We start from the raw sequence: 56,839 nt of genomic DNA, 5'->3' as shown, positions 1-56,839 counted from the left end.
CGCGGGACGTGAAGCCCAATACGCCGTGGTCGGAAACCGTCATCTACGAAGCGCACGTCAAGGGCCTGACCAAGCTGATGGAACTCGTGCCGCCGCGCGAACGAGGCACCTATGCCGGGCTCGGCCATCCGGCGGTCATCAAGCATCTCAAGCGGATCGGCGTGACCGCGATTGAATTGTTGCCGATCCACAGCTTTACCCAGGACCGCTTCCTTCAGGAAAAGGGGCTGCGCAACTATTGGGGCTATAACACGCTCGGCTTCTTCGCCCCCGAACAGGCCTATTTCGCAACCGACACGCAAGACGAACTGCGCCGCGCGGTTCACCGCCTGCACAAGGCGGGGATCGAGGTGATTCTCGACGTCGTGTATAACCACACGTGCGAGGGGTCGGAAAAGGGCCCGACCCTGTCGTGGCGCGGGCTCGACAATGCCAGCTACTATCGGCTCGTCCAGGATCAGCCGCGCTACACGATCAACGACACCGGCACCGGCAACACGCTGAACCTGTCCAAGGCACGGGTCATCCAGATGGTGGCGGACTCGCTGCGCTACTGGGCGACGAGCTTCGGGGTCGACGGTTTCCGCTTCGACCTGGGGCTGACGCTGGGCCGCGAGGCGGACGGCTTCGATCCGGGTTCGGCCTTCTTCGACGTGCTCCGTCAGGATCCTGTATTGGGTCGCCTGAAGCTGTTGACCGAGCCGTGGGACGTCGGTCCGGGCGGTTATCAGCTCGGCAATTTCCCGCCAGGCTTTTCGGAATGGAACGACAAGTATCGCGACACCGTGCGCAAATTCTGGCGTGCCGACCCCGGCCAGCGCGGTGAGCTGGCGGCGCGGCTGTCGGGCTCCGGTGACCTGTTCGACCGGCGGTCGCGGCGTCCCTGGGCGAGCCTCAACATGCTTGCCGCGCACGACGGCTTCACCCTCGCCGATACGGTGATGTACGAGCAGCGCCACAACGAGGCCAACAAGGAAGACAATCGCGACGGCCATTCGGAAAATTATTCCCGCAATTGGGGGGCCGAAGGACCGACCGAGGACGAGGGCATCAAGGCCGCACGCGGGCGGGTCATGCGCTCGATGATGACGACGCTGCTCGCTTCGCTCGGCACGCCGATGATCGTCGCGGGCGACGAGTTCGGCCGGACGCAGCAAGGCAACAACAACGCCTATTGCCAGGATAACGAGATCAGCTGGCTGGACTGGCAGGCTGCCGGGTCGGATGATGGCGAGGCGATGATCGCCTTCACCGCACGGCTTGCCGAGTTGCGGCGTCGTTACCCGGTCTTGCGCGCGCCGCATTTCCTCTATGGCCAGGACACGCCCGGCCACGGCATCAACGACATCGAATGGTGGGACGAGCGCGGTGAGCAGCTCAGCCCGGAGGATTGGGGCAATCCCGAAGGTCGCGCACTGATGATGCGCCGCGCCTACGCGACCGAGGACGGCGGGGTCGAGGCGGTCTCCATGCTGCTCAACGCATCCCCCGATCCGATCACCTTCACCCTGCCCCCGCCGCACGCGACTCGCACCGTGCTGATCGACAGCGCCAAGCCGGAGCAAGGCGAGATCGAGATCGACGACAGCTATGAGGTCGGACCGCAGAGCGCGGTGCTGATCACGTGGCGCGACACGGTGTCGTCATGACGCATTGGGGTCCGGAATTGCGCGAGGGCGCCGATACCCGGTTTCGGCTCTGGGCGCCGGACCGGGACGCGGTCACGCTGGAGATCGACGGCGCGCCATCGGTGCCGATGACCCGCGATGGCGATGGCTGGTTCACCGCCGAGGCCGCCGCAGTGCCCGGCACGCGCTACCGTTTCCGATTGGATGCAGACCTGGTGGTTCCAGACCCGGCGTCCCGGCTGCAATCGGGCGGCGTGCATGGCTGGAGCGTGGTCATCGATCCCGCCTTCGCTTGGAGCGCGACCGAGTGGCGCGGGCGTCTGTGGGAAGAGACCGTGCTGCTGGAGGTCCATGCGGGCGTGCTGGGTGGCTTCGCGGGGATCCGCGACAGGCTCCCGGCCATTGCCGCATCCGGGATCACCGCGATCGAGCTGATGCCGGTCAACGCGTTCGGTGGCACGCGCAATTGGGGATATGACGGGGTGCTGCCCTATGCGGTGGCCGAACCCTATGGCTCGCCGGCGGAGCTGAAGACGCTGGTCGACACCGCGCATGGCCTGGGTCTCTCGGTCTTTCTCGACGTGGTCTACAATCATTTCGGGCCGGACGGGAATTACCTGAACGCCTATGCCGGCGCCTTCTTCCATCCGGAGGTCGACACACCCTGGGGCGGGGCGGTGGCGGTCGATGCGGACCCGGTGCACCGCTTCTTCGTCGACAATGCCCTGATGTGGCTGCGCGACTATCGGATCGACGGGCTGCGGTTCGACGCGGTCCATGCCATCGCCAATGACGGTTTCCTCGACCGAATGGCGCATGAGATCCGCGCCGCCTTGCCCGAGCGCCATATCCATCTGGTGCTGGAAAACGAGAAGAACGACGCCGAACGCCTGACCCCCGGCGGTTACGATGCGCAGTGGAACGATGACTTCCACAATGTCCTTCACGTCCTGCTCACCGGTGAGACCAGCGCCTATTATAGCGATTTCGCCGACCGCCCCGCCGAGCGCCTCGCGCGCTGCCTGAAGGAAGGCTTCATCTATCAGGGAGAAGGATCGCCCAATCATGACGGCGCGCCGCGCGGAAAGCCCTCAGCCGACCTGCCCAGCACGGCCTTCGTCGCCTTCCTCCAGAATCACGACCAGGTCGGCAATCGCGCCATGGGTGAGCGACTGATCCGGCTGACCGATCGCGAGCGGCTGCGCGCGGCGACCGCGTTGTTGCTGCTCGGCCCGCAAATCCCGCTATTGTTCATGGGCGAGGACGAGGGGAGCGACAGCCCGTTTCTGTTCTTCACCGACTTCCACGACGATCTCGCCGACGCGGTGCGCGAAGGGCGCCGCCGGGAGTTCGCCAAGTTCGACGCCTTCGCCGATCCGGAAGCCCGGGCGCGGATCCCCGATCCCAATGCCGTCGCGACATTCGAGGCATCGGTGCCCGAACCCGGCCAAGCCGCCGGGGAATGGCGCGCGCTGTACCGGCAATTGCTGGGCCTGCGTCACGCGCATATCGTTCCGCGCCTGCAGGGCACGACAGGTCTGTCGGCCGACGTGACGGGGGCGGCGGCGGTCAAGGCGCGCTGGCGCATGGCGGACGGCGCCATCCTGACGATCCGGATCGATCTCGGCGACACGCCCGCCGCGATCGGCGGGAACGAACAGGGCGAGTTGATCTTTCGCGAGGGCGATCGCTTCGCCGCTTGGATCACGTCATGACCGAGCTCCATTCCCGTGCCGAAGCGGCAGGATTGTCGCTCGAATGGCAGGACGCCAAGGGCAAGACCCAGCGCGTGTCGGACACGGTGCTGACCGCCATCCTCGACCGTCTGGATGTCGAGGCGGGGGAGCCGAGCTTCCTTTCGGGCGATCGCGGGGGCACGTTGGACCTGCCGCCCGGCTGGCATACCGGACCGGCGCGGCTGACGCTTGAAAACGGGGATATCCTGTCGATCGACCTGCGCCAGGGCGCGGGCGGCGTTCTTTTCACCGCGCCCTCGCAATGGGGATATCACCGGCTCGAACAGGGCGAGCGGCATCTGACGCTCGCCATCGCGCCCGATCGTTGTCCCGCGCCGCCGCACGGACGACATTGGGGCAGCGCGGTGCAGATCCCCTCGCTGCGGGAACGGGGCGGCGCCTTTGGCGACTTCGCAAGCCTTGCCGACGCCGCCGCCAGCCTTGGCGAGGCAGGCGCCGCCGCACTGGCGATCAGCCCGGTTCATGCGCTGTTCCCGGCGGACGCGTCGCGCTTCAGTCCCTATGCTCCGTCGAGCCGGTTGTTCCGCAACGTCTGGCTCGCGCCCGCCGGTGAACCGGTCGCGCAGGGCGAAACACTGATCGACTGGGCCACCGCAGCACCCGACCGGATGCGCGACCTTCGCCTCGCCTTCGACCGGTTGCCCGATGCCGAACGCGCCTCCTTCGAGGCGTGGCGAGAGCGGGCCGGCGAACGGCTCGAGGCACAGGCGCGGTACGACGCCCTGCATGCCTATTTCCATCGGCGTGACCGGGCCACCGGTTGGCGCGATTGGCCGGAGCCCTATCGCGACCCATCGAACGAGGCCGTGGCACGCTTCGCGGCCGAACATGACGACGCCATCCGCTTTCACGCCTTTGCGCAGTGGCATTCCGAGCGCGCGCTTCGGGCCGCCTCGGAGGCGGCGCGGCGCAGCGGTATGGCGATCGGCCTGATCGCAGACCTTGCGATCGGTGTCGCGGGTGACGGTGCGGACGGGTGGAGCAGACCGCAGGACCTGCTGACCGGACTGTCGATCGGCGCGCCGCCCGACCCGTTGGGCCCCGAGGGACAGAATTGGGGGATCACCGCGCTCTCGCCCTTCGCGCTTCGCCGACAGGACTTCGCGCCGTTCATCGCAACCTTGCGCGCGGTTTTCGCCCATGCGGGCGGCGTGCGGATCGACCACGCGCTCGGCCTGTGCCGCCTGTGGGTCGTACCGGACGGTGCGCCTGCCGATCAGGGCGCCTATCTGGCGATGCCCTTCACCGACATGCTGCGCATCCTGAAGATCGAGGCGCACCGCGCCAATAACGGCCGGGGGGCGATCGTGATCGGCGAGGATCTCGGCACGGTGCCTCCCGGCTTTCGCGATACGATGGCGGCGGCGGGGATGCTCGGTATGCGGGTCCTGCCCTTCGAGCGCGACGAAGACGGCGCTTTCGTGCCACCGCCGCAGTGGGACGAGAGGGCGATCGCGATGACCGCGACCCACGACATCCCCACGGTCGCAGGCTGGTGGAAGGGGCGCGATCTGGATTGGCGCGCCCGGATCGCGGGCCGCGCGGTGTCGCCCGAGGACAGCGAGACCCGCGCCGCCGAGCGACGGTCGCTCTGGTCGATCCTGGGCGACGACCGACCGCAGCCGGAGGAGCCTGAATTCGTCGTCGATGCCGCGATCAAGGGCGTGGCGGCCACCCCCTGCCCGCTCGCCATCGTGCCGATTGAGGATCTGCTAGGGCTGGACGAACAGCCCAATCTTCCCGGCACCACCGACGAGCATCCCAACTGGCGGCGTCGCCTGCCCGGCGATCTCGGCGATCGCCTTGCCGAGCCCGAGGTCAAGCGCCGCATCGCCATCCTCAACGCCCGTTGATCCGCATCTTGCCCAAAGGACTGCGCCCATGACGCCGCGCGCCACCTACCGCTTCCAGTTCCACAAGGACTTCCCGTTCGATCGGGCCGAAGCGCTCCTGCCCTATCTCGACGGGCTGGGGATCAGCCATGTCTATGCCTCGCCGATCACGACGGCGGCGGCGGGATCGATGCACGGCTATGACGTGATCGACCCGACCCGGATCGGTCCCGAACTGGGTGGCGAAGCCGCCTTCCGTCGCCTCGCCGAGGCGGCGCGGTCGCGGGGCATGGGTATCATCATCGACATCGTCCCCAATCACATGGGCGTCGCGGGCGGCGGCAACGCGTGGTGGAACGATGTGCTGACCCATGGCGAGGGAAGTCGCCATGCCCGCTTCTTCGATATCGACTGGTCCCGCAAGCTCGTGCTGCCGATCCTCGGCGATCCTCTGGCCAAGGTCATTGCGGACGGCCAACTCGCGGTCGAGCGGAGCGAAGGGCGCGCTTCCATCATCGCCTATGGCGAACACCGGTTGCCGGTCCGCGACGCGGATCAGGATGTGGCGGAGACGCTGCCCCTGCGGGAATTGCTCGATCGTCAGCATTACCGGCTGGCATCGTGGCGGGTGTCCAACGACGAATTGAACTGGCGGCGCTTCTTCACGATCAACGACCTTGCCGGTCTGCGTATCGAGGACGATCAGGTCTTCGAGGAAAGCCATGCGCTGTATTTCCGCCTGTACCAGGAAGGCCTGATCGACGGCGTCCGCATCGATCATGTCGATGGTCTGACCGACCCGATCGGCTATTGCCGCAAGCTGCGCGCTCGCTTCGACGCCATCGCCAGAGACGACGGCAACCGCGCCTATATCGTGGTCGAGAAAATCCTCGGCGCCGATGAGGGGATGGGCGCGGACTGGGGCGTCGACGGTACGAGCGGCTATGACTTCATGGAGGAGGTTTCCGCCCTGCTCCACGCCCCGGAGGGGACGCGTCCGCTCGGCGAACTATGGGGTCAATTGAGCGACCGGTCGGTCGATTTCGCGCCCGAGGAATTGCAGGCGCGCCAGGACCTCCTTGCATGGCAGTTTGCCGGGCAACTCGATCAATGCGTGGCCGCATTCGCCACCCTCACTGCCTCCGCCCCCGAACTGGACGGCGCCATCACGACGCCGATGCTGCGCCGTGCGATCGAGCGGCTCCTCTGGGTGTTCCCCGTCTATCGCACCTATGGTCCGGACGCGCCCGCGACCGACAAGGCCATCCGTGCCGAGGCGCGCCAGCGTGTCGCGCGCTTCGTACCGCCGGGCGAGGACTATGTCGTTGACCAGATCCTCGGCTGGCTGGCGGGCGACGGCCCCGGTGACCGCGCGGCACTCGCCGAGGCGGTCCGCCGCTTCCAGCAATTGTCCGCGCCCATCGCCGCCAAGGCGGTCGAGGACACCGGCTTCTACCGCCACGCCGTCCTGCTGTCGCGCAACGATGTCGGCTTCGACGCGAACCGGCTGAGCCTTTCCGTCGCGGCATTCCATGGCCGGATGACAGGGCGCGTCGAACGCTTTCCGCAAGCCATGCTCACCACCGCGACGCATGACCACAAGCGCGGCGAGGATGTCCGCGCCAGACTGGCGGTCCTGAGTGCGCTACCAGACCAGTGGCGCGACCAGATTGAGCTATGGCGACGCCAGACGAAGGACCTGGCCGACGGGGTCGATCCGGCGGACTGGTATATGCTGGTCCAGACACTGGTCGGGGCATGGCCGGATCGTGACGGACTGGACGGCTTTGCCGATCGCATCGCAGCATGGCAGGAGAAGTCACTGCGCGAGGCCAAGCTCCGTTCGTCCTGGGAATCTCCGGACAGCGATTACGAGGCAAGGTGCAACGCGCTGGCCAGGGCATTGATAGAGGACGACGCGGGTGCGGAATTCCGCGAAGGGCTGCACCGATTGCTGGCCCGGATCGCCCCGGCCGCGACCGCCAATTCGTTGGTGCAGGTCGCACTCCGTTACACGGTTCCGGGTATTCCCGACTGCTATCAGGGCACCGAATTCGAAGACCTCAGCCTCGTCGACCCCGATAATCGTCGCCCGGTCGACTATGCGGCGCGCGAGGCCGGGTTGGCCGACCGAAACAATGCCAAGCAGGCGCTGATCGCTGATCTGCTGAGGCTGCGGCGCGAGATGCCGGAGCTGTTCACCATCGGCACATATCGCTCCCTGACGATCACCGGCCATGGTCGCGACCGCGCGATCGCCTTCGAGCGCCGACATGACGCGACTTCGCTGGTCTGTGTTTTCGGGCTTAGGCTCGCGCCGCTGATGGATGCGGAGGGTCGCGTCGACTGGCGGGACACACAGGTCGAACTGCCCGGCGGCGCGAAACGCATGGCCGACCTGCTCGGCGATTCGCCCGTCTGGTATGAACGGCGCCACGGGCCGGGTTCCGACTGACGATGGAACCCCTGCCGCTCGATTTTTACTCGCAGGATGTCGATGCGGTGGCGCGATCGCTGCTCGGAGTCACGCTGACGGTCGACGGCATCGGCGGCCCGATCGTCGAGACCGAGGCCTATGACGCCGCCGACCCGGCGTCGCATAGCTTTGTCGGACGAACGGCCCGTAATGCCGCGATGTTCGGACCGGTCGGCCATGCCTATGTCTATCGCATCTACGGCCTGCACCAGTGCCTGAACATCGTGTGCGGAACGCCGGGCAGCGCCGTCCTCATTCGCGCGATCGAGCCCCGCCACGGGATCGAGATCATGCGAGAGCGACGCGGGATTGGAATGGCGACGGCATCGCTGTGCGGCGGGCCCGGCCGATTATGCGCCGCCCTGTCGATCGACAAAGCTTTCGACGGTGTACCCCTGTCACAGCCGCCCTTCCTGCTGACGCGCGGCTCGCACCCCGAGGATGTCGTCGCTGGACCGCGCATCGGCATCTCACGCGCCGAGGACCGGGCGAGGCGATATGGCCTGCCTCGATCACCCTGGCTGAGCAGACCCTTCCCCGAAAATCTGCCGCAACGCAGCAAATAATCGGATCGAACCCGACCGCAGCGCAAAAACTAATTTCCTTGCCATCGCCATCTTTTCACATCAGCTTCATGACATAAACATAAAAGGGCGAGTCGATGGAGTGGATCAAGGTCCTGGCGGTGGCTGCCATGGTCTATGGAATCTGGGCGGCGTACCGCTCTCTTGGAGCACCTGTCCGTCACGAGGGGGCCCGCTACTTCCGCCAACCTGATGGAAGCTTTCGCCGCTGGTATGGCGGTCGCCGTTTCACTGCGACCGAAGTCGGATTGACCGACCGGGGCTGAATAGGACCGGTCAGCCTGTATACAGACTGACCGATTTAAGCGAACGTCCCCTGGATCCAGTGTTTGGATCGATCGAGGACTTTGCCGTTCCATGTTTGCCGAACCGGGCGTTCCACTGCCGCTGGTCATCATCGTCGTTGCGGTCGTGATCGCCGGTATCATAGCGCGCCGCGTGCCGGTGCTTCGCGTCGCGATCAGCCTGTTCAGCTGGGTTTTGCTGGCGGGCCTCTTGTTCGTCGTGCTGCAACAGCGCGAGCAGTTCGATCCCTATATCCAGCGTGCGATGCGGATCCTGAATTTGCAGGATCAGAGCGTTGTCGGCGACACGGTGCGCATCCGCATGGCGCCGGACGGGCATTTCTGGGCGCGGGTGACGGTCGACGGGGTCAGCCGCCGGATGCTGGTCGACAGCGGTGCGACCCTGACAGCGCTGTCGACCGATACCGCGCGGGCCGCCGGACTCCGCCCCGCCGCGCCGGTCTTCCCCGTCATGCTCAACACGGCCAACGGCATGATCCGCGCGGATACGGCGCGTGTCCGGTCGCTGCGCATCGGCACGATCCGCGCCGACAATGTGCCCGTCGTGGTATCCGCGGCCTTTGGCGAGACCGACGTGCTCGGCATGAATTTCCTGTCGCGGCTGAAGAGTTGGCGTGTCGAAGGCTCCACACTGATCCTCGAACCGCACCACCCCCAGCCGTCCGATGCCGCAAGCTGACCGCAAACGACCTGAAACGTAACTGAAATCAACGCACATCGCCCGGTGGCCGATTGACTTGCCAGTGTAGCTTTTTCATGCCCGTCCCATGACCCGTTCCTCGTCGCGTATGCTGTCGCTCCCGCCGCAGCTCGGCCAATTCGTTACCCACGCCCTCAGCACGGGGGCGTTCGCCGACGAAGACGCTCTGGTGCAGGCGGCGATCGCGCGGTTGCAGGAGCAGGTCGATCCCTTGGCCGCCAGCGGTTGGCTGGTCGGCGGCGGCGAATGTGGCCAGCGTGTGCGCGATCATGACTGGTCCGCGACGCCGCTGGGTTCGATGGCACTGTGGCCCGCCGAACTGCGCACCACGGTCGCCAACATCGTCCATTCGCCGATCGCCAAGGTTCTGATGTGGGGGGATGCCCATGTCATGATCTACAACGACGCCTATCGCGGCATCGCCGGACCACGCCACCCGGCCGCGTTCGGGGGGCTGGTGCCGGAAGTCTGGCCCGAGATTTGGGACTGGAACAAGGCGGTGCTCGATCGCGGGCTCACGGGTGAGGAGATCGCCTATCGCGACCAGAGCTTGACCGTGACGCGCGCGGGCGTTCAGGAGAACGTGGTCTTCGATCTCTATTACACGCCGATCTACTGCGATCGTGGCTCGGTCGGCGGCGTGATGTGCACCGTGGTCGAGAATACCGGCCGCGTGGCGGCAGAACGGCGGCTGGCGGAAAGCGAGGCCGAGCTTCGGATCATCACCGACTCGTTGCCGGTGCTCGTCGCCTTCGTCGATCGCGAACAGCGCTATCGTTTCGCCAACAATTTCTACCGGGATTTCCTGGGCATCGATCCGGAAGCGATGATCGGCACCCATATCGCCGACGTCCTGACCGAGACGGATTATGCCGAACGCCTTCCGCTTATCGAACAGGCGCTGGCCGGTGAGGAGGTCGTCGCCGACGTTCATATCCATCACCGCGACGGCAGCCGTCGCCGTGCCGAAACCCGCTACATCCCGCGGCGCGATGTCGATGGCAACGTGCTGGGCATTCATATCCTCGTCTTCGACGTGGACGAGCGGATGCGCCATGCCGAAGAGGTGGAGCGTAGCAATCGCCGCTTCCGCGCCGCGATGGACGCGGTCCATGGTGTGCTGTGGACCAACAGCGCCGATGGACGGATGATCGGCGAACAGCCCGGATGGTCCGCGATCACGGGGCAGTCGCGCGACGAGTATCAGGAATATGGCTGGGCGAGCGCCGTCCACCCGGAGGATTCGGCTGCCACCATCGCGGCCTGGAACGCGGCCGTGGCGGTCAAGGGCATGTTCGTCCACGAACACCGGGTACGCCGCCACGACGGCGCGTGGCGCACCTATGCCATCCGCGCTCTGCCGATCATCGGGGCCGATGGCGAGCTGATCGAATGGGTTGGCGTGCACACCGACATCACCGAGCAGCGCGCCGCCGAACAGGCGCTTCGGGACCAGGCCGATGTCCTGGCGCGGCAGGTCCACCACCGCGAGCGCGCGGAGGCGCAGCTTCGCCAGTTGAACGAAACGCTGGAAAGCCGTGTCATCGAGGAGATCGGCGAGCGCCGCCAGGCCGAACGCGCACTGGCTCAGGCGCAGAAGATGGAGACGATCGGCAAGCTGACCGGCGGTGTCGCGCACGACTTCAACAATCTTCTCCAGGTCGTATCGGGCAATCTTCAGCTGCTGGGCAAGGATGTCGCGGGCAATGCGCGCGCCGAACAGCGCGTCGCCAACGCCATGGCGGGGGTATCGCGCGGCTCGAAGCTTGCCGCCCAGTTGCTCGCCTTCGGCCGTCGCCAGGCGCTCGAGCCCAAGGTCGTCAACGTCACCCGCTTCGTCCAGGGCATGGATGACATGCTCCGCCGGGCGATCGGCGAGGGCGTCGAGGTCGAGACGATCGTCGGCGGTGGTCTGTGGAATACCTTCATCGATCCCAATCAGATCGAGAATGCGCTGCTCAACCTGGCAATCAACGCGCGCGACGCGATGGACGGCCAGGGCAAGCTGACCATCGAGCTTGGCAACGCGCATCTCGACGACGACTATGCCCGCACCCATGACGAGGTGACGCCGGGCCAATATGTCATGCTCGCCGTGTCGGACACTGGCAGCGGCATGTCGGAAGAGGTCATTCAGAAGGTCTTCGAGCCCTTCTTCTCGACCAAGAGCGAGGGCAAGGGATCGGGCCTCGGGCTGTCGATGGTTTACGGCTTCGTCAAGCAGTCGGGCGGCCATGTGAAGATCTATTCGGAGATCGGACACGGCACGACGATCAAGCTGTACCTGCCCCGCGCGGTCGAAGCCGAGGATGTCGAGGTCGTCGTCGATACCGGCCCGATCACCGGCGGCACCGAAACGGTTCTGGTCGTCGAGGATGATGCGGAGGTGCGCGCGACCGTGGTCGAGCTTCTGTCCGACCTGGGCTATCGCGTCCTGAAGGCCGTGGATGCGCAGAGCGCGCTCAACGTGATCGAGAGCGGCATCCCGATCGACATATTGTTCACCGACGTGGTCATGCCCGGCACGCTGAAAAGCCCCGAGCTTGCCCGGAAGGCGCGCGAACGGCTGCCGGACATCGCGGTGCTGTTCACCTCGGGCTATACCGAAAACTCGATCGTGCATGGCGGCCGCCTGGACAAGGGCGTCGAGCTGTTGTCCAAGCCCTATACCCGCGAGGCGCTGGCGCGGAAATTCCGCCATGTCATCGCCAACCAGCGGCAACGGCGTATGCCCCTGGCCGAGCAGCAGGACGTTGCGGCCCGCGAACCGGTCGCAGACCAGGGTCCGGCACCCCGGCCGCTGCACGACGGGCGCACGATCCTGCTGGTCGAGGACGATGACCTGATCCGCACGAATACGGCGGAAGCATTACAGGATGCGGGCTTCGTGGTCGTGCACGCGGTCACGGCGGAGGAAGCGATGACCGCGCTTCAGACGGCGCAGATCGACGTGCTGGTCACCGACCTGAACCTGCCGGGGGAATCGGGTATCGAACTTGCCAGGCGCTCGCGGCAGCTACGACCGGCCCTGTCGGTGGTATTCGCGACCGGCGATGGCGGTATGGCGGCGGAGGCGGCCGATCTCGGCGCGGCCCTGCTGACCAAGCCCTATTCGGCAGAACGACTGGTCGCCGCGATCCGGGGCCAGTTGGAGATTATGGAGCAGGCGACCCGGGCTTGAGCCGGGCCGCCTACCCCTTTCCGGTCGGGCTCATGCCGGAGGGGGGCGGCAGAGGAACCCTTGCGAAACCGTGTGTCGGTTAGCGGGCTTTCCAGCCCTCGATAGCGGCGAAGGTGATGATCACCGCCAACACCAGCAGGGCACCCTGCAATTCCAGTGCGGTCAAATCGAACTCCATCGTCATCGGCTATCTCCCGAGTGATGCTTGAACCCAGAGGCGTCGTCCGACGCCGTTCCCGAAGGAACCGGCACTCGAACGGCAAGTCGGCGAAGACCGGCGGCTCGGCGCGTCATGGCCGAGACATCCTGCCTCTCGATCAGTAAATACGCTTTGAGTTTTGCTGTCGTGCAGCGAAAGCGTGACAAATCATGTCCGACAATGCGGAAGCCGGATTTCCGCGCAGAGACCGCCCTCGGAACGATTGGCCAGCGTCAATTCGCCACCCTCGGCCGCCACGACCCGCGCCACGATCGAAAGGCCGAGACCGAAGCCGACCGTGTCGCGCCGCCGTGCGGTATCCAGGCGGACAAAGGGTTCGAGGACCAGCTCCAGCGACTCTTCCGGGATACCCGGCCCGTCGTCCTCGACGCGGATGCGCACGTCGTCGCCCGGATCGGCACGCAGGGTGATGCTCACCTGATCGCCATAGTGAAGCGCATTCTCGACCAGGTTTGTCAGCGCGCGCTTCATGCCGAAGCGGCGAACACGGCAATCGAAATGGTCGGGCCCGATGTAACGAACGTCCCGGCCATGATCGGCGGCATCGTCCGCGAGGTTGGCGCAGAGGATCGCCAGGTCGGTCAGTTCGGGCTGCTCGGCATCCCCCTCGCCCCCCAGAAAGGCCATGAGCGAGGAGACCATCGCCTCCATCTCCTCGATATCCGCGCCGATCGCATCGCGCACGTCGTCGTCCCGGATCGAATCCGCGCGCAGACGCAGCCGGGCGAGCGGCGTTCTCAGGTCGTGCCCGACCGCCGCGAGCGCGCGGGTCCGTTCGTCGATCAGTCGCCCGATCCGCGCCTGCATCCGATTGAACGCCCGGGTCACGTGCCGTACTTCGCCCGGACCGCGTTCGGGCACGAGCAAAGCGCCCCCCTGCCCCCGCCCAAGCGTGTCGGCCGCCCGGGCCAGGGTTCGCAGCGGATGCAGGATGCGCCCGATCAGCGCGCCGCTCAGCAGCATCAGTGCGATCGCAGGGATCAGCGCGAGCAATACGCGGCCCAGCGCCAGGTCGAGCGTGCGAACGCCTTCGCGCATCCGGAAGCTCAGCAGCGAACCATCGTCCAGGCGGAGGTCCCCCGACACGACCGACGTGCGCCCCGGCGATGTCAGGCGCAGGTGGATGTCCGTCGCGGCGAGCGAGGGCTCCCAATCGACGATCTGGCGCCGCATGCTGTTCATCGCGGGTGCGATCGTAGGATGAGGCGGCGCGACGGCCGACCAGCTTACGATGTAACGATCGGTGGTCAGCTCCGCCGCGACCTCGGGCCGTTCGACCCGTGGCCGCTCGTTCAGGACGCGTCGCGCGACGATGAGGTGTTCGGCGAGCCGCCGCGCCTCGTCATCGCGGACCGAAACATGGCTGGCGCGTTCGTAGAGATAGGTCGAAACCGCGAACTCGATCGTTACCGCCAGCAGCAGGATCGCGACGATCCGGCCGAGCAGGCCGACCGATGGGCGGATCACCGCCGTTCCACCGGCACGTTCAGCATATAGCCGACACCGCGCACCGTCACGATCGGCGCCGCTCCGCCCGCGCCCGACAGTTTGCGGCGCAGGCGACTGACCAGCACGTCGATGCTCCGGTCCGAACTGTCGCCGATGCGCGCCCGCGACAATTCGATCAACCGCTCGCGCGCGACGACGCGCTGCGCATTGTCGAGGAAGGCGACGAGCAGGTCGAACTCGGCCCCGGTCAGCTCGACCTGCGCGCCCGACGGCGACATCAGCTCGCGGCGTGGCAGGTTCGCGGTCCAGCCGTCGAAGCCCAGGATCCCGGCTTCGCGTTCGCCCGGCGCATTCTCCAGGCCGCCGCGACGCAGGACCGCGCGAATCCGGGCGACCAGCTCGCGCGTGCCGAACGGCTTGGCGAGGTAATCATCGGCGCCCAGCTCCAGACCGACGACCCGATCGACCTCGCTGCCCTTGGCGCTGATGAAGATGATCGGGACCGCATTCTTCTGCCGGACCTGACGGCACAGATCGATGCCGCTGGTCCCCGGCAACATGATGTCGAGCAGGATAAGGTCGATCTGCCCGACTTCCAGCGCCTGCCACATCTCTGGCGCGGCATTGGCGAGCTTCACGGCAAATCCGTTTTCCTGCAACGCGCGGGCGGTCAGGGTACGGAGGGCGGGATCGTCCTCGACGATCAGGATGGTGGGCGGGGTCACCCCGCTTGGCTAGGCAGCTGTGCCGCCCGCGTCAACGACCGGTTCGGACCGATCCTCGCCAAGCGACTGCAGATGCGCGGCATATTGCCCGGAACGCGCGACGTAACCATCGGCCGACAGCCGCAGGCGCGCGACCTGCTCTGCCGACAGGGCACGGACCGCCCGCGCGGGTGCGCCGACGATCAGGCTGCCAGGCGGAAAGCTCTTGCCCTCCGTCACCAGCGCCCCGGCCCCGACCAGCGATCCGGCCCCGATCACCGCGTCGTTGAGGATCGTCGCGCCCATTCCGATCAGGCAGCCATCCGCGATCGTGCAACCGTGCAGCACCGCGCGGTGGCCGATCGTGCAGTCCGCGCCGATCGTCAGCGGGCTTTCGGGATCCGAATGGAGGACGGCGCCGTCCTGGATATTGCTTCGCGCTCCGATATGGATCGGTCCATTGTCCGCCCGAACGATCGCGCCGAACCAGAGGCTGGCCTGCTCGCCCACGACCGCCTGCCCGATGACATCGGCGGACGGTGCGACCCAGGCGGATGGCGCAACGGTCGGGCGATGCTGTCCCATCGCATATAACGGCATCATCCATTCTCCTGCGGCTCGACCGTTCGACGATAGCGTCGAAGCGATGGCTCCGTATAGCCGTTCGGCCGCGTGGGGCGTTCGGCGCACCGACCCTTGCGCATGGTTGTCCAGGATCGTTCGCGGATCGACATTGGAGTGACATGACGGCCCCGTCATTTTTCCGTGCATCCGCCAGCATCCGCCTATAGGCAGTCGACGGATCAATCAGGGAGTGCAGGGTCGATGGCAGGGGGTCTGGTCGCATTGCTCGACGACGTGGCGGCGATCGCCAAGCTGGCGGCGGCGTCGCTCGACGATGTCGCGGGGGCATCGGCCCGGGCGGGCGCCAAAGCGGCAGGGGTGGTGATCGACGACACCGCCGTCACGCCACGGTACGTCGTCGGCCTCGCGCCGCAGCGCGAATTGCCGATCATCGGCAAGATCGCCTTGGGATCGCTGCGCAACAAGCTGATCTTCCTGCTCCCGGCGGCCCTTCTGCTCAGCGCTTTCGCACCCTGGGCGATCACCCCGATCCTGATGGCCGGTGGTGCGTTTCTGTGTTTCGAGGCGAGTGAGAAGATCCTCGAGACGCTGACCGGCGGCCATGCGGAGGCGACGGATACGGCGGCAATCGATCCGAAAGCGCTGGAGGACCGGCAGGTGTCGGGCGCGATCCGCACCGACCTTATCCTGTCGGGCGAGATCATGGCGATCGCGCTGTCCGAGCTTCCTGATATGTCGATCGGGACACAGGCCATCGCGCTGGCGCTGGTCGGCATCGCGATCACGGTCGGCGTCTACGGCGTCGTCGCGGCGATCGTGAAGATGGACGATATCGGGCTCCATCTGGCGAAGCGGGACGCTCCGGCGGTCCGCGCGATCGGTCGCGGGCTGGTAAAGGCCATGCCGGTCGTGCTGCGCGTGCTGGCGATCGTCGGCACCGCCGCGATGGTCTGGGTCGGTGGCGGCATCATTTTGCACGGGATGGAGGAATTCGGCTTCACCACCCTGCCGCACCTCGTCCATGACACCGCGCATCACGCCGCCGCCGCGATGCCCGCGGCCGGACCAGCCATCGAATGGATCGTCAACGCAATCGGTTCGGCCATCCTGGGCCTGATCGTCGGCGCCGTCATCGTCGGGGCGCTTCACCTGATCCCGCGCAAGGCGGCGCACTGACCGGCGTCAGATACCGCCGACGCCCTCCGCCTCCAGCAGCGCCGGGCCGATCATCCGTCCCGTCACGCGGACCGATTTCCCGACATGATCGACCGGCACGCGCGGCAGCCGCAGTTCAAGTTCGCCGCCCTCGTCGCATTGGAGGATGAAGGCGCCGTGGCGTCGCAAAAGGCGTCCCGTCACGATCCGCTCGAAGGTCGTCGCGTCACTATCCATCGGGATGGCAATCGCCGTGGCCTCCGCGGAGTTCCGCGTCGCGCTCATAGCGCCTGACCCACGCGGTCGCGGCCCGCATCCTTCGCCCGGTAGAGGGCGTGATCCGCGCGGCGGATCGTCGCCTCGACATCCTCGCCGCCCGACCATTGCGCCACGCCCGCGCTGAAGGTCACCCGGATGGCGCGCTCCCCGACCATGACGGGACGACTCGCCACCTCGCCACGCAGCCTTTCGACGATCGCGGTCGCGGCGTGGAGGTCGGCGGCCGGGAAGAGGATCGCGATCTCTTCGCCACCATAGCGCGCGATACTGTCCTTGCCGCGCACGCCCTGCCGCAACCGGCGGGCGATCTCGACCAGCACGTCGTCGCCCGCACCGTGCCCGTGTTCGTCGTTGATCCGCTTGAAATGATCGAGGTCGAGCAGCGCGAAGGCGAACCCCTCGCCCGTCGCTACCGCCCGCGCGCGTTCGGCATGGATGGCGGACATCAACGTCCGCCGGTTCGCCAGACCGGTCAGCGGATCGGTGCTGGCCAGCAAGTCGAGCTGTTCGTTCGCCGCGCGCAGCGCGCCGGTCCGCTCCTCCACCATGACCTCCAGCATACGTGCCCGCCGCCGGATGACCCCCGTCACGAACCAGATGGCACCGCCGAATGCCGCCAGGAGCAGGATGGCCAGCGCCAGGCGCGCAGGCCAGGTTTCATACCATTGCGGCGCCACGACAAGCCGGATACGGCGCGTGACGGTGCGGGCCGCGAAGCCCGGCACGGAGGCGCGCAACTCCAGCCAATAGCGCCCGGCCGGGAGATTGGTGTAGGTCGCGCTGGCGGGCGTTCCCGACGGAACCGCCATCCATTGCCGATCGAAACCGTCCAGACGATAGCCGTAGCGGATCTCTTCGGGCGCGGCATAGTCGGTCAGGGCAAACCCCATGCGGAGCGTTCGTTCGTCACCGGTAAGCTGGACGACGAAGTCCGGCGCGGTCGGTTCGACCGGCAGTGCGTGGCCGTCGACATCCGCGCCACTGACGATCAGGCGTCCCCGCTCGGCATGTGGCCGCCGTTCGAGCAGGCGATCGGGCTGGAGCACCAGCAGCCCCTCGGGCGAGCCGAACAGCAGTGATCCATCGGCGGTCCGTGCCGCCGCGCGCTGGTTGAACGCCCCCATGGTCAGCCCGTCGCGGTGGCTCATCGCCCGCACCTGACCACCGGTGGGATCGATCAGCGATATTCCGCCGGTGCTCGCAGCCCAAAGGCGGCCGCGCCGATCAGCGACCAGCGATGCGACATTGTCGCCCGCCAGCCCCTGCGCTTCGGTGATCGCCTGGAAACGCCAGCCGCCGGGAACCGCGCGACCGCGCCCGACACCGCCATAGGTGCCGACCCAGATATCGGACCCGACCGGAACGATCGATCCGGCATAATCCTGCGGCAAGCTGCTCTCGTCACCGAGGCGATTGGCGAAATTCGTGAACCGACCGGCCTTCAGGTCGAGCCTGCCGACACCGCCCGGTGTCGCCACCAGCGCGGTTCCCCCCGGCCGGACGACGATGTTGATGACCTCGTTATTGGGCAGGCTGTGCGGATCGGCGGCATCGTGCTGGAGACGTATGACCGACCCATCGCGTCGACGTCGGACGAACAGCCCCTTATAGGTCCCGATCAATAGCGCGTCGGGGGTTTCGGCCAGCGAGATGACGGGGAGATCGTCGAGCCCCGCGACATCGATCGGCCGCTGGCGGAGCGTCCTGGGGTCGACCGCGACGACGCCGCGCGCCCCGATCAGGATGGTGCCGTCGTCCGACTCCAGCAGCGCCTTGATATCCTGCCCGGCGTGACGCCCGTCGAGGGTGATGCGCGTGACCTGTCCGGCGGCACGGTCCAAGCGGTCGACGGCGCCCTTGCTGAGGCCCAGCCAGATCCGATCCGACCGGTCGACCATGATCCCCCGCACATTCTCGTCCGATAGCGACATACGGGGATCGGGCATCGCGGGGCCGATACGCAGCACACCGCCGCCCGGTCCCTGGGTCCGCGCCGCACCCAACTCGGTCGCGGCCCAGATGCCACCCGATCCGTCCAACGCCAGCGACCGGACCGTGTCCCCGACCAGCGACTGGGGATTGGCGGCGAGGTGCCGGATCGGGGTCGCGGCGAAACCACGCGCCGGATCGATGAGGACGATTCCCATCCCGTCGGTTCCGACCCAGATCCGTCCGTCGATGTCCTGAAGCAGCGCGCGAATGGTTCGATGGCCGATCAGCGCGGACCCCCCGTCGAGCCCCGCCGCCGTTCGAAGCGGCGCTCGGTCACCCCGCCCTTCCGACAGGAAGAGTCCGTCCGCGCCCGTCCCGACCCACAGTCGCCCCTGACGGTCGCGAAGGATCGCCCAGATGTCGCTCGCCTGCGACTGTCGGCCCAGCGACACGGCGGAGAAGCGCCGCTGACCGGGCCGACGCACCCAAAGCCCTTCCTCGCTCCCCGCCCACAGGGTTCCGTCGTCATCCCGGTAGATGGCAAAGGAGCCGAGCGGTCGGCCCTCGGGCGAGCGAATGCCCTGCCCGGCCATCGGTTCGATGGCATCGGCGGCCCGCATATAGTGATGAACGCCCCCATCCGAGGCCAGATAGGCACCGCCTTCGCCATCGGGGGAAAAGCCGTACACGCGTGCCCCGATCCGCCCCTTGATCGCGGTCAGTCGGCGAAACTGGCCCGATCGCGGATCATAGCGCGCCGTGCCGCCGACATTGGTGCCGATCAGGATGCTGCCGTCGGGAAGCGCCAGCAGCGCGCGGACATAATTGTCGGGAAGCGAATGGGGGTCGGCAAGCCGTTGCTTGAAGCTGCGCAGTCGCTGACCGTCGTAGCGGACGAGCCCGCCGCGCGTGCCGATCCACATCGTACCGTCGGGCGCACGTGTGATCGCCGTCGCGGTGACGTGTGGAAGGCCAGCGTCGCCGCCCAGCCGGGAAAAGCTCGACCACTGCCATTTCGCCCACGCGTCGCCCCCCTGCGCCGTCGCCGCCAGCGGCAACAGGCACAGGACAAACAGGGCGATGGCGCAAAAGGATCGAATGCGGGTCAAGGCGGTGTCCGGATATTGCCTGACATGGAATTGGTCAAAGTGACGTTAACTGCACCCTTGCCGTCCGCAACGAATTTAACTGTCTCAACCGTAACGGGGCTTGACCTTGAATGAATGTTCCTGTTTCGTTTCAGGGTTCGCCAGGAGCGATCGAGCGGACGAGATGGGCCTTGACCGTTGCCGACCCATTCCACTGACACCGATCGATCGGCGATCCCGGATGGCCGCAAGATCATCCATGTCGACATGGACGCCTTCTATGCGTCGGTGGAGCAGCGCGACGACCCGTCCTTGCGCGGGCGTCCCGTGGCGGTCGGCGGATCGCGTGCGCGGGGCGTCGTCGTGGCGGCCAGCTACGAGGCGCGGGTGTTCGGCGTCCGGTCCGCAATGCCATCCGTCACCGCCGCGCGGCGTTGTCCGGAACTGCTGTTCGTCTCGCCCCGTTTCGAAGTCTATCGCGAGGTGTCGAACCAGATCCGCGCGATCTTCGCCCGCCATACCGATCTGATCGAACCCCTGTCACTGGACGAAGCCTATCTCGACGTGACCGCCAACCAGGCGGGCCTGGGTTCGGCGACGGCGATCGCCAATGCCATCCGCGCCGAGATTTTGGCGGAAACCGGACTGACCGCGTCGGCGGGCGTCAGCTACAACAAGTTCATCGCCAAGCTGGCATCCGATCAGAACAAGCCCGATGGCCTGTGCGTCATTCCGCCGGCGCATGGCCCCCGCTTCGTCGCCGCGCTGCCGGTCAAGCGCTTCCATGGCGTCGGCCCGGTCACCGCGCGCAAGATGGAGACGCTGGGTATCCTGACCGGACAGGATCTGTGCGACCGCCCCCTGGCATTTCTCCAGCGGCACTTCGGCAGCCATGCCGAGTATCTCTTCAACGCGGCGCGGGGTATCGATCATCGTCCGGTGCAGGCCCGGCGGATCGCGAAGTCGGTCGGGGCGGAGCGGACGTTTGGAGACAATCTGTCCGACGCCGAGGCCCTCCATGCCGGGCTCGACCGCGTCATCAAAGCGGCGTGGGCCCGGATCGCGCGCGGCCGCGCATCGGGGCGCACCGTCACGCTCAAGCTGCGCTACAGCGATTTCCACACCATCACCCGCGCCCGATCGCTCGCACAGCCGATCGGCGAACGCACGGTCTTCGCGAGGGTCGGACGGGAGTTGCTGGACCAGCAATTGCCGGTCGGCAACGGGGTTCGCCTGCTTGGCCTGACCCTGTCGTCGCTGGTCGCACCCGAGAACACGGAGATCGGGTCGCCCTGTCAGGCCGAATTGCCTTTCTGACGATCACGCGGCGAGGAGCGAAGCGCCGTCCGTCCCGAAATCGGCGTCGAGCGTCAGTACGGCCATCGCCCCCATCCCCGGCCCGGCACTTTGCAGTTCCAGCGTACCGCCCATCGCCGCCATGGAGTTGGCGCACCAGTGAAGGCCCAGACCGCCCGACTTGTCGGTTCGTGTCGAAAAGCCCGGCTGGAATAATTGGGTGACCAGCGCGGGGGGGAAGCCCTCACCATCGTCGATGATCCGCGTCACGACCCGACCGCCCGCGACCGGCAGCACTTCGACCAGGATGCTGCCATGTTCCCGCCCGGTCGCGACGATCGCCTCGACCGCGTTGGACAGGAGATTGCCGATCACCTGGCTCAATATGACCCGGTTGGCGAGGACATGCGCAGGATGCGCGGGAAAGTTGAACGCGATCGACACCGACCTGGCATAGCGCGCGATGGTCGCGTTGCGGGCGACGATCTCCGATATGTCGCAGCGGCTGCGCGGCGGACGCTCGTGCGCGCGCACCTGTTCCGCACCGATGATTTCCAGCGTCTGGCGCATCGCATCGCGCCCCGCGAGCAATTGCCGTCGAACCGCCTCGCGTGCGAGGGTGTCGGCGGCCAGCGCGGTCCGGACGAAGGTCACCAGCTTGGCCCGGCGCTCGGGCGGAATGTCGTCCCGCCCCAGTTCGGTCACCGCCCTGTCGACAAGCTGCCGATCGCCGACATTGTCCGATGTGGCACCAGAGCTCAGGATCGTCCCCAGCGGCGCCAGGGCATTGCGGACATTATGCAGCACCGCGACCGCGCTCTCCGACCGGCCGAGCGCGAAGCTCTGGATTTCGTTCTGCTCGCGAAGGTCCTTCAACTGGCTGAGCATCGCGTTGAAGCTCTGCCCCAGCGCGCCGAACTCATCGCTGCGCCGCTCGCCATCCTCGAACGGAAGCAATACCCCGGAAGCCTGAACCCGCCGCATATGCCGCTCGACCGTGTTCAGGGGCGATAGCACCAGGGTTCCCAGGGCCCGGCGCAACATCACGAGCAGGAAGACGAGCAGGAGGATCGATCCGGCGACCGCCAGAAGCAACACGCGGCGTCCCAGCAGGACGACCTCACGCGACACGCGGATCGTCGCCGTGGCGACGGGTCGCCGGTCGACGCCGGGAATCGCCTCCATTATGTCGATCACGCGGGATTGGCGCCGGATCGTATCGAGCCGGACCGCCGCCGGGCGCTCGATACCGACCGGCTGCCCCAGCGCATCCGACAAGTCCCGCGCCGTCAGCCGCCGTGCAATGGCCAGGCGCCCCGCTGCTCCACCGTCGCGCCCCGCGATCGTCGCCAGCCCGAGCGCCAGGACATCACCGTGAAAGGGCAGATAGACCGGCGCGTTCCGATCTCGCATGGCGGCGGGCTCTCGATCGATCTGCTCCAACGCCGCCGTCATCGCCTGGCGAAGGCCTATGGGCTCATCCCGCGGACCGCCGACCATTCGGACTGCCCATTCCGTGCCGGTGGGTCGTCGATACGCCACCGTCTCCACCCCACGAATAGCCAGCGCCGATTGCATCCAGTCGTCCCGGTGGCGAGCCGATGGAGCCGCCAGGGCCGCCATCTCCGCCTGGTCGCGGGCGATCGCCTGAGTCGTCGTCGCGAATTCCGTCAGGCGCTGGTGCAGGCGGCTCCGATAGCTCGCCGTCGCGCGCTGCTCGAGTTCGGCGAAGCCCGGGGAAATGATGAAGGCGAGCATCGCCGCCAGCGCCACCGCGCCACCGATCCCGGCCACGGTCAGCAGAACGACCATGGTATCGCGCAGCGACTGCTTCCTGACGCGTGCGGCGAACCAGTCCCGAATCGGACGGCCGCGGATCAGCTTCGCACGCCTTCGATAATGACGCCGGTGTCGCCGACCCCGGCGAAAGGCAACCAGTGCTGCGCCGCGAGCGCCCTCGCCTCCTCGGCGGGGACGGGTCGCGAGAACAGGAAGCCCTGGAGATGGCTGGCGCCCGCGACGCGCAGGGCCTGTGCCTGGGCTTCCGTTTCGACCCCTTCCGCCACGACGCCCATGCCCAGCGCGCGTCCGAGATGGATGATCGAATGGACGATCGCGGCGGATTCGCGTTCGCGCCCCATGCCGTCGATGAAGCTGCGATCGATCTTCAGGCAGTCGAGCGCGAATTTGCGGATGTTATAGAGGCTGGAATAGCCCGTGCCGAAATCGTCGAGCGCGATGCGGAAGCCCAGGCCGCGCAACTCGCCAAGCGTCTTCGACGCGCGCTCCGCATCGTCGAAGATCGCCGTTTCGGTGATCTCGATCTGCACCCGGCCCGGATCCACGCCTGCCCGCTTCACGCTCGCCATGATATGCCCGACGAAGTGCGAGCGGCGAAACTGGATCGGGCTGAAATTCACCGAGACATATTGGCCGGGCCAGTGGCGCAGCTCGGCCAGCGCATGGTCGAGAACCCAGTCGCCGAGATCGTGTATGAGATGGCTTTCCTCGGCGATGGGAATGAAGATCGCCGGGCTGACCATGCCGTGCGCCGCGGTGTTCCACCGAACCAGCGCCTCGAACCCCACGACGTCCAGCGCACCGCGCCCCACTATCGGCTGGAACGACAAGCTCAGCTCATCGCGCGCGATCGCCTGTGCCAGCCCCGCCTCGATCTCCCGGCGGATGCGGATGCCGTCGTCCATGTGCGTATCGAACACGCGGACGACGCCCCGACCCGAACGCTTGGCATCGTTCAGCGCCAGATCCGCTCGGCGGACCAGATCCGTCGGATCGCGATCCGCATGGCTGTCGCTCAGAACCAGGCCGCAGGACGCACCGCAGCGAACCGCATGGCCCAGGATGTTGAAGCTCGTGGCACAGGCCGCGACGACCCGCTCACATACGGCAACCGCCGCCGCCTCGTCCCGGGTGTCGAAGAACAGGCCGAATTCGTCGCCGCCCAGCCGGGCAACCATCGTGCCCGGCGGCACGCTATGCTGGATCATCGTACAGACTTCGCGGATCAACTCGTCGCCCGCGAGGTGGCCGAGCGTATCGTTGACCAGCTTGAACCGGTCGAGATCGAGCATGGCCGTCGCGAAATGCCCCGCCTGTCGGCCACGCTCCGTCAACGCCCGCAGGAAGGCGGTGCGGTTGGGCGCGTCGGTCAGGGCGTCGTGCAGCGCGATGTGCATCGCCCGGCTCTCATTCGCCTCCAGCTCCGCGCTCTTCTCCTCGAGCGTCGCGACCTTCGCCGCCAGCAGCGCGCGCGTGGCCGTCAGCTCGCGATCATTCTGCCAGCGCCGACACAGGGCCAGCGCCATCTGCGAAATCTCGGCGAACTCGAAAGGCTTGGCGATGTAGAAGATCTTGTCGGCGGGCCCCGCGACCCTGCCGATCTCGACGGGCGAGAAGTCCGAATAGCCGGTCACCATCACCAGGTGGATATCAGGGTCCAGCGCCCGGATGCGGCGGGCGGTTTCGCGGCCGTCGATACCCGGCGGCATCCGAATGTCGATGAAGGCGACCGCGAACGGCCGGCCGTCCGCCATCGCCTGCTCGACGGCGGCCACCGCCTCGATCCCCTGATGACAATGGCTTGGCTCGAAGTCGAAGGGCAGATCCCCCCCTTCATCCAGCGCGGCCACACCCGGCGACCGACCGAACAGGTCGGCCGCCATCGTGTCGAGCGCGTGGCGGGTTTCCGTCGATACGCCACGCCCGCCCGAAAAGCAGAAGGCATAGCTGTCATGTACCGCCGGTTCGTCGTCGACGATCAGAATCCGCATCCGGCCACCATCAGTCCATTGTTACTCAGTTACATGGACCTATGGTAACGACCGCGACTTAACCTGCCGTAAACGGTCTGTTATTCAACTGTAACACTCTTTGCCAGATTGCGCGGCTGATCGACGTCGGTGCCCTTCGCCACCGCCACATGATAGGCGAGAAGCTGCACCGGCACGGCGTAGACGATCGGTGCGATCAGCGGATGGACCTTGGGCATGGTGATGGTCGCGATGCAGCCGTCGCCCGCCGCTTCGATCCCGTCATAGTCCGAAATGAGCACAACCTTGCCGCCGCGCGCCTGCACCTCCTGCATGTTCGACACGGTCTTTTCGAACAGCGGGCCGGACGGTGCGATCACGATGACCGGGACGGACTCGTCGATCAGCGCGATCGGACCATGCTTCATCTCGCCCGCGGCATAGCCCTCGGCATGGATGTAGCTGATCTCCTTGAGCTTTAGCGCTCCCTCGAGCGCCAGCGGATAGTCGGTGCCGCGCCCCAGATACAGCACGTCGCGCGCGCCCGCGATGGCACCCGCCATCCCCTCGATCGCCTCGTCATAGGCCAGCGCGCCGTTGATCGCGGCGGGCGCCTCGGACAAATGGCGGACGATCTGCTTTTCCTCGTCGGCGGTCAGGCGCCCCTTGGCCTTGGCGAGATTGGCGGCAAGCGCGGCCAGGACGCTCAACTGGCAGGTGAATGCCTTGGTCGAGGCGACGCCGATCTCGGGTCCGGCATGGGTGGGAAGCAGCAGATCCGCCTCTCGCGCCATCGAACTCGTCGGTACGTTGACCACGGCCGCGATCGTCTGCCCCTCGGACTTGGCGTGGCGAAGCGCGGCCAGCGTGTCGGCGGTCTCGCCCGACTGGCTGATCACGATCATCAGCCCGCCAGACTCCATCACCGGCGCACGGTAACGGAACTCGGACGCGACATCGAGGTCGACGGGTACACGGGCGAATTGCTCGAACCAGTATTTGGCGACCATGCCCGCATAGAAGCTCGTGCCGCAGGCGACGATCGTCACCCGCTTTATGCCCGACAGATCGAAATCGGGAATAGGGAGCGCGATCCGCCCCTCCAGCCGATGAAGGTACGAACGCAGCGTCTGTGCGACGACGATCGGCTGCTCGTAGATTTCCTTCTGCATGAAGTGCCGGTGATTGCCCTTGTCGATCAGCGCGCCCGTGACGCCCGACAGCGTGACCGGCCGATCGACCGGAACATTGTCGCGGTCATACACCTGCGCGCCCTCGCGGGTGCAGACGACCCAGTCGCCTTCGTCCAGATACGCGATACGCTGGGTCAGCGGCGCAAGCGCCAGCGCGTCGGAGCCCAGATAGGTCTCGTCGTCGCCATAGCCCACCACCAGCGGCGACCCCAGTCGCGCGCCGATGAGCAGGTCGGGTTGGTCACGAAACAGGATCGCCAGGGCGAAGGCGCCGTGCAGTCGCGGCAGGATTTCGCGAACCGCCGCGACCGGGTCCAGCCCTTGCTCGACCTTCTCGCTGACCAGATGCGCGACGACCTCGGTATCGGTCTCGCTGGTGAACACCCGGCCGCGACCGATCAGCTCGTCGCGCAGCGGTTTGAAATTCTCGATGATGCCGTTGTGGACGACCGCGACATGGTCGGTCGCGTGTGGATGCGCGTTGTTGGTGGTCGGGCCGCCATGCGTCGCCCAGCGGGTGTGCGCGATGCCGACATTGCCGGGCAGCGGATGCGCGGCCAGCTCGCGCGCCAGGTTGACCAGCTTGCCCGACGCACGACGGCGCTCGATCGCGCCGTGATCGATCGTCGCGATCCCGGCGCTGTCATAGCCGCGATACTCCAGACGACGCAGACCATCGAGCAATCGCTCCGCCACGTCCTCGCCGCCGAGAATTCCCACGATCCCGCACATAAGCTCTTTACTCCCCGGCCTTTTTCGCGGCCTTCCTGGCCGTCATCATCTCTCTGAAACGTTTCGCCCATCCGGGCTTGCTCGCTCGGTCGGCACGGACCAGCGCGAGCGAATCCGCCTCGACATCGCTGGTGACGACGGCACCGGCCCCGACGATCGCGCCCGCGCCGATATGGACCGGTGCGACCAACGCCGAATTGGACCCGATGAACGCACCCTCTCCGATCACGGTGCGATATTTGAGGAAGCCGTCGTAATTGCAGGTGATCGTGCCGGCGCCGATATTGGCGCCAGCCCCCACCTCCGCATCGCCCAGATAGGTAAGGTGGTTCGCCTTGGCGCCCGGACCCAGCACCGCCTTTTTCATCTCGACGAAATTGCCGACCCGCGCCCCCTCGCGCACGTCCGCGCCCGGGCGGAGACGGGCATAGGGTCCGATATCCGCGCCGGTCGCGACGGTCGCGCCCTCCAGATGGCTGAACGCATGGATGGTCACGCCATCGGCAATGTGGACCCCCGGGCCGAAGACCACATTGGGCTCGATCACCACGTCGCGACCGATGCGGGTATCGTGCGCGAACCACACGGTCCCGGGTGCGATCAGCGTGGCGCCATCGGCCATGGCACGGTCGCGACGGCGCGTCTGCCACGCGCCCTCGACCTGGGCCAGCTCGGCACGACTGTTGACCCCCGCCACCTCGCCCGCATCGGTTTCGATGAACGCCGAGTGCCGACCGTCCTCCGCCGCCAGCGCGATGATGTCGGGCAGATAATATTCGCCCGCCGCATTGTCGTTACCGACCCGGTCGAGCAGGCCGAACAGGTCCGAGGACGGCACCGCCATCAGCCCAGAGTTGCACAGCGTGATCGCCCGTTCCTCGGGCGTGGCATCCTTGTATTCGACGATCCGGTCGAGCCGCCCATCCTGAGCCACGACGCGGCCATATGCGGCCGGATCGGCGGGACGGAAGGCCAGGACGACCGCCGCTGGCTTATCGTCCTCCCGCAGGCGATCGATCATCCGCCGCATCGTCGCGACCTCGACCAGCGGCACGTCGCCATAGAGGATCAGCACGTCGCCATCGAACCCCGCCAGCGCCGCCCTTGCCTGCGCGACCGCATGGCCGGTGCCGAGCTGTTCGGCCTGCAACGCCGTGCCGATGCCAAGCGGCGCCACCGCCGCCTCGACCTGTTCGCGCCCGGCACCGGTCACGACGACGATCCGCTCGGGCGAAAGCTGGCGCACGCTGTCGATGAGGTGGAGCAGCATCGGCCGCCCGGCGATCGGGTGCAGGACCTTGTGCAGGTCCGATTTCATGCGGGTGCCCTTGCCCGCGGCGAGGATGATGGCAGCAACCGGTCTCGTCATGACGGTTGCGCCTGCCATGCTTTTCTTGCCAAGGCCAGAGCGAGAGTGGCAGCGGAACAGATCATGGACGGAATTTCACACCCTCGTTTTGCCTTTTCCACCATCGGCTTCGACCTGGATGGCACGTTGCTGGACACCAGCGGCGATCTGGCTGCGGCGGTCAACCACGCGCTCGACTCGATCGGGCGCCCGGCGCTCAGCGTCGCGGCGGTCAAGCCGATGATCGGCGGCGGCGCGCGGGCAATGCTTCGCCATGGTCTGGACGCGACCGGCGGCTGCGACGATGCGACGCTCGACCTGCTGCACCGGCGGCTGCTGGATTATTATGAGGGTCATCTCGCGGTGCACACCGCACCGTTCCCCGGCGCGGTAGAGGCGCTCGACCGGCTCGCGGCGCGTGGCGTGACCCTGGGGATCATGACAAACAAGCTCGAGCATTTCGCGCGCGCGATCCTCGACTCGCTGGGGCTGACGGATCGCTTCGCGGCGATCATCGGGGGCGACACGCGTGGCGTCGCCAAGCCATCCCCGGTGCCCATCCATGCGCTTGTCGCCCGTTGTGGCGGCGGAAACGCGGCCTTTGTCGGCGATTCGCTGTTCGACGTGCAGGCGGCGCAGGCTGCCGGACTGCCCGTCGTCGCCTGCTCGTTCGGCTTTCTCAGCCAGCCGGTCGAGACGCTCGGCGCCGATGCGATCATCCATGGCTATGATGCGCTCATCCCGACGCTGGAGGGGCTTTCCCTTTCCGCCACTTGATCCACAAATGCCGTGCCAGCAGCGGCGGCGGCATCCGGATGAGGTGGGATCGCAGATAGAAGCCCGCGCGGGTCATCGGGCGCCGCCCCCGCCCCCAGCCATCGCGCGCCAGGATCCGGCGGCGATAGAGGCGATCGGTCGCCGTCATTCGCCGATAGGACGGTGGCACCGGGGTGGCGTAGATCGCATGGGCCAACCGAAGCGCACGACCGACCGCGCCCGACAAGCCATGAAGCGCGGCCTGCCGCTCCAGCCCTTCCGTGCCGCGCTCGACGATCAGGGCGTGGACATCCCACAGGTTGCGCAACCCGCCCGTCAGATCGCCATCCGCGAACAGGTGCGCGGCGGCATGCACGATCATGTCGGGGTGGGCGAGAACGGACAGACCGCCAGCCAGCGGCTCGGCCCCGGCGATGAGGGCGGCGGCATCGGGGCTGGGCCGCGCGGTCGGCGGCAGGATGGTGTGATGCACGTCGAGCATCCGGTCGCGGTCACGGTGGATCAGCGGCGGCAACTCGTGCATCCAGCGGCGATAATAGAGGTCGTCATAGGGATCGGGTTTGACCCACTCCCATCCGCCATCGAGCAACAGCGCCTCGGCATCGGCCATCCGCCCCTGAGCGAGCAATATGTCGCAGTCGCCGATCGACCGCCCCTGCCCGGCTGCAAGGCCCGCCGCGACGAAAGCCGTTCCCTTCAGCAGGATGACCGGGACATCCAGTGACCGGAGCGCGTGCCGGACTCGGTTCGCCTCCCACAGCGCGACGCGGCGCGTTTCCTCCGCTTCGGCGCGGGCGTCGTGGAGGATGCGCGCGACGGGCGCTGGCAATCGCAGCCCGTCGAGCCGGTGGGCGAGCGTGCCGATCAGCAGTTCGGCGCGTGCGACCGTCAAGATGCCGGTCCAGTCCGCCGCCGGAACGGCCTCCGCCGCTTCGGGCTCGCGAAGCAGAGCGACCAACCGCTCGGCCGACCTCACAGCGCGCGCCACAACGCCTCCACCGCCGCCACGCCGGTCGCCCCGTCGGGATAGTCCAGCGCGATGGCGGGCACCTCCCGCCGCAGCCGGGTGAGCGCCCGGAATCCCGCCTCGCCCATGGCCACGTAATTGGTCGACGCCTGGGTCAGTCGAACGAACGCCTCGGCCGGTGGCAGGGTGCGGCTTGCCGAGGGGAAACCGAAGCGCGGGAAGACGAGCAGGACGGGCGTCGCAGGGCACGCCATGTTCGCGATGGCGTGGTGGTCGGGCGCGACGTGCCGGATATCGCCCTTGGGCGTGCCGGAGAGCAGCGGCCCCGTCCGGCTGTCCGACGCGATCGCGGCCAGACTTTCGTTCTTCAGGCTGATCGGACGAGGAAACGGCCAGGCGAGCCCGGTATCCGGATCGATCAGCGCGAATTCGTCGCCCATGAACCGCCAGCCTTGCTGCGCGAGCATGAGCGACATGGTCGACTTGCCAGCGCCGGAAACGCCGCTCAACAGGATCGCGCGATCGTCCTTCGCCACGACCGCCGCATGGAGGAGCAAGTGACGGCGATGCCCCAAGGCCATCTGCAGGTTCATGCCCAGCTCCGCCGCCAGCAGCCCCTGCGCCAGCGGCAATGGTGCAGCCTCCGGCAGGCGATAATCGCCTCCGATGTTGACGGATGGCCGAACCCAGCGGCGGATCGGCGACGTCGCTTCCAGCCGGACCGTATAGTCCACGGTCTCCGCGCGCGGGTAGTCGCGATAGAGCGACGCCAGCGCGTCGATCGGAGCACGCCAGTCCGATCCGATCCGAAAACCGACTGGTCCGACGCGCAGTGCGATGTGATGCCTCACGCCGCCTCGATCAGACCCGCTGCCTCCAATTCCATCAGCCGGGCGTGAAGCATCGCCGCACCGTCCCCCTCGGCATCCCCCAATTCATAATGCCTCGACAACGCGCGCAACAGCGCATCCGCCGTCATCGCTCCACCGTTCGCCAGCAGGTCCAGTATCTGCGGCGCGGGTTCGGTCAACAGATGCGTCAGGCCGGAAGGGCGATGGAAGACCGCCGTGAACAGGTCCAGCGGCTCGACGATCAGCATGTCCGACCCCACCGCGCGGTAGCGCGGACCGGCCATCGCCTCAGTTGCCCGGCATCTGCAACGAGGCGTAGCAGGTGAAGCCGCCCTGCCCGCGCTGCAGCCGCCGGATATAGTTGAGATAGGCGCGATTGCTGAGGAAATTGGAATTGGGCAGCATCGCGCCCTGCAACGCCTGCCGCACCTCTTCGCCGGTATAGGGGCGGCTCGGCGGCGCGAACGCCCCGAGCGTGCGCGCGGGCACGGTCGAGCCATCGAGCGCGATATAGCTTCCGGCGCGGCCCGGATCGGGAATGGGAATCTGGCAGTTGAGGACCGAGCCCGCGGTCTGGGCAAGGGCCGGGCGGATCGCCACCACCGCGCTCGCGCCGACCGCGCCGAGCATCAGCATACGTCGGCTGCCCGATGCGGGCACGTCGCCCCTGTCGGACGCAACCGGCTCGACGGCGGGCGAATTCTCGGGGGATGGAGGCGTGTCATCCATGGCGATGCGGTCTCCCATATTCGCGACCGGTCGACAAGCACCCGCGCGACGGCGATCTGATCCAGGTTGGGAGGGAGACAGGCCGCCTGCCGCAAGCTACATCGGCACGTCATGGGATTCGGTATTCGCACCTTATGGGCCGTGATCGTCGCGGTGGTCGCGGCGATCGTGGTGTTCATGACCGGCGGCCCCGCCCCGGCGATCATTACCCTGGTCGGCGGGATCGCGGCGGCACTGGTCGCGAGCGAGGGCGTGGCGCATCCCACCGACGACGCGCCGTCGCCAGAAGACGGACGCGGCCCGCTGTCACCGCTCCTGACCGAGGCGCTGGACGCGATCGTCGAGCCGGTCCTGCTGATCGAAAAGGGCCAGGTGGTGCTTGCCAACCGGTCCGCCCGGACGCTGCTCGGCGCGCATATCGTCGGCGAGGACGCGCGGATCGCCATCCGCCATCCGGCGGCGGCCGAGCGACTCCTTGCACGGGAAGGCGCGACCGAACCCGATCAGCCGATCTCGCTGGTAGGGCTGGGCTCGCTCGACCAGCGGTGGGAGATGCGGGTCGCCGACACCACCAGCGGCCAGCGCGTCGTCCATCTGATCGACCAGACCGCGCATGACGCGGCGGAGCGGATGCGCGTCGATTTCGTCGCCAATGCCAGCCACGAATTGCGCACGCCGCTGGCCTCGATCCTGGGCTTCATCGAGACGCTGGGCGACGAGGCGGGCGAGGATGCCGATATCCGCGCCCGCTTCCTGAAGGTCATGTTCGACGAGGCGCGCCGGATGCAGCGACTGGTCGAGGATCTCATTTCGCTAAGCCGGATCGAAGCGGATAAATATCGCCAGCCCGCCCAACCGGTCGACCTGAACGACCTTGTCGAGGACGTGCACGAGGAATTTCTCGACTCCGGTTCGCCGCGTGCGGCGGACATCGTTTGCGAGCTCGGCGAAGGCCTGCCGCCCGTGGTCGGCGACCGTGCGCAACTGTCGCAGCTCCTGCACAATCTCATCGGCAATGCGATGAAATATGGTCGGCCGGACACTCCGGTGCGGGTCACGCTCGACCGTGACGAGGACAAGCTGCGCCTGACCGTCATCGATCGCGGCGAAGGGATTGCGGCGAACCACCTGCCGCGCCTGACCGAGCGCTTCTACCGCGTCGATTCGGGCCGCAGCCGCAGTATCGGCGGCACCGGCCTCGGCCTCGCGATCGTCAAGCACATCGTCGAGCGGCATCGCGGACGACTGGAAATCGCGAGCGAAGTCGGGGTCGGCACGACGATCAGCGTTCGACTGCCCATCGCGCGTGTGGCCGCAAAGACGCTTTCCGGGGGCGGTGTCACAAAAGAGCAATAGAAATGTCACACGGGGGTATGGCGAGCGTGGCAGCGACCGGCTCGCACCCGTTCCGGTGTGACCAAGGATCTCGATGCGCCTGCCCTGCCTCCTCGCCGCGATGTTCGCGCTGGCGGCCTGCCACGATCAGGCCAATGGCGGCGGCGCGGGCGTTCGTGAGCAGATCACGGCGGTCGGTTCGTCGACGGTCTATCCCTTCACCACCATCGTCGCCGAGCGCTACGTCGCGGCTGACCCCGACGCCAAGGCCCCCGTCATCGAATCGACCGGCACCGGCGCCGGGATGAAGCTGTTCTGTGCCGGGATCGGTGCGGCGCATCCGGATATCGAGAACGCGTCGCGCCGCATGAAGGCGAGCGAGTATCGCGATTGCGCCGCGCATGGTGCTGGCGAAGTCCTGGAAATCCCGATCGGCATCGACGGCATCGCCTTCGCCGAATCGAAGCGCGGCCCCCGACTGGCGCTGACCAGTGCCGATATCTACCGCGCGATCGGTGCGCATCCGGGTGGCAAGCCCAACCGGGCGAGGACGTGGCGCGACGTAAACCCCGCACTGCCAGCCCTCCCCATCCAGGTCTACGGACCACCCGCGACCAGCGGAACGCGCGACGCGCTGGTCGAACTGATCCTGATGCGCGGCTGCGACGCGGTCGAGCCGCAGGCACGCGCCTTGTCGGCACATGATCCCGACGCGCACAGGCTGTTGTGCACGCGGGTCCGCGACGATGGGGCCTTTATCGATGCGGGCGAGAACGACAATCTGATCGTCCAGAAGCTTCAGGCCAATCCGGATGCGCTGGGTGTATTCGGCTATTCCTATCTGGAAGAGAATCGTCACACGGTGAACGGCGTCACGATCGACGGCGTCGCGCCGACCTATGGCGCGATCGCGGCCGACCGCTATCCCGGATCGCGGCCGCTCTACGTCTACGTGAAGAAGGCGCATCTCGACGCCATTCCGGGCTTGCGCCGCTTCCTGACCCTCTATGCCGACAACTGGGCCGCTGGCGGTCCGCTGACCCGGCGCGGGTTGATCGCATCGCCCGCTGCGGTTCAGGCCCGCGCCCGCGCGATCATCGCCAGGGAAATCCCGCTCGATCCCGCAGGCCTTCCGTCATGAGCGGGATCGCGCTGCTGATCGTGATCGTTGGCCTGGGCATCATCGCCTGGGCATATAGCCGGATGCGCGCGCTGGGTTTCCGACGCCATTCGAGCGTCCGTGTCAGCTCGCTGCCGCATCATCACGGCTGGTACGTCGCGCTGTGGACGACCGTGCCGCCGCTGATCTTTCTCGCCATCTGGTCCGCGACATCGCCCGCGCTCGTCACCGATATGGTGCTGGGCGCGCCCGCCGCCGCGCAACTGCCACCGCCGGGGTTCGAGCGGGCCGCGATCCTGTCCGAAGCGCGCGCGCTGGCGGCGGGTCGGGCGCATGGCGCGTTCCACCTGCTGTCACGCATCCTCGCCCCCTTCTACGACCGGGCGCAGACGCGCATCGACTGGATCGCGACGCTGGTCGTATTGCTGCTGGCGCTCGCTGGCGGGGCCTATGCCTATCTTCGCGTCAAACCCGACTTCTCGGCCCGCACCCGGATCGAGCGGGTGGTGCTCGGCCTGTTGCTCGCGGCGTCGCTGATCGCGATCCTGACCACCGCCGGGATCGTCGCCTCGCTGCTCTACGAAGCCGGGCGCTTCTTCTCGGTCGTTCCAGTGGGCGACTTCCTGTTCGGTACGCACTGGAGCCCGCAGGTCATCGATCCGCGCGACCCCGGAGCGTCACTGGGCGCGGTGCCGCTGTTTTGGGGAACGTTCTTCATCGGGGCGGTGATCGCGATGGCCGTCGCCATCCCGTTCGGGCTGATGAGCGCCATCTACCTGACCCAATATGCCGCGCCACGCGCGCGTCGGATCATGAAGCCGATCCTGGAGGTCCTCGCGGGCATTCCGACGGTGGTCTATGGCTATTTCGCGGCGCTGACCGTCGCGCCCGCCGTGCGCCGGTTCGCGGTCGCGATCGGCATCGACTGGGCCTCGTCCGAAAGCGCGCTGGCGGCGGGGCTGGTCATGGGCGTGATGATCATCCCCTTCGTGTCGTCGATGGCCGATGACAGCCTGGCGGCGGTGCCCAGCGCGATGCGCGACGGCAGCCTGGCGATGGGCGCGACCACCTCGGAGACGATTACCCGCGTCATGCTGCCCGCCGCGCTCCCCGGGGTCGTGGGCGGCGTCCTCCTCGCGGTCAGCCGCGCGATCGGCGAGACGATGATCGCCGTGATGGCGGCCAGCGGCGTCGCGACCTTGACCGCCAACCCCTTTGCCAGCACGACCACCGTTACCCGCCAGATCGTCGACCTGCTGACCGGCGAGGCCGAGTTCGACAGCCCGAAGACGCTCGCCGCCTTCGCGCTGGGGCTGACCCTGTTCGTGATCACCCTGCTTCTCAACATCGTCGCGCTGACGGTGGTGAAGCGATATCGCGAATCCTATGAATAACGCGCCCGTCCCACCGCCTCGCTGGGAAAGCCCGGCGATGGCGCGGCGCTTGCGGCGCCGCTATGCCGCCGAACGCCGGTTCCGGCGCCTGGGCGCGGCGGCGGTTGCCCTGTCGGCAGCCTTCCTCGCCTTTCTGCTCATCACGATGATCGCGCAGGGTTTCCGCGGCTTTACGGAAACCCGCGTGACCCTGCCCGTCAACCTGGCCACCGCCGAACTGCCGATCGAAGCCGCCCGGCTGAAGGGACGCGGTGCCGACCTCGCGCTCGCGGGGGCCGGGCTGGAGGATGCGGTCGACCGCGCCGCCACGCGGGTCTTGGGCCCGGATGGGATCGACCTGCTGTCGCCGGGCGCGTGGATCGTGGTGCGCGATGCGGTCAAGGCGGATCCGTCGCTGCTCAACCGGACCACGACGTTCGCGCTGCCGGTCGCCAGCCAGTTCGACGTCGCGGCCAAGGGCGAAGGGACGCCGGCCGCCGAGCGGGTCGTCGCCCGGCTACAGGCCCGAGGCCTGATTTCGAGCGGCTGGAATACCGGCTTCCTCCGCGATGCCGACGCGACCGATCCGACGCGGGTCGGCATCTGGGGCGCAGCCAAGGGGTCGCTGCTGACCATGCTGGTCACGCTGCTCCTCGCCTTTCCCATCGGGGTGCTCGCCGCGCTCTATCTCGAGGAATATGCCCCGAAGAACCGCTGGACCGACATGATCGAGGTATCGATCAACAATCTGGCGGCGGTCCCCTCGATCATCTTCGGCCTGCTCGGGCTGGCGGTCTTCCTGGGCAGCTTCGGCCTGCCTCGCTCGGCGCCGCTGGTCGGTGGCCTGACGCTGGCATTGATGACGATGCCGGTGATCGTGATCGCGGGGCGCAACGCGATAAAGTCGGTCCCGCCCTCGATCCGCGACGCCGCGCTGGCGATCGGTGCGTCGCGCGTGCAGGTGATTTTCCACCATGTCCTGCCGCTCGCGTTGCCCGGCATCCTGACCGGCACGATCATCGGCATGGCCCGCGCCCTGGGCGAGACGGCGCCGCTCCTGATGATCGGGATGCGCGCGTTCATCGCCGCACCACCCAGGGGACTGACCGACCCGGCGACCGTGCTGCCGGTTCAGATCTTCCTCTGGTCGGATCAGGTCGACCGGGGCTTCATCGAGAAGACCTCGGCCGCGATCATCGTCCTGCTCATGTTCCTGCTCGCGATGAACGGGCTGGCCATCTATCTCCGCAATCGGTTCGAGACACGCTGGTGACTTCCCCCAAGATAAGCGCGCGCAACGTCAGCGTATCCTATGCCGGAAAGCAGGCGATCCATGACATCTCGATCGATGTCGGCATGGATCATGTCATCGCCTTTATCGGCCCGTCGGGGTGCGGCAAATCGACCTTCCTGCGCACGCTGAACCGGATGAACGACACCATTCCGTCGGCACGGGTGAGTGGCGACATCCGCCTCGACGGACAGGATATCTACGCGCCCGACATGGACGTGGTGCAGCTTCGCGCGCGGGTCGGCATGGTCTTCCAGAAGCCCAATCCCTTCCCCAAGTCGATCTATGAGAATGTCGCCTATGGCCCGCGCATCCACGGCCTGGCCGCTTCGCGCGCCGACATGGACATGATCGTCGAGCGCTCGCTCACCCGCGCCGGTCTCTGGAACGAGGTCAAGGACCGGCTGTCGGAAAGCGGCACGGCGCTGTCGGGCGGCCAGCAGCAGCGGCTGTGCATCGCCCGCGCGATCGCGGTCGACCCCGAAGTCATCCTGATGGACGAGCCGTGCAGCGCGCTCGACCCGATCGCCACCGCGCGGATCGAGGAACTGATCCACGATCTGCGTGGCCGCTACGCCATCGCGATCGTCACCCACAACATGCAACAGGCAGCCCGCGTCTCCCAGCGTACCGCCTTTTTCCACCTCGGCACTTTGGTCGAGTACGGAAAGACGTCCGACATCTTCACCAACCCCAGGGAAGAGCGGACGAAGGACTATATCACCGGCCGGTACGGCTGAGGACGAGGATCATGGACCACACCGTAAAAGCCTTCGACAACGATATCGGCCGCCTGCGCGGGCTGATCAGCCAGATGGGCGGATTGGCCGAGGAGGCGATCGCCAACGCGATCAAGGCGCTTCAACGCTCCGACCTCGAACTGGCGCGCAAGGTTCGCGACGACGACAAGGCGATCGACCTGATCGAGGCGGAGGTGGAGCGGCTGGCCGTGCGTACCATCGCCCTTCGCGCCCCGATGGCGAACGATCTGCGCGAAGTCGTCGCGGCGCTGAAGATCGCCAGCGTCGTCGAACGGATCGGCGACTATGCCAAGAACATCGCCAAGCGCGTGCCCATGCTGGAGAGCGAGGATCGGATCGAGCCCATTTCGATCCTCCCCGCCATGGCCAAGATCGCGTCGTCGATGGTCCACGACGTGCTCGACGCCTTTGCCGCGCGCGACGCCGAGGCAGCGGTGCGGGTCCGCGATAGCGACAACGCGCTCGACGATTTCTACGATTCCATCTTCCGCACGCTCGTCACCCATATGGTCGAGAATCCCAAGACGATCGGACAGGTCGCGCACCTGCTCTTCATCGCGAAGAATCTCGAACGGATCGGCGACCATGCGACGAACGTCGCGGAGATGGTCTATTTCGCCGCCACCGGCACCCAGATGGGTGAACGGGACCGTGGCGGTACTTTGCCTTCTTGAGGGGACAGGCACCATGGCACGCGTAAAGATGTTGCTGGTCGAAGACGACGCCGCGCTGGCGGAACTGCTCGTCTTCCATTTCAAGCGCGAGGATTTCGAGGTCGTCCATACGCCCGATGGCGAGGAAGCCCTGTTGCTGGCGCGCGAGAACACGCCCGACATCGTCCTGCTCGACTGGATGGTCGAGGGGATTTCGGGAATCGAGGTCTGCCGCCGCCTGCGCCGCTCGCCCGAGACGGCGAACGTGCCGATCATCATGCTGACCGCGCGCGGCGAGGAGGAGGACCGGGTACGCGGACTGGAGACGGGCGCGGACGATTATGTCACCAAGCCCTTCTCCCCGCGCGAACTGGTCGCCCGCGTTGGCGCGGTGCTGCGCCGCGTGCGCCCGGCGCTGGCGGGCGAGGCGCTGACCTATGCCGATATCGAGATGGATACGGTCGGCCACAAGGTTCGCCGCGCGGGCGAGGTGGTGTCGCTCGGGCCCACCGAATTCCGTCTGCTCAAGCATTTTCTGGAGCACCCGGGCTGGGTCTTCTCGCGCGAGCGGCTGCTCGACGCGGTGTGGGGCCACGATTCCGATATCGAGAGTCGGACGGTCGATGTGCACATTCGCCGCCTGCGCAAGGCGATCAACATCGGCGACCGTCCGGACATTATCCGCACGGTTCGCTCGGCGGGCTATTCGCTCGACGCGGGGGGCTGAAAAAGCCGTCAGAATCGGGTCGCAAGCGAAACGAGGGAGCCAAGTGCGGAATCGGGCGTTCACCCACCGCGCTAACGCACTTGCGCTTCTGAACAGGAGATTCGCATGAAGCTCGTTTTTCTCGCCGCCACCGCGCTGATGGCGACGCCCGCTCTGGCTCAGACCACGACCCAGACCGACACCACCGCCCAGGCGGGGGCCCAGACCGACACCACCGCCCAGGCGGGGGCCCAGGACGGGGCGCAGGCCGGGGCCCAGGCCGGGATGCAGGCGGGCACCTCGACCGATCCCAGCACGGGCTCGATGCAGGCCAATGCCGCCGCCTCGGCCGCGACGATGACCGCCGGTGGCTATCAGCCCGCCCAGCCGCCGATGGCTTCGCCCCCGGCTCCCGGCGCGCCGGTCGTATTCCAGCAGGCGCCGAGCCCGTCGCAGGCCTATCCGGCGCCCGCGCCGCTCAAAAGCTATCCGATCTGCAAGAAGGGTCAGTTCGACCAGTGCCGCCAGCGTGGCGGCAAGTAATCGCCTGGGCCTCTAGGCGATGACAAGGCGCCGGTCCCTTTCGGGGCCGGCGTTTTGCTATTCGTCGACCAGCTTCATCAGGCGCCGCTCGACCGGGGCGAGCACCGGGCCAAGCTCATGCCCACGCTTCAGAACCGCGCCACCCTCGCCGATCAGCGCCCACATGCCCTGGCGATTGCGCAGCGCCGGTCGTTTCTCGATGCGATATTCGGGCCGTTCGGCGGTCCGACGAAACGCGGAGAAGATCGCCGCCTCGCGCCCCAGATCCATCGCATAATCTCGCCAGTGCCCCGCCGCGACCATACGACCATATAGGTCGAGAATGCGGTTCAGCTCGATGCGCTCGAACCCGACCTGCCCCGGCGCTTTGGGAAAGGGCAGAACTCCCATCAGGCCCGATCGCGCTTTTCGTCCTGCTCGGCCAGAACCGCGTCCAGCCGCCGACGCATCGTATCGAGCTCGCAGCGAAGCATCTCGATCTTCTGCGTCTGCGGATCGAACACCTCCGAACAGGGCGTTCCATAGGGGACGAACCGACGCTCGGGCGCCGCGCCGCCCTCGACCACCGTCGGTCGTGCCGGAATGCCGACCATCACCGCACCTTCGGGCACGTCGCGCGTCACCACCGCATTGGCACCGACCCGAGCGCGCGGACCGACGATGATCGGGCCCAGCACCTGCGCGCCCGAGCCGACGATCGCACCGTCCATCAGCGTCGGATGCCGCTTGCCCGCCACGCCATTGTCGGGACTGGTGCCGCCCAGCGTGACGCACTGATAGATGGTGACGTCGTCCCCGATCTCCGCCGTCTCACCGATCACCACGAAGCCATGATCGATGAAGAAATTGCGCCCGATCTTCGCACCGGGATGGATGTCGATCGCCGTCAGGAAGCGCGTGAAGTGATTGACCAGCCGCGCCAGGAAGAAGGCGCGCGCCTTGTACAGGCGATGCGCGACCCGGTGCCCCGCCAGCGCCCAGACGCCCGGATATAACAGGATTTCGGCGCGCGAATGCGGCGCGGGGTCGCGGGCCCGGATCGAATCGAGATAGGCGGCCAAACGGCTCGGCATGAGCATGTCCCCAGAGGCGATAGGTGCATTTAAGCACGGCGGTTCTTGAAATCCAGATAGCGGTACGCCGCGTCGTCGCGCGACAAACTCTATCTTTGTTGCAGCGTTGACGCCTACGCGGCATGGCCCGGCGGGCAAGACCCCAGGAGACACGATGGACCCGACGAGTACCGAGCTGATCCATATCCTGCCCTTCGTCGCGGTCGGCTTCGCCGCGCAGGTGGTGGACGGAGCGCTGGGCATGGCGTTCGGCGTGATCTCCAACACCCTGCTGATCAGCCTGGGCGTGCCCCCCGCCGCCGCCTCGGCTGGCGTGCATAGCGTCGAGACCTTCACCGCGGCGGTGTCGGGGATCAGCCATGCCGTCCATCGCAACGTCAACTGGCGGCTCTTCCTCCGCCTGATGATCCCGGGCGTGATCGGCGGCGCGCTGGGCGCCTATGTCCTCTCCAACATCGATGCGGCGGTGGTGAAGCCCTTCATCCTCGCCTACCTGACGGGAATCGGCGTCTATCTGCTGATCCGGGCCTGGCGACACAAGGCGCACGCCCGCGAGCCGAAGGTGGTCGAGCCGCTGGGGTTCCTCGGCGGCTTTCTCGATGCGGCCGGTGGCGGTGGCTGGGGGCCGGTCGTCACGTCGAACTTGCTGGCGCAGGGCGCCGCGCCGCGCACGACGATCGGCACCGTCAACACCGCCGAATTCTTCCTGACCGCGACGATTTCGGCGACCTTCATCAGCCAGCTCGGCTGGGGAGCGTTCACCATGGCGACGGTCGGCTTGCTGATCGGCGGCATCATCGCCGCACCGTTCGGCGCGATGCTCGCCAAGCGGGTGCCCGCCCGGACCCTGCTGACGCTCGTCGGGATCATCCTGACGCTGACCAGCCTGTGGCGGCTGTACCAGGCGGTGACGGGCTGACGGAGGGGGCCTCGCCCGGCGGCTCGCCCCTCCCCAAGCCTCGCCTGGGGAGGGATGCGGTTCAGGCGGTTGCCGAATGGACGGTCGCGACCGCCTGCATCACGGCGGCGATCCGGACCGAGGTCTGGATGATCTCGGCCGACACGCCCGCCTTCTTCAGCACCGCCTCATGCGCGTCGATGCACATGCCGCAGCCATTGATCGCCGACACGGCCAGGCTGAACAGCTCGAAATCGACCTTGTCGATCCCCGGCGCCGCGATCACGTTCATGCGCAGCTTGGCGGGCAGATTGCGATATTCCTGGTTTCCGGCCAGATGCGTGAAGCGGTAATAGACGTTGTTCATCGCCATCACCGCCGCCGCCGCACGCGCCGCATTGGCCGCTTCCGGCGAAAGCTTGGGCGTGCATTCGGCCTCCGCGGCCTCGACGAGCGGCTTGTGGCCGGTGCCGTGCGCGCAGGCGAGCAGCAGGCCATATTTGCGCTGATCGTTCAGCAGCGCCTCATTCAGCAGCGAGCCGACATTGAGGCGAATGTCCTTGGCGAAGTCGGGCAACTGCCCGGCGAATTCCTTGAGCGACATGGAATGGCTCCAGATGGACGACGCCCCAGTCCGGGCCGCCGACCCTGTCCGGAACGGCAACCCTCGCCGGGGCATCGATGTTGATGGGTCCGGAGGCGTCACCGCCCCCCGGACGAAGGGATTACTCGGCCGCGAGCTGGAGGACGTCGTCGCCCTTGTTCCAGTTGCACGGGCATAGCTCGTCGGTCTGCAGCGCGTCGAGGACACGCAGCGTCTCCTGCGGGTTGCGACCGACGTTCAGGCCGTTGATCGTGACGTGCTGGATGACATTGTCGGGGTCGATGATGAAGGTCGCGCGGTAGGCGACATGCTCATTCTTGTCGACGATGCCCAGCGCGTCGGCCAGCACGCGGCCATTGTCCGCGATCCAGGGGAAATCGGCCGCGGCCAGATCCGGGTCGGACTTGCGCCACGCCAGGTGGACGTGCGCGGTGTCGGTCGACGCGCCGATGAGCACGGCGTCGCGATCCTCGAAGTCGCCCTTCAGCTCGGAATAGCCGACGATCTCGGTCGGGCAGACGAAGGTGAAGTCCTTCGGCCAGTAGAAGAGAACCTTCCACTTGCCCTCATAGGAGGTGTCGCTGATCGTCTCGCCAGCGGGAAGCGCGTTGGTCCCCTGCTGGACGGGAACGGTGAATGCGGGGAGCTTGTCTCCAACGGTCAACATGGCAATAGCCTCCATTTCTTCCCAAAAATTCGGCTTCAGCCATCCTCTCGAACGATCGGCGGTGGTCCGCCTGTATTCGTTGCGGCGACGGATATGGGGACTGGCGCGTTCGATCCAACAAGCTATTTGTCAAACCGCAATCGACTGAGACGATCAATGGCCGCGACCTACCTACCTACGTTGAAACAGCTCCAATATCTTGTGGCCTTGCAGGACCACGGCCATTTCGGGCGGGCCGCCGATGCCTGTTTCGTGACCCAGTCGACCCTGTCGGCGGGACTTCGCGAACTGGAAACGCTGATCGGCGTCACGCTGGTCGAGCGGACGCGGCGCGTCGTCCGCTTCACGCCGCTGGGCGAGCGGATCGCCGACAAGGCCCGCCGCGTGCTGCGCGAGGCGGATGAGCTGGGCGACATGGCGCGCGCCGCCGGACGACCGCTATCGGGCGAGATGCGGATGTCCGTGATCCCGACGATCGCGCCGTTCATGCTGCCGCGCATCCTCCCCCGCCTGCGCCGCGACTATCCGGACCTCAAGCTGTTCCTGCGCGAGGAGCCGAGCGCGCCCGCGTGCGAGCGGCTGCACAATGGCCGCACCGATTGCGTGCTTCTCGCCCTGCCCTTCGCCTGTGGCGAGGTGACGGCCGAACCACTGTTCGACGACCGGCTGTTCGTCGCGTTCCCGACGGATGAGGACCTTTCGCCGCCATCGGCCATCGCGGCGTCGGCGATCGACGAGACCCGGCTGCTCCTGCTCGAGGATGGCCATTGCCTCAAGGATCACGCCCTCGCCGCCTGCAACCGTCCCGAATTGCGTGCCGAGGCGACGATGCTCGGCACCTCGCTTCACACGATCGTCCAGATGGTGGATAACGGCCTGGGCATGACGATGCTGCCCGAAATGGCGTTGAAGGCGGGAATCCTGGAGAACACCAACATCACCGCCCGCCCGCTCGACGCCGAGAATGCGATGCGCAAGATCGCGCTGGTGTGGCGCCGGGCAAGCCCGCGCGAGAAGGATTTCCGGCTGCTCGCGCAAGTTCTGTCCGAAGCCACCTGACGGCTCGGCTCCGGCGCGGAACACGGCACCGGCCTCGATCGCTCCGATCCCAATTGTTGAGGAGAATAGTCTCATGACCCCAATCGCACGACGCCTCCTGGCGACCCTGCCGCTCGTCGCCCTGGTCGGGCTCGGTGCCTGTGGGCGGGGTAGCGATCAGCGGCAGGCTCCGGCGACGCCCTCGGCAGCGGCGGCCACCGCGCCCGCAGAGCCGCCGGTCACCCCGGATCAGGCGATGGCGCCCACCCGGACCATCCTGGATAACGCGGCCGCCACGCCGTCGCTGTCATCGCTGGTCGCGGCCGTTCGCGCGTCGGGCCTGGCGACCACGCTTGCGGGTCCCGGCCCCTACACGCTGTTCGCTCCGTCGAACGAGGCCTTCGCCCGGCTGGCACCGGGCGTGCAGCAGCAACTGCTCGAACCCGCAAATCGCGACTCGCTCGTGAAGCTGCTCCGCTTCCATATGCTGCCCGGCACGGTCGGCGTCGCCGAGCTGCGGCGGCGGATCGCGGCCGGGGGCGGCACCGCACGGATCATGACCGTTCAGGGCGAACCGCTGGCCGTCACCATGACCCAGTCGGTCATCACGCTCACCGATGCGGGCGGCAACAAGAGCTATATCGAGGCGGGCGATCTGGCCCAGGCCAATGGCGTGATCCACATCGTGAACGGCGTTTTGGTGCCAAAACTGGATTAAGTGCGTTACTCCCCCCAGACCGGCCGTTTCGCTTGCGCAATCGCCGGTCTGCCCTTCACCATGCGGCGCGACGCGATCCCGCTCCGCCGCCAGAAGAACGGGAGTATCTTTATGATGAAGACCCTTGCCATGCTCGCCACCGCAACCGCTCTGACGGGCGCCGGTATGGCGACGGCGCAGACGACCGCGCCCGCCCCCGCCCAGACGATGCCCGCGCCGACCACGCCCACGGCCCCTGCGCAGGCGATGCCCGCGGCCACCGGCACCATCGTCCAGGTCCTGGCCGCGACGCCCGATCGCAGCACGCTGGCGCGTCTCGTGGGAACGGCGGGACTGGCCGCGGACCTGTCGGGCCCCGGCCCGTTCACGGTCTTCGCGCCCAGTGACGAGGCGTTCAGCCGGATGCCCGCCGGTGCGCTCGACACGCTCAGCCAGCCCGCGAACAAGGCGACGCTGGCGACGATCCTGAAATACCATGTCGTCGCCGGCAAGCTGACCGCCGATCAGCTCAAGGCACAGATCACCGCCGGGAACGGGACCGCTACGCTCACGACGCTGGCGGGTCAGCCGCTGACGGCGCAGGTCGGCCCGAACGGCAACATCATGCTGACCGATGTCAACGGGCAGAAGGCCTATGTCGACAAGGCGGACGTGAACGCCACCAACGGCGTCGTCCACCTGACCAACGGCATCAATGTCCCCAAGATCGGCTGATCGCCGCGCGATGGCCGAATAGAGAGGCGGGGCTTCGGCTCCGCCTTTTCATTTCGCGTCGTCGGCCCGCCACCGCGACGCAGCTTCGGTATCGCTCGCTCGCGCCTCGACCCAGCGCGCTTCCAGCCCGCGCGTCTCGCGCTTCCAGAACGGCGCATCGGTCTTCAACCGATCGATCAGATAGGCGCAGGCGTCGAGCGCGTCGCGGCGATGCGGCGCGGCCGTGATGACCAGAACGATCCGCTCGCCCGGCCGCATCGGACCCACACGGTGGACGATCGTCGCAGCCTGGAGCGACCAGCGCTGCGTCGCGGTCCGTGCGATCCGTTCGAGCGCCGCCTCGGTCGCGCCGGGATAATGTTCGAGCTCCAGCACGTCCACGCCGTCGTCGGCCCGGACCAATCCGCAAAAGCTCGCCACCGCACCGACATTGCCGCCTTCGACCTTCGTCGTCTCACCGAGCAGGTCGATCGGTTGCGGCGAGACGTGGATGCGGATCATCCGCCCGTCACCGGCGGGAAAATCGCGACCTCGCGCGCGCCGATCACCGAGGCGTCCAGCCCGACGAAATTCTGGTCCACCGCCGCGCGTAGCCGCTCGGGCTCGGCGAATGCCTCGGCATAGCCGCCGCCGCGCGCCGCCAGCCAGGCGATGAGTTCGGCCACGCTGGTCACACCATCGGGCAGGCGCGGCGCCTCTTCGGCCAGCCCGATCCGCTCGCGGACCCAGGCGAAATAGAGAATGGTCATCAGCTATCCATGTGCTTGAGGCCGACACGCAGATAGTCCCAGCCGGTGACCAGCGTCAGCACCGCCGCGGCCCAAAGCGCGGCGAGCGAAACCTCGTGCACCCACGGCCAGCCGGGCAGCGCACCGCCCAGGATCAATCCGCCCAGCGCGATCAACTGCAACGTCGTCTTCCATTTGGCCAGCCGCGAAACGGGCACAGATACCTGCAACTGCGCCAGAAACTCGCGCAGCCCGGAAACGGCGATCTCCCGCAACAGGATGATCAGCCCGGCGACCACGCTCAAGCCGCTGACCACCTGGACGGCGACCAGCACGAGGATGACCGAGGCGACCATGATCTTGTCGGCGATCGGGTCGAGGAAGACGCCCAGCTTCGACACCGCGCCCTGTGCCCGCGCCAGATAGCCGTCGAAATAATCGGTGATGCCCATCAGGCAGTAGAGCGCGAAGGCGATGCCGTAGCCCAGTTCCCAGCGAGGCTGCCACAACAGCCCCGCGAGCAGGGGGACGGCCACAATTCGCGAGAGCGTCAAAAGGTTGGGCAGCGTGAGCATGACGCCTTCTAACCGCTCGCCCGTCCATGACAAACCGCTTTAAGCGGTTGGCGATGCGCACGCGCATGGTTATGTTGGCGTCATTCTGTTGCCACGATCGGGCCATTTTTCGTTATGCTCAATGCCCTCGGGCTTCTCAAGCGGCGCCGGTTCCTGCCGCTGTTCACCACCCAGTTTCTCGGCGCCTTCAACGACAATCTTTTCAAGACGTCGATGGTGCTGTTCGCGACCTATGCGATCTTCACCGACGCCGCGTCGGAATCCTATTTCAACGCCGCCGCTACGGGCGCGTCGATCCTGCCCTTCGTGTTCCTGTCGGCGCTGTCCGGGCAGTTGGCCGACAGCCATGACAAGGCGCGGATCATCCGGATCGTCAAGACGGTCGAGATCGGAATCATGCTGGTCGGTGCCTTCGGCCTGCTGATCGCCAAGGCGGGCTATACCAATATGGGGCTGGCGCTGATGCTCGGCACCGTGCTGGCGCTCGGTGTCCACTCGACGTTTTTCGGGCCGATCAAGTACGCGATCCTGCCCCAGCATCTGGAACCGGATGATATCCTCGGCGGAACCGGACTGGTCGAGGCGGGGACCTATCTGGCGATCCTGCTGGGCACGGTCGCGGCGGGATGGATTCCCGTCGAGGCCGCCGCCGTCGGCGTGCTGGTCGTCGCGGTGCTCGGATGGTTCACCGGGCGACAGGTTCCCCCCGCGCCGCGCGAGGGGCCGCCGCTCAAGCTCAATTGGAATCCCTTCACCGCGTCATGGCGGTTGATCTCGGCCACGCTGCATATCCGCCGCCTGTTCCTGGCGATCATCGCGATCAGCTTCTTCTGGACGATCGGCGCGGTGCTCATCATCATCTTCCCGCCGCTGGTCAAGAATGTGCTGACCGCCGACAAGGAAGTCGCAAGCCTGGCCATCGCGATCTTCTCGATCGGTGTCGCGATCGGATCGGTGGTCATCAACACCATGTTGAAGGGTGAGATTTCGGCGCGCTATTCGCCCGTCTCGGTCATCGGCATGGGGGCGTTCGTCGTCCTGTTCTCGATCCTCTGCCGCAATTGGACCCCGGCGCCGGTCGGTACGCTGTATAGCTGGCAGGCCTTCCTGGGCGAGCCACGCGCCATAGCGATCCTCGCCACGCTGCTGGCGATCGCGACGACCGGCGGCATGTTCGTGGTGCCGCTCTACGCCTTCCTCACGACGACGGTGGAGAAGGATCAGACCGCCCGTACCGTGGCGGCCAACAATATCGTCAACTGCTTCGCGATGACGATCGGCTCGGTCGTCGTCTTCGCCATCAGCGCGGCGGGGGTCACGCCGGTCAACATGCTGTTCCTCGTCGCCGCGATGTGCCTGGTTTCGGCATGGCTCGCGCTGCGCCTGCACCGTGCGTGCGACGACGGATGCGTCGACGCGGCCTGATCGATCAGATCAGGAAGGTATAGATGCAGATGAAAAAGGCGGTGAAGCTGAGCACGAACAGGCGGATATCCTGATCGTCGCGGCTGCGACCCGGCTCGGGCAGCCGGGCGGGGGGCGGAAGCGAACGCCGGAAGGGGTGGCGGGCGGCTTCGTTGGTCAGGATCAGGCGGCGTCTCATGGCGAAAGTGTTAACGCCACGTTCACTATTTCGGCATCCGTCAAATCCGCGTCACCCCGCCCCGGCTCGCCCCGTTGCGGGACAGGAGGTACAGTCCTTCCGCGCGACCGGCCGGAACCCTTTGTCCGATGCGCGTCGCCACTGCCCTTCGCTCCCCTTGCGGGGGAGGAATAGCGGAACGGACCCTAGTGGTGGTGCGCCGACGACGCGCCGATCCCCGTCTCCGATCGCACCCGCTGCGCCGGATAGCCCGCCTTGTCGATCGCGGCACGGCCCGTGCGATCGGTGATCGAGACGATCCAGATCGTCAGGAAGGCGAGCGGCATCGAGAAGATCGTCGGCGAGCCATAGGGAAAGATCGGATCGGCATATCCCAGGACCTTCACCCAGATCGCGGGCGACAGGATCGTCAGGACCAGCGCGGTCAGCAGGCCGACCAGCCCGCCCGCCACGACGCCGCGCGTCGTGCATCCCGACCAGAGCAGCGACAGCAGCAGGACCGGAAAATTGGCCGAGGCCGCCAGCGCGAAGGCCAGGCTGACCATGAACGCGACATTCTGCTTCTCGAATACGATGCCGAGCAGGATCGCGATGACGGCAAGCACCAGCACGGTGATCCGCGACACTCGCAATTCCGAGGCGGAGTCCGCCTGCCCTTTCCTGACGACGGTCGCATACAGGTCGTGGCTGACCGCCGACGCGCCGGAAAGCGTCAGCCCCGCCACCACCGCCAGGATCGTCGCGAACGCCACCGCCGATATGAAACCGAGGAACAGGTTGCCGCCGACCGCCTGGGCCAGATGGATCGCCGCCATGTTGCTGCCACCGCGCAGCGCCCCGTCGGCGTCGAGGAAGCCCGGATCGGTCGCGACCAGCACGATCGCGCCGAACCCGATCACGAAGGTGAGGATGTAGAAATAGCCGATCCACCCGGTCGCCCAGAGCACCGAACTGCGCGCGGCCTTCGCATTGGGCACGGTGAAGAAGCGCATCAGGATGTGCGGCAACCCCGCCGTCCCGAACATCAACGCGGCGCCGATCGAAATGGCGGAGACGGGATCCTTGATGAACCCGCCCGGCCCCATGATCGCGCGCCCCTTGGCGACCGCCTCGTCGGGTCCGGCTCCGGCCAGCGCGGCAAGCGCCGTCTTGACGTCGACCGCGCGGGCGAACAGCGCTTCGGGACTGAAATGGAAGCGCGCGAGCACCGCGATCGCCATATAGCTCGCCGCGCCGAGCAGCATCATCGCCTTGACGATCTGGACCCAGGTCGTCGCGGTCATGCCGCCGAACAGCACGTACATCGTCATCAGCACGCCGACGATGATGACCGCATAGCCGTAAGGCAGGCCGAACAGCAGCCGGATCAACTGCCCCGCCCCCACCATCTGCGCGATCAGGTAGAATAGCACGACCAGCAGCGTCGAACAGGCGGCGACCATCCGCACGGGCGCCTGCGCGAAGCGGAAGGAGGCGACGTCGGCAAAGGTGAAGCGCCCGAGGTTACGCAGCCGTTCGGCCATCAGGAACAACAGGATCGGCCAGCCGACGAGGAACCCGATCGAGTAGATCAGCCCGTCATAGCCATCGGCATAGATCTGTGCCGAAATGCCGAGGAACGACGCCGCCGACATGAAGTCGCCCGCGATCGCCAGCCCGTTCTGGAAGCCCGTGATGCCGCCGCCCGCGGTATAGAAGTCGGATGCGGTGCGCGTCCGCCGCGCCGCCCAGCGGGTGATCGCGAGGGTCAGCGCGACGAACGCCGCGAACATGCCGATCGCGGTCCAGTTGGTCGCCTGCTGCACGGCCGGGCCGATCGCGTGCGCCTCCGCCGCCGAGACGGGAAGCGCCATCAACAGCAGCATCAGGGCCAGCCTCGCGCGGATCATGCCTGCGCCTCCGCGCGCAGTTCATCGATCACGGGGTCGAAATCGCGATTGGCGCGCCAGACATAGAGACCGGTCAGCAGGATCGCGAGCGCGATGACGCCCAGGCCGACCGGAATGCCCCAGCTCGTCGCGCCACCGCCGATCGGTCGCGCAAGCAGCGCCTTGTCGAACGCGATGACGAGGATGAAACCGAAATAGACGACCAGCATGATCGCGGTCAGCGCCGTGGTGAAGCGTCCTCGCCGCTGAATCAGCGCGATGTAGCGCGGATCTCGGGCCAGCCGGGCGGCATCCTCCATGGCATTCTCCTCACCCCTTCGCGCCGGTTCTCGGCGTCGCGGCGGCCATGCTCCCCCGCCCCCGCCGCCCCGTCAAGCACTTTGGGGTCGCAACCGGCGGCTCAGGTGCGATTGGGTCGATAGGCATTGAGGTCGATGCCGTGCCGCGCGACCTTGTCGTAAAAGGTCTTGCGCGGAATGCCGAGTATGGCGAGCGCGGCACGAACGTCGCCCGCCGCCTCTTCGAGCACGCTGCGGATCGTCGCGCCCTCGAATTGCTCGACCCGTTCGGGCAGTGGCATCGGATCGGCCTCCACCGCCCCCTCGCCGCTCAGCCCCAGCGCTACGCGGTTGGCATAGTTGCGGACTTCGCGGACATTGCCCGGCCAGTCGTGCGACAACAGCCGCGCCTGGATCGCGCCGTCGATCATCGGCACCGGTCGACCGAACCGCTCCGCCGCCTCGCGCAGGAAGTGGGCGAACAGCAACGGAACGTCGGCGCGCCGCTCGCGAAGCGGTGGCACCCGAAGCCTGACGGCATCGAGGCGATAGAGCAGGTCGGCGCGCAACCGGCCTTCCTCGACCGCGCGCCCGAGATCCGACTTGGCCGCCGCGACGATCCGCAGGTCGAGGAGCTGCGGATCCTCCGCTCCGACCGCCCGCACCTCGCGCTCCTCGACGACGCGCAGCATCCGCCCCTGGAGCGCGGGGGCCATGCTGTCGACCTCGTCCAGGAACAGGGTGCCCCGATGCGCCGCCGCGATCCGCCCCTGGGTTCGGCCATGCGCCTGTCCGAAAAGCTCGCCCTCGGCGATCGCCTCGGGCAGCGCGGCACAGTCCACCGCGACGAACGGACGCGTCCGCCGCGCGCTCCAGCGGTGGAGGAGCAACGCGACCAGTTCCTTGCCGGTCCCCGTCTCCCCCTCGACCAGCACGTCGACATCGGCCTGCGCGACCTGTCGCACCGTGTCGCGCAGCCGCATCATGACCGCGGTCTCGCCGATCAGCGGATAGGCGCCCTGCGCCTCCTCCGCCGCCAGCCGCAACCGCCGATTGTCGAGGACCAGCCGCCGCATCTCCAGGGCGCGCGCGACGCTGGAGATCAGGTGATCGGCGGCGAAGGGCTTGGCGACGAAATCGAACGCCCCCTGCTTGAGCGCGGCCACCGCCATCGGAACGTCGCCATGCCCCGTCATCAGGATCACCGGGATCTCGGGATCGATCGCCGCGATCCGCCGGGCCAGTTCGATCCCGTCGATCCCCGGCATGCGAATGTCCGACACGACCATTCCCGAAAAGTCCGCCGTGATCGTCGCCAGCGCGGCGAGCGGATCGCCATGCGCCTCCACGTCGATCCCGGCCAGCTCGAACGACTGGGCGAGCGCCTGGCGCAGCGCGGTGTCGTCGTCGACGAGCAGGACTCGCATCCCCTCGCTCATGCCGCGCGCATCCTGATCCGGAAGCCCGCGCCGCCCAGCGACGACTCCATGGTTTCCAACATCCCGCCAAACTCCGTCATGATATCGCGCGCGATCCCCAGCCCCAGGCCGAGCCCGTCGGGCTTGCCGGTGACGAAGGGCGTGAAGATCTCGGTGGCGATCGCCGGGTCCAGCCCCGGCCCGTTATCCTCGACCGTCAATTCGATCCCGTCGGACCGCTCGATCACGCTCAACCGGACGCGTGGATCGCTTCGCCCCGCCACCGCGTCGAGCGCGTTCTGGAGCAGGTTCACCAGCACCTGCTCCAGCCGCACGCGCCCCGCGATCACGGCGGGAAGCGCGCCCCCGGCCGGTCGTTCGAGGACCACGCCAGCGCTGCGGAAGCGATCCCCGATCAACAGCATCGTGCCGTCCAGCACCTCGTCCAGCGAAACCTGTGCCAGTCCCTGGGTGCCCCGCCGTGCGAAGCGGCGCATCTCCTGGACGATCGATCCGATCCGTTCGGTGAGTGACACGATCGTGGTCAGGTTGCCGTCGGCCTTGTCCGGCTGCTCGCGTGACAGAAAGGTCCGGGCGTTGTCGGCCAGTGTCCGGATCGCCGCCACCGGCTGGTTGATCTCGTGCGCGACCCCGGCGGTGATGGAGCCCAGCGAACCGAGCCTGTTGGCCTGCGCCAGCTCCTCGCGCGCCGCGCGGAACCGCTGGTCCGCCCGGATCCGCTCGGCGATCTCGATCGTCAGCCGGTCGTTGCTGGCGCGAAGTTCGGCGGTGCGCCGCGCGACCTCCGCCTCCAGCGCCTCCCGTGCCAACAGGGCGCGCTCGGCCCGCGTTCGTCGCCAGATCGCGAGCAGGGTCAGCCCGACCAGACCGATCGCGATCAGCGCGGTGACCGACCGTACCCAGCCATCGGCCTCGCGCAGCGCCGGTGCCAGCGGCAGGACATGCACCAATTGCCAGCGTGGCAGCGGCGCCGGGGTGGCCCCCGCGACATAGCGCGTGCCATCGCGCGCGGTTGCCTCTCCGCCGGTGATCCGGAACGGACTGGGACGCAGGCGTCGCTCGCCGAATTGCTGGCTCTGCTTGATCTCGCCGCGCGCCATGGGGGTCAACGGGCGCATCACGGTGAACTGCGCATCGGGATCGGTGGTCACCACGACGACGCCATGGTCGTCCAGAAGCAGCGTCTGCCCCGGATCGCTGGCCCAGGCCTGAACGATCCGGGCGAATTCCACCTTCACGACCACCACGCCGTCCGGGGCGGCGGCGGAACCGATTCGACGGGCGAGGAAAAGACCGGGCCGGTGACTGGTATTGCCGAGCGCGAAATACTCCGCGGTCCCGGTCCGCAACGCCTGTCGGAAATAGGGGCGGAAACCGTAATCGCGCCCGACGAAGCTGTCGCGCTGGCCCGCATTGGATGCCGATACGGTACGGCCCTCGCGATCGATGGCGTAGATGACGGGCGCGCCCGTTCTTTCGGCCAGTCCGCGCAGTTTGTCGTTCAGCCGCTCGACCGCCTGCGGCGACCCGTTGCGCAATGCCGCGCCCACGTCGGGATATTCCGCGAGCACGATGGGGAGTAGCCGGAACCGCTGCAACTCGCTGTTGAGCAGCCGCTCCTGCTGACGCGCGATCCGCGACGCATCGGCGCGAAGCGCGGTCACACCCTGACGGTGGGCGTAGACGCGCAACCCGATCGACGCGGCGAACGCCAGGAGGAGCACGCCCAGCACCGGAAGCGCGAAGCGCCGCGCATAGCGGCGGGACAGGGAAGCCGATGGCGCCATATGTGCGGAATATCGCAATCATGAGTTACGCGCTATGCGGAATTTCGCGCTGACATTGGTTAATCACCTCCTTTTACCGTGGTTTTACAAACGCATAGCGATCGCTTCCCCAGCATTTTCAATCACCGGCGAATTCGCGCACACTCTGCGCAACACGGAGCGTGGACCACCACGTCCGAAGCCCTTTTGCAGAGGATGACGAAAGCGATGATCGCTCAGGACTATGCCGTCGCGGAGGCGCCCAAGCGGGCGCGGATCTGGTCGCATCTCTACGTACAGGTTATTTTCGCGATCGCGCTCGGTGCGATCATCGGCCATTTCTGGCCTGGTTTCGGCGAGTCGCTCAAGCCGCTCGGCGATGGCTTCATCAAGCTCGTCAAGATGATCATCGCGCCGGTCATCTTCCTGACGGTCGTCACCGGCATCGCCGGAATGCGCGAACTCGGCTCGGTCGGCCGGGTCGCTGGCAAGGCGTTCTTCTACTTCATCAGCGTCTCGACGCTGGCGCTGATCGTCGGCCTGATCGTCGCCAATGTGGTCCAGCCGGGCGCTGGCATGAACGTCGATCCCGCGACCCTGAACGCCGGTTCGGTTACCGAATATGCGGCCAAGGCGCACGACACCACGATCACCGGATTCCTGCTCGGCATCATTCCCGACACGCTGGTCAGCGCGTTCACCCAGGGCAACATCCTGCAGGTGCTGATGGTCGCGATCCTGTTCGGAATCGCGATGGCCTTGGTCGGTGAGCCCGCCAAGCCGTTGCTCAACAGCCTGGAGCGCCTCAGCATCGTCGTCTTCCGCCTCGTCGGGATCCTGATGCGCGCCGCGCCGATCGGAGCCTTTGGCGCGATCGCCTTCACCATCGGCAAATATGGCGTCGGCAGCCTGGTCAGCCTCGGCGCGCTGGTCGCGACCTTCTACCTCACGTCGATCCTGTTCGTGGTCGTCGTGCTGGGCACGATCGCCCGGCTCAACGGCTTCTCGGTGCTGAAGCTCATCCGCTACCTCAAGGCCGAGCTGCTGCTGGTCCTGGGCACCTCGTCGTCCGAGGCCGCCCTGCCCAGCCTGCTCCAGAAGATGGAGAAGGCCGGCTGCGAAAAGTCGGTCGTCGGCCTGGTGGTCCCGACCGGCTATTCGTTCAACCTCGACGGCACCAACATCTATATGACGCTGGCGGCGCTGTTCATCGCGCAGGCCTGCGGCGTCGACCTGTCGCTGGGTCAGCAGCTCGCACTGCTCCTCGTCGCCATGCTCAGCTCGAAGGGTGCGGCGGGCGTCACGGGCGCCGGGTTCATCACCCTGGCCGCCACGCTGTCGATCGTGCCGACGGTTCCGCTGGCGGGCATGGCGCTGATCCTCGGCATCGACCGCTTCATGTCGGAATGCCGCAGCCTGACCAACTTCATCGGCAACGCGGTCGCCACCGTCGTCGTCGCCCGCTGGGAGAATGCGCTCGACAAGGACGCGCTGGACGCCGCGCTGAACAACAAGCCCGCCGTCCCGGCGGCACAGGCCGCCCTGGCCTGAGACGCATCCCGGCCCGGTCGATCGCGTCGACCGGGCCGCCTGTCAGCGATGCGAGATAAAGGACCGACGCCATCGCAGATCGGTCCGATCGAGAGGAAGATCATGACGAAGTTCGCTTGGCTAGCCGGTACGGCCGCCGCCACCGCGATCGGGTTGCTCGCTGCGCCCGCTTTTGGCCAGACCGCCACACCGCAGGCCGCTGCCGAGCCCGCCAGCCCCGCCAGCACCGCCTACCCGACCAGCGCCTCGGGCGACGGCAATACGGTGGGCGGCTACAACCAGTCGCGCTGGGCGGAGGACTGGCGCAAACTGTGCGATCCCGCCAAGCGCGACGACCCGATCGACGCGCTGAAATGCGTGAAGCTGACCCAGGACGGCAAGTCCTATGTCACCTTCTCGGGCGAGCTGCGGACGCGCGTGAACCTGACCACCAACCCCAATCTGCGCGAGGTCGAGCAGCAGCGGCAGGATATCGCCCGCATCGTCGGCGGTGCCGACGTTCATCTGGGCGACCATTTCCGCGTCTTCGGCGAGCTGGGCCGCGCCGAGTTGCAGGGCATCAACCTGGGCTCGCCCGCGGGCAATCTCCGCAACCAGTTGGCGGTGCAGCAGCTTTTCGCCGAGGTGAAGGGCAAGGCGCTGGGCCTGGACGTCGGTGTGCGTGCCGGGCGTCAGGAATTCTTCGACGGGCCGCAGCTATTGACCGTCGGGCGTGACAACAACACGCTCTATTTCGTGCTCGACGGCGTTCGCGCCTATGCGCGTGGCAAGGACGCACGGGTCGACGTGTTCGATCTGAAATACGTCAATTACGGCTTTGGCGGGATCAGCGACGACAAGACCAATCCCGACGTCCGTTTCACCGGCGCGACCTTCGGCTTTCGCCTGTCGCCCAAGCTGTTCGGTGGGTCGAAGCTGTTTCTCGATCCCTTTGTCTGGCGGCTGCGCAACCGGCGCGCGACCTGGGGCGGCGTGATCGCGCCGGAAGAGCGCTATTTCCTCGGCCTCCATGCCTATGGCGATGTGGGACCGGTCAATATCGACTGGACCGTCAACAACCAGCGCGGGACATTCGGCGACCGCAATATCTCCGCCTGGCAGGCGTTCATCGCCCAGACCTACCGCCTGGGGAAGAAGCCGGATGCGCCGCGCGTCGGCTTCCACGTCGACTATGGCTCGGGCGGCGGCAGCTATGACCGGACGGGCGACCTCAACACGACGAGCGGTCTGTTCGGCAACAACATCTATTATAGCTACGGCCTGTTCCTGACACCGACCAACCTGCTCTATGCGGCGCCGAACTTCACCTTCACGCCGGTGAAGGGCGTCCGCCTGGCCGCCGAATATGGCTTTGCCTGGCGTCCTGACGAGTTCGACGCGGTGTACCGCGCCAGCGGTGCCGCCTGGCCGGGCACGCAGAATGTCCGTGGGAAGAAGATCGGCGAGGTCGCGCGCCTCCAGGCCGTCTGGAGCATCACGCCGCGCCTGTCCTTCACCGGCCGCTACGAGCATTTCCAGGCCGGCTCGGCGCTGGAGCGCGCCAATTTGAAGAGTTCCGACTTCTGGGCGGGCTGGCTCAGCTTCCGCTTCTGAACATCCGAATATCGACACGAACATAGGGGAGACCATCATGTCGAGCAGCACCACCGATCCCGATCGGCAAAGGCTGAAATCCATCATCGGCGGATCGACCGGCAATCTGGTCGAGTGGTTCGACTGGTATGTCTATTCCGCCTTCACGCTGTATTTCGCGCCGCATTTCTTCCCGTCCGAGAATCGCACCGCGCAGTTGCTCAGCGCGGCCGCCGTCTTCGCGGTCGGCTTCGTGATGCGGCCGATCGGGGCATGGGTGATGGGCATCTATGCCGACTCGCGGGGGCGCAAGGCGGGCCTCACCCTGTCGGTGACGCTGATGTGCATGGGCTCGCTGATCATCGCGGTGACGCCGGGCTATGCGACGATCGGTCTCGCCGCGCCC

At 67.0% G+C, this 56,839-nt stretch carries 51 protein-coding genes (2 of these 51 only partly in view); 26 read left to right on the top strand and 25 right to left on the bottom strand.

Annotated features, from left to right (window positions below; translation table 11 throughout):
- The 7 genes from glgX to LRP66_RS00750 all read left to right on the top strand — a co-directional run.
- Positions 1-1,649, top strand: the 3' portion of a protein-coding gene (gene glgX / locus LRP66_RS00780) for a glycogen debranching protein GlgX (protein WP_230480535.1). The gene continues 454 nt to the left of window position 1, outside the view; the window shows 1,649 of its 2,103 coding nt (coding positions 455-2,103); its start codon lies off the left edge, out of view; the stop codon is at positions 1,647-1,649.
- Entirely contained in the window at positions 1,646-3,343 is a 1,698-nt protein-coding gene (gene treZ / locus LRP66_RS00775; protein WP_230480534.1) for a malto-oligosyltrehalose trehalohydrolase, read from the top strand. The genes glgX and treZ overlap by 4 nt, the downstream gene beginning before the upstream one ends.
- The gene (malQ, locus tag LRP66_RS00770) at positions 3,340-5,238 is read left to right on the top strand and encodes a 4-alpha-glucanotransferase (protein WP_230480533.1); all 1,899 of its coding nucleotides are present in this window, start codon (positions 3,340-3,342) and stop codon (positions 5,236-5,238) included. The genes treZ and malQ overlap by 4 nt, the downstream gene beginning before the upstream one ends.
- A gap of 28 nt (positions 5,239-5,266) precedes the next feature.
- Positions 5,267-7,672, top strand: coding sequence for a malto-oligosyltrehalose synthase (gene treY / locus LRP66_RS00765; protein WP_230480532.1), 2,406 nt, complete (start codon positions 5,267-5,269; stop codon positions 7,670-7,672).
- 2 nt (positions 7,673-7,674) lie between these two features.
- Positions 7,675-8,259: a DNA-3-methyladenine glycosylase gene (locus tag LRP66_RS00760; protein WP_230480531.1), complete on the top strand. Its 585-nt coding sequence runs from the start codon at positions 7,675-7,677 to the stop codon at positions 8,257-8,259.
- A 375-nt stretch (positions 8,260-8,634) separates the two neighbouring features.
- Entirely contained in the window at positions 8,635-9,261 is a 627-nt protein-coding gene (locus LRP66_RS00755) for a retropepsin-like aspartic protease family protein (protein ID WP_230480530.1), read from the top strand.
- Between the two features lie 88 nt (positions 9,262-9,349).
- Positions 9,350-12,463 (top strand): response regulator, encoded by a 3,114-nt coding sequence (locus LRP66_RS00750; protein WP_230480529.1) that lies wholly within the window; start codon positions 9,350-9,352, stop codon positions 12,461-12,463.
- A gap of 367 nt (positions 12,464-12,830) precedes the next feature.
- Here LRP66_RS00750 and LRP66_RS00745 read toward each other — a convergent pair whose 3' ends face one another.
- The 3 genes from LRP66_RS00745 to LRP66_RS00735 are packed head-to-tail and all read right to left on the bottom strand — an operon-like array spanning position 12,831 to position 15,436.
- On the bottom strand, positions 12,831-14,150 hold the full coding sequence (locus tag LRP66_RS00745) for an ATP-binding protein (protein ID WP_230480528.1): 1,320 nt from the start codon (positions 14,148-14,150) through the stop codon (positions 12,831-12,833).
- A complete protein-coding gene (locus tag LRP66_RS00740) occupies positions 14,147-14,857 on the bottom strand; it encodes a response regulator (RefSeq protein WP_230480527.1) in 711 nt (236 codons plus the stop codon). Before LRP66_RS00740 ends, LRP66_RS00745 begins: the two co-directional genes overlap by 4 nt.
- A 9-nt stretch (positions 14,858-14,866) precedes the next feature.
- The gene (locus LRP66_RS00735; RefSeq protein WP_230480930.1) at positions 14,867-15,436 is read right to left on the bottom strand and encodes a gamma carbonic anhydrase family protein; all 570 of its coding nucleotides are present in this window, start codon (positions 15,434-15,436) and stop codon (positions 14,867-14,869) included.
- A 225-nt stretch (positions 15,437-15,661) separates the two neighbouring features.
- Between LRP66_RS00735 and LRP66_RS00730 the strand changes: the two genes are divergently transcribed.
- Entirely contained in the window at positions 15,662-16,597 is a 936-nt protein-coding gene (locus LRP66_RS00730) for a DUF808 domain-containing protein (RefSeq protein WP_230480526.1), read from the top strand.
- 6 nt (positions 16,598-16,603) lie between these two features.
- Here LRP66_RS00730 and LRP66_RS00725 read toward each other — a convergent pair whose 3' ends face one another.
- Together LRP66_RS00725 and LRP66_RS00720 are read right to left on the bottom strand one after the other, a co-directional pair.
- Positions 16,604-16,861, bottom strand: coding sequence for a DUF5818 domain-containing protein (locus tag LRP66_RS00725; RefSeq protein WP_329959224.1), 258 nt, complete (start codon positions 16,859-16,861; stop codon positions 16,604-16,606).
- Entirely contained in the window at positions 16,858-19,896 is a 3,039-nt protein-coding gene (locus LRP66_RS00720; RefSeq protein ID WP_230480525.1) for a ligand-binding sensor domain-containing diguanylate cyclase, read from the bottom strand. Before LRP66_RS00720 ends, LRP66_RS00725 begins: the two co-directional genes overlap by 4 nt.
- 177 nt (positions 19,897-20,073) lie before the next feature.
- Between LRP66_RS00720 and dinB the strand changes: the two genes are divergently transcribed.
- Entirely contained in the window at positions 20,074-21,192 is a 1,119-nt protein-coding gene (dinB, locus tag LRP66_RS00715; RefSeq protein ID WP_268992420.1) for a DNA polymerase IV, read from the top strand.
- Between the two features lie 3 nt (positions 21,193-21,195).
- On the opposite strand, the gene LRP66_RS00710 is transcribed toward dinB, so the two are convergent.
- From LRP66_RS00710 to glmU, 4 genes are all read right to left on the bottom strand, one after another.
- Complete coding sequence (locus tag LRP66_RS00710) at positions 21,196-22,983, bottom strand: ATP-binding protein (protein ID WP_230480524.1); 1,788 nt, start codon at positions 22,981-22,983, stop codon at positions 21,196-21,198.
- Between the two features lie 65 nt (positions 22,984-23,048).
- Positions 23,049-24,962, bottom strand: a complete 1,914-nt coding sequence (locus LRP66_RS00705) for a GGDEF/EAL domain-containing response regulator (RefSeq protein WP_230480523.1) — start codon at positions 24,960-24,962, stop codon at positions 23,049-23,051.
- An 80-nt stretch (positions 24,963-25,042) separates the two neighbouring features.
- Positions 25,043-26,866, bottom strand: coding sequence for a glutamine--fructose-6-phosphate transaminase (isomerizing) (glmS, locus tag LRP66_RS00700; RefSeq protein ID WP_230480522.1), 1,824 nt, complete (start codon positions 26,864-26,866; stop codon positions 25,043-25,045).
- Positions 26,867-26,873: 7 nt separating this feature from the next.
- Positions 26,874-28,235, bottom strand: coding sequence for a bifunctional UDP-N-acetylglucosamine diphosphorylase/glucosamine-1-phosphate N-acetyltransferase GlmU (gene glmU / locus LRP66_RS00695; protein ID WP_230480521.1), 1,362 nt, complete (start codon positions 28,233-28,235; stop codon positions 26,874-26,876).
- A 63-nt stretch (positions 28,236-28,298) separates the two neighbouring features.
- Here glmU and LRP66_RS00690 point away from each other — a divergent pair, with 63 nt between their 5' ends.
- Positions 28,299-28,991, top strand: a complete 693-nt coding sequence (locus LRP66_RS00690) for an HAD-IA family hydrolase (protein WP_230480520.1) — start codon at positions 28,299-28,301, stop codon at positions 28,989-28,991.
- On the opposite strand, the gene LRP66_RS00685 is transcribed toward LRP66_RS00690, so the two are convergent.
- Genes LRP66_RS00685 through LRP66_RS00670 form a run of 4 tightly spaced genes read right to left on the bottom strand, consistent with a single transcriptional unit; the run spans position 28,951 to position 31,538 of the window.
- The gene (locus tag LRP66_RS00685) at positions 28,951-29,979 is read right to left on the bottom strand and encodes a nucleotidyltransferase domain-containing protein (RefSeq protein ID WP_230480519.1); all 1,029 of its coding nucleotides are present in this window, start codon (positions 29,977-29,979) and stop codon (positions 28,951-28,953) included. The genes LRP66_RS00690 and LRP66_RS00685 overlap by 41 nt on opposite strands.
- Positions 29,964-30,809, bottom strand: a complete 846-nt coding sequence (locus LRP66_RS00680) for an HprK-related kinase A (RefSeq protein WP_230480518.1) — start codon at positions 30,807-30,809, stop codon at positions 29,964-29,966. Before LRP66_RS00680 ends, LRP66_RS00685 begins: the two co-directional genes overlap by 16 nt.
- Positions 30,806-31,093, bottom strand: a complete 288-nt coding sequence (locus LRP66_RS00675; protein ID WP_230480517.1) for an HPr-rel-A system PqqD family peptide chaperone — start codon at positions 31,091-31,093, stop codon at positions 30,806-30,808. The genes LRP66_RS00680 and LRP66_RS00675 overlap by 4 nt, the downstream gene beginning before the upstream one ends.
- Positions 31,094-31,097: 4 nt before the next feature.
- Positions 31,098-31,538, bottom strand: coding sequence for a hypothetical protein (locus LRP66_RS00670; protein ID WP_230480516.1), 441 nt, complete (start codon positions 31,536-31,538; stop codon positions 31,098-31,100).
- 111 nt (positions 31,539-31,649) lie between these two features.
- Between LRP66_RS00670 and LRP66_RS00665 the strand changes: the two genes are divergently transcribed.
- From LRP66_RS00665 to LRP66_RS00630, 8 genes are all read left to right on the top strand, one after another.
- Positions 31,650-32,894, top strand: a complete 1,245-nt coding sequence (locus tag LRP66_RS00665; RefSeq protein ID WP_230480515.1) for a sensor histidine kinase — start codon at positions 31,650-31,652, stop codon at positions 32,892-32,894.
- Between the two features lie 73 nt (positions 32,895-32,967).
- A complete protein-coding gene (locus LRP66_RS00660; protein ID WP_230480514.1) occupies positions 32,968-34,014 on the top strand; it encodes a substrate-binding domain-containing protein in 1,047 nt (348 codons plus the stop codon).
- Positions 34,011-35,387, top strand: coding sequence for a phosphate ABC transporter permease subunit PstC (pstC, locus tag LRP66_RS00655; protein ID WP_230480513.1), 1,377 nt, complete (start codon positions 34,011-34,013; stop codon positions 35,385-35,387). Before LRP66_RS00660 ends, pstC begins: the two co-directional genes overlap by 4 nt.
- Before the next feature lie 37 nt (positions 35,388-35,424).
- Positions 35,425-36,639: a phosphate ABC transporter permease PstA gene (pstA, locus tag LRP66_RS00650; protein ID WP_230480512.1), complete on the top strand. Its 1,215-nt coding sequence runs from the start codon at positions 35,425-35,427 to the stop codon at positions 36,637-36,639.
- The gene (gene pstB, locus LRP66_RS00645; RefSeq protein ID WP_230480927.1) at positions 36,633-37,397 is read left to right on the top strand and encodes a phosphate ABC transporter ATP-binding protein PstB; all 765 of its coding nucleotides are present in this window, start codon (positions 36,633-36,635) and stop codon (positions 37,395-37,397) included. Before pstA ends, pstB begins: the two co-directional genes overlap by 7 nt.
- 11 nt (positions 37,398-37,408) lie before the next feature.
- A complete protein-coding gene (gene phoU / locus LRP66_RS00640) occupies positions 37,409-38,092 on the top strand; it encodes a phosphate signaling complex protein PhoU (protein WP_230480511.1) in 684 nt (227 codons plus the stop codon).
- Positions 38,093-38,105: 13 nt separating this feature from the next.
- On the top strand, positions 38,106-38,798 hold the full coding sequence (phoB, locus tag LRP66_RS00635; RefSeq protein ID WP_230480510.1) for a phosphate regulon transcriptional regulator PhoB: 693 nt from the start codon (positions 38,106-38,108) through the stop codon (positions 38,796-38,798).
- Between the two features lie 105 nt (positions 38,799-38,903).
- A complete protein-coding gene (locus LRP66_RS00630; RefSeq protein ID WP_230480948.1) occupies positions 38,904-39,320 on the top strand; it encodes a hypothetical protein in 417 nt (138 codons plus the stop codon).
- A 57-nt stretch (positions 39,321-39,377) separates the two neighbouring features.
- Here the strand turns inward: LRP66_RS00630 and LRP66_RS00625 are convergent, their stop codons facing one another.
- Both LRP66_RS00625 and epsC read right to left on the bottom strand, forming a co-directional pair.
- The gene (locus LRP66_RS00625) at positions 39,378-39,710 is read right to left on the bottom strand and encodes a DUF2794 domain-containing protein (protein WP_230480509.1); all 333 of its coding nucleotides are present in this window, start codon (positions 39,708-39,710) and stop codon (positions 39,378-39,380) included.
- Positions 39,710-40,393, bottom strand: a complete 684-nt coding sequence (gene epsC / locus LRP66_RS00620) for a serine O-acetyltransferase EpsC (protein ID WP_230480508.1) — start codon at positions 40,391-40,393, stop codon at positions 39,710-39,712. The genes LRP66_RS00625 and epsC overlap by 1 nt, the downstream gene beginning before the upstream one ends.
- 154 nt (positions 40,394-40,547) lie before the next feature.
- Here epsC and LRP66_RS00615 point away from each other — a divergent pair, with 154 nt between their 5' ends.
- Entirely contained in the window at positions 40,548-41,312 is a 765-nt protein-coding gene (locus LRP66_RS00615) for a sulfite exporter TauE/SafE family protein (RefSeq protein WP_230480507.1), read from the top strand.
- Between the two features lie 61 nt (positions 41,313-41,373).
- On the opposite strand, the gene LRP66_RS00610 is transcribed toward LRP66_RS00615, so the two are convergent.
- The gene (locus LRP66_RS00610) at positions 41,374-41,895 is read right to left on the bottom strand and encodes a carboxymuconolactone decarboxylase family protein (protein ID WP_230480506.1); all 522 of its coding nucleotides are present in this window, start codon (positions 41,893-41,895) and stop codon (positions 41,374-41,376) included.
- Between the two features lie 121 nt (positions 41,896-42,016).
- Complete coding sequence (locus tag LRP66_RS00605) at positions 42,017-42,562, bottom strand: peroxiredoxin (RefSeq protein WP_183950930.1); 546 nt, start codon at positions 42,560-42,562, stop codon at positions 42,017-42,019.
- A gap of 156 nt (positions 42,563-42,718) precedes the next feature.
- On the opposite strand from LRP66_RS00605, the gene LRP66_RS00600 reads away from it, so the two are divergent.
- From LRP66_RS00600 to LRP66_RS00590, 3 genes are all read left to right on the top strand, one after another.
- Positions 42,719-43,621 (top strand): hydrogen peroxide-inducible genes activator, encoded by a 903-nt coding sequence (locus LRP66_RS00600; protein ID WP_230480505.1) that lies wholly within the window; start codon positions 42,719-42,721, stop codon positions 43,619-43,621.
- Between the two features lie 73 nt (positions 43,622-43,694).
- Entirely contained in the window at positions 43,695-44,318 is a 624-nt protein-coding gene (locus LRP66_RS00595) for a fasciclin domain-containing protein (RefSeq protein ID WP_230480504.1), read from the top strand.
- A 111-nt stretch (positions 44,319-44,429) separates the two neighbouring features.
- Positions 44,430-45,032 (top strand): fasciclin domain-containing protein, encoded by a 603-nt coding sequence (locus tag LRP66_RS00590; RefSeq protein ID WP_230480503.1) that lies wholly within the window; start codon positions 44,430-44,432, stop codon positions 45,030-45,032.
- 48 nt (positions 45,033-45,080) lie between these two features.
- Here the strand turns inward: LRP66_RS00590 and LRP66_RS00585 are convergent, their stop codons facing one another.
- Genes LRP66_RS00585 through pgsA form a run of 3 tightly spaced genes read right to left on the bottom strand, consistent with a single transcriptional unit; the run spans position 45,081 to position 46,335 of the window.
- Positions 45,081-45,533 carry a molybdenum cofactor biosynthesis protein MoaE gene (locus LRP66_RS00585; RefSeq protein ID WP_230480502.1) on the bottom strand — a complete coding sequence of 151 codons (453 nt, stop codon included), beginning with the start codon at positions 45,531-45,533 and terminating at the stop codon, positions 45,081-45,083.
- Positions 45,530-45,781 carry a molybdopterin converting factor subunit 1 gene (gene moaD / locus LRP66_RS00580; RefSeq protein ID WP_230480501.1) on the bottom strand — a complete coding sequence of 84 codons (252 nt, stop codon included), beginning with the start codon at positions 45,779-45,781 and terminating at the stop codon, positions 45,530-45,532. The genes LRP66_RS00585 and moaD overlap by 4 nt, the downstream gene beginning before the upstream one ends.
- Positions 45,781-46,335 carry a CDP-diacylglycerol--glycerol-3-phosphate 3-phosphatidyltransferase gene (gene pgsA / locus LRP66_RS00575; protein WP_230480500.1) on the bottom strand — a complete coding sequence of 185 codons (555 nt, stop codon included), beginning with the start codon at positions 46,333-46,335 and terminating at the stop codon, positions 45,781-45,783. The genes moaD and pgsA overlap by 1 nt, the downstream gene beginning before the upstream one ends.
- Before the next feature lie 114 nt (positions 46,336-46,449).
- On the opposite strand from pgsA, the gene LRP66_RS00570 reads away from it, so the two are divergent.
- Positions 46,450-47,760, top strand: a complete 1,311-nt coding sequence (locus tag LRP66_RS00570; protein ID WP_230480499.1) for an MFS transporter — start codon at positions 46,450-46,452, stop codon at positions 47,758-47,760.
- Between the two features lie 4 nt (positions 47,761-47,764).
- On the opposite strand, the gene LRP66_RS00565 is transcribed toward LRP66_RS00570, so the two are convergent.
- From LRP66_RS00565 to LRP66_RS00545, 5 genes are all read right to left on the bottom strand, one after another.
- Entirely contained in the window at positions 47,765-47,938 is a 174-nt protein-coding gene (locus tag LRP66_RS00565; protein WP_230480498.1) for a hypothetical protein, read from the bottom strand.
- Positions 47,939-48,123: 185 nt separating this feature from the next.
- Complete coding sequence (locus LRP66_RS00560; protein WP_268992419.1) at positions 48,124-49,827, bottom strand: cation acetate symporter; 1,704 nt, start codon at positions 49,825-49,827, stop codon at positions 48,124-48,126.
- Positions 49,824-50,126: a DUF485 domain-containing protein gene (locus tag LRP66_RS00555; RefSeq protein ID WP_230480497.1), complete on the bottom strand. Its 303-nt coding sequence runs from the start codon at positions 50,124-50,126 to the stop codon at positions 49,824-49,826. Before LRP66_RS00555 ends, LRP66_RS00560 begins: the two co-directional genes overlap by 4 nt.
- A 101-nt stretch (positions 50,127-50,227) precedes the next feature.
- Positions 50,228-51,544: a sigma-54-dependent transcriptional regulator gene (locus LRP66_RS00550; RefSeq protein WP_230480496.1), complete on the bottom strand. Its 1,317-nt coding sequence runs from the start codon at positions 51,542-51,544 to the stop codon at positions 50,228-50,230.
- Positions 51,541-53,331 (bottom strand): sensor histidine kinase, encoded by a 1,791-nt coding sequence (locus LRP66_RS00545; RefSeq protein ID WP_230480495.1) that lies wholly within the window; start codon positions 53,329-53,331, stop codon positions 51,541-51,543. Before LRP66_RS00545 ends, LRP66_RS00550 begins: the two co-directional genes overlap by 4 nt.
- Positions 53,332-53,538: 207 nt before the next feature.
- Here LRP66_RS00545 and LRP66_RS00540 point away from each other — a divergent pair, with 207 nt between their 5' ends.
- From LRP66_RS00540 to LRP66_RS00530, 3 genes are all read left to right on the top strand, one after another.
- Positions 53,539-54,861 (top strand): dicarboxylate/amino acid:cation symporter, encoded by a 1,323-nt coding sequence (locus tag LRP66_RS00540; protein ID WP_230480494.1) that lies wholly within the window; start codon positions 53,539-53,541, stop codon positions 54,859-54,861.
- A gap of 102 nt (positions 54,862-54,963) precedes the next feature.
- Positions 54,964-56,454, top strand: coding sequence for an alginate export family protein (locus LRP66_RS00535; RefSeq protein WP_230480493.1), 1,491 nt, complete (start codon positions 54,964-54,966; stop codon positions 56,452-56,454).
- Between the two features lie 37 nt (positions 56,455-56,491).
- A protein-coding gene (locus LRP66_RS00530; protein WP_230480492.1) for an MFS transporter crosses the window boundary here: on the top strand, positions 56,492-56,839 show its 5' end (the start). It continues 945 nt past the right edge of the window; only the first 348 of its 1,293 coding nucleotides appear in the window; the start codon lies at positions 56,492-56,494; its stop codon lies off the right edge, out of view.

This window comes from Sphingomonas sp. Leaf21 (assembly GCF_916858675.1).
Lineage (GTDB): Bacteria > Pseudomonadota > Alphaproteobacteria > Sphingomonadales > Sphingomonadaceae > Sphingomonas.
The sequence above is the reverse complement of the archived record's forward strand: the minus strand, read 5'-3'. Positions and strand labels throughout refer to the sequence as shown.

What these genes read in the sequence shown, in the direction of transcription:
- treZ (WP_230480534.1), top strand. Translation starts at nt 1,646, where the DNA reads ATGACGCATTGGGGTCCGGAATTGCGCGAGGGCGCCGATACCCGGTTT.
- malQ (WP_230480533.1), top strand. Translation starts at nt 3,340, where the DNA reads ATGACCGAGCTCCATTCCCGTGCCGAAGCGGCAGGATTGTCGCTCGAA.
- treY (WP_230480532.1), top strand. Translation starts at nt 5,267, where the DNA reads ATGACGCCGCGCGCCACCTACCGCTTCCAGTTCCACAAGGACTTCCCG.
- LRP66_RS00760 (WP_230480531.1), top strand. Translation starts at nt 7,675, where the DNA reads ATGGAACCCCTGCCGCTCGATTTTTACTCGCAGGATGTCGATGCGGTG.
- LRP66_RS00755 (WP_230480530.1), top strand. Translation starts at nt 8,635, where the DNA reads ATGTTTGCCGAACCGGGCGTTCCACTGCCGCTGGTCATCATCGTCGTT.
- LRP66_RS00750 (WP_230480529.1), top strand. Translation starts at nt 9,350, where the DNA reads ATGACCCGTTCCTCGTCGCGTATGCTGTCGCTCCCGCCGCAGCTCGGC.
- LRP66_RS00735 (WP_230480930.1), bottom strand. Translation starts at nt 15,436, where the DNA reads ATGCCGTTATATGCGATGGGACAGCATCGCCCGACCGTTGCGCCATCC.
- LRP66_RS00730 (WP_230480526.1), top strand. Translation starts at nt 15,662, where the DNA reads ATGGCAGGGGGTCTGGTCGCATTGCTCGACGACGTGGCGGCGATCGCC.
- LRP66_RS00725 (WP_329959224.1), bottom strand. Translation starts at nt 16,861, where the DNA reads ATGAGCGCGACGCGGAACTCCGCGGAGGCCACGGCGATTGCCATCCCG.
- LRP66_RS00710 (WP_230480524.1), bottom strand. Translation starts at nt 22,983, where the DNA reads ATGGTCGTTCTGCTGACCGTGGCCGGGATCGGTGGCGCGGTGGCGCTG.
- LRP66_RS00705 (WP_230480523.1), bottom strand. Translation starts at nt 24,962, where the DNA reads ATGCGGATTCTGATCGTCGACGACGAACCGGCGGTACATGACAGCTAT.
- glmS (WP_230480522.1), bottom strand. Translation starts at nt 26,866, where the DNA reads ATGTGCGGGATCGTGGGAATTCTCGGCGGCGAGGACGTGGCGGAGCGA.
- glmU (WP_230480521.1), bottom strand. Translation starts at nt 28,235, where the DNA reads ATGACGAGACCGGTTGCTGCCATCATCCTCGCCGCGGGCAAGGGCACC.
- LRP66_RS00690 (WP_230480520.1), top strand. Translation starts at nt 28,299, where the DNA reads ATGGACGGAATTTCACACCCTCGTTTTGCCTTTTCCACCATCGGCTTC.
- LRP66_RS00675 (WP_230480517.1), bottom strand. Translation starts at nt 31,093, where the DNA reads ATGGCCGGTCCGCGCTACCGCGCGGTGGGGTCGGACATGCTGATCGTC.
- LRP66_RS00670 (WP_230480516.1), bottom strand. Translation starts at nt 31,538, where the DNA reads ATGGATGACACGCCTCCATCCCCCGAGAATTCGCCCGCCGTCGAGCCG.
- LRP66_RS00665 (WP_230480515.1), top strand. Translation starts at nt 31,650, where the DNA reads ATGGGATTCGGTATTCGCACCTTATGGGCCGTGATCGTCGCGGTGGTC.
- LRP66_RS00660 (WP_230480514.1), top strand. Translation starts at nt 32,968, where the DNA reads ATGCGCCTGCCCTGCCTCCTCGCCGCGATGTTCGCGCTGGCGGCCTGC.
- pstC (WP_230480513.1), top strand. Translation starts at nt 34,011, where the DNA reads ATGAGCGGGATCGCGCTGCTGATCGTGATCGTTGGCCTGGGCATCATC.
- pstA (WP_230480512.1), top strand. Translation starts at nt 35,425, where the DNA reads ATGGCGCGGCGCTTGCGGCGCCGCTATGCCGCCGAACGCCGGTTCCGG.
- phoU (WP_230480511.1), top strand. Translation starts at nt 37,409, where the DNA reads ATGGACCACACCGTAAAAGCCTTCGACAACGATATCGGCCGCCTGCGC.
- phoB (WP_230480510.1), top strand. Translation starts at nt 38,106, where the DNA reads ATGGCACGCGTAAAGATGTTGCTGGTCGAAGACGACGCCGCGCTGGCG.
- LRP66_RS00630 (WP_230480948.1), top strand. Translation starts at nt 38,904, where the DNA reads ATGAAGCTCGTTTTTCTCGCCGCCACCGCGCTGATGGCGACGCCCGCT.
- LRP66_RS00625 (WP_230480509.1), bottom strand. Translation starts at nt 39,710, where the DNA reads ATGGGAGTTCTGCCCTTTCCCAAAGCGCCGGGGCAGGTCGGGTTCGAG.
- epsC (WP_230480508.1), bottom strand. Translation starts at nt 40,393, where the DNA reads ATGCCGAGCCGTTTGGCCGCCTATCTCGATTCGATCCGGGCCCGCGAC.
- LRP66_RS00615 (WP_230480507.1), top strand. Translation starts at nt 40,548, where the DNA reads ATGGACCCGACGAGTACCGAGCTGATCCATATCCTGCCCTTCGTCGCG.
- LRP66_RS00610 (WP_230480506.1), bottom strand. Translation starts at nt 41,895, where the DNA reads ATGTCGCTCAAGGAATTCGCCGGGCAGTTGCCCGACTTCGCCAAGGAC.
- LRP66_RS00605 (WP_183950930.1), bottom strand. Translation starts at nt 42,562, where the DNA reads ATGTTGACCGTTGGAGACAAGCTCCCCGCATTCACCGTTCCCGTCCAG.
- LRP66_RS00600 (WP_230480505.1), top strand. Translation starts at nt 42,719, where the DNA reads ATGGCCGCGACCTACCTACCTACGTTGAAACAGCTCCAATATCTTGTG.
- LRP66_RS00595 (WP_230480504.1), top strand. Translation starts at nt 43,695, where the DNA reads ATGACCCCAATCGCACGACGCCTCCTGGCGACCCTGCCGCTCGTCGCC.
- LRP66_RS00590 (WP_230480503.1), top strand. Translation starts at nt 44,430, where the DNA reads ATGATGAAGACCCTTGCCATGCTCGCCACCGCAACCGCTCTGACGGGC.
- LRP66_RS00585 (WP_230480502.1), bottom strand. Translation starts at nt 45,533, where the DNA reads ATGATCCGCATCCACGTCTCGCCGCAACCGATCGACCTGCTCGGTGAG.
- moaD (WP_230480501.1), bottom strand. Translation starts at nt 45,781, where the DNA reads ATGACCATTCTCTATTTCGCCTGGGTCCGCGAGCGGATCGGGCTGGCC.
- pgsA (WP_230480500.1), bottom strand. Translation starts at nt 46,335, where the DNA reads ATGCTCACGCTGCCCAACCTTTTGACGCTCTCGCGAATTGTGGCCGTC.
- LRP66_RS00570 (WP_230480499.1), top strand. Translation starts at nt 46,450, where the DNA reads ATGCTCAATGCCCTCGGGCTTCTCAAGCGGCGCCGGTTCCTGCCGCTG.
- LRP66_RS00565 (WP_230480498.1), bottom strand. Translation starts at nt 47,938, where the DNA reads ATGAGACGCCGCCTGATCCTGACCAACGAAGCCGCCCGCCACCCCTTC.
- LRP66_RS00560 (WP_268992419.1), bottom strand. Translation starts at nt 49,827, where the DNA reads ATGATCCGCGCGAGGCTGGCCCTGATGCTGCTGTTGATGGCGCTTCCC.
- LRP66_RS00555 (WP_230480497.1), bottom strand. Translation starts at nt 50,126, where the DNA reads ATGGAGGATGCCGCCCGGCTGGCCCGAGATCCGCGCTACATCGCGCTG.
- LRP66_RS00550 (WP_230480496.1), bottom strand. Translation starts at nt 51,544, where the DNA reads ATGAGCGAGGGGATGCGAGTCCTGCTCGTCGACGACGACACCGCGCTG.
- LRP66_RS00545 (WP_230480495.1), bottom strand. Translation starts at nt 53,331, where the DNA reads ATGGCGCCATCGGCTTCCCTGTCCCGCCGCTATGCGCGGCGCTTCGCG.
- LRP66_RS00540 (WP_230480494.1), top strand. Translation starts at nt 53,539, where the DNA reads ATGATCGCTCAGGACTATGCCGTCGCGGAGGCGCCCAAGCGGGCGCGG.
- LRP66_RS00535 (WP_230480493.1), top strand. Translation starts at nt 54,964, where the DNA reads ATGACGAAGTTCGCTTGGCTAGCCGGTACGGCCGCCGCCACCGCGATC.